Here is a 57,419-nt window from a genome sequence, read left to right as displayed (position 1 = left end):
GCCGATGCCGCCGCCATCTTCCGCTTTCTGCCATTGGAGAGAACCGCATGAAACATGCCCTGATCGCACTGGCTTTGATGGCCAGCCCCGCTTTGGCCGAGATGCACAAGGTGCAGATGTTCAACCGCAACGAACACGGCCCGATGATCTATGATCCGCAATATCTGCGTATCGCGCCCGGCGATACGGTCAAGTTTCTGGCCACGCAGCCCAGCCATAACGCCGCCACCATCGACGGCGGCATCCCCGAAGGCGCCGCGCCGTTTCGCGGCAATATCAACGAAGAAATCGAGGTCACGCTGACCGAGTCGGGGCATTATTTCATCAAATGCACCCCGCATTATGCGATGGGCATGGTGATGCTGATCGAAGTGACCGAAGGCGAGGCCGCACGCCCCGAACTGCCCGAAGGAATGCCCGCCCGCGCCGTGCAGCGGTTCGATCAGATCATCGACGCCGCCTATGACGCCGAACCTTGATCTGATCGAGGCCCGCGCCTGTTGATCCAGATGCGGGCACATTCGATCCGGCCTTTGGTTGCCGGATTGCACCGCAGGCCAAGGCATGTGCGATAGGGCGCGCTTGCATCTGAACATCAGCATGGAAGGCGACCTGACACTGGCGATGTTAAGAGCGGGGCCAGTTTGGTTCATTCCGGGTTGAATGCTTTTCTTCGCCCCTGACGCTGTGCGAGTTCACTTTCGGCGAAATGATCGTGCTGAGTTATCGCGGGTCATCGGTGGTTGGGTCTTGGTGCGATGCCAGCCCGGAACGTAGGCTGCATTCGTGACGGTTGAATATATGCCGCACAAACAGGACCGGCTGAAGGTTGCCACTCCGATCACTTAAAGCCCCTGTTGTTCTTTCCGCCGCGTCTTTGGGTCCGCGCGCCAGAATGAAAGACAGGTGAACGACGCTCAAGATGCCGATCTGCCGCCTTTTGACGGTTTTCGTAATGGAGATGCGCTTTCTGGGGATGGATCTGTGGCTGGCGCGGCGCGGGGCAGGGGTGTTTGCGGGATAACGCTATACCGGGCGAACTGTTCGGTCTAGGCTGGGGCAGGAGATCGTTTCCATGTCTGATGCCGACATCATCATCATAGGCTGCGGGTTGGCCGGGCTTGTCGCCGGGACCGAGGCGGCTGCGGCTGGCCGGCGTGTCATCATGCTGGATCAGGAACCCGAGCAAAGCCTTGGCGGGCAGGCCTTCTGGTCGCTTGGCGGATTGTTTCTGGTGGACAGCCCCGAACAGCGCCGGATGGGTATCCGCGACAGTGTTGATCTGGCGATGCAGGACTGGATGGGATCGGCCGGTTTCGACCGGGCCGAGGATCACTGGCCGCGCCGATGGGCCGAGGCTTATATCGAATTTGCGGCGGGCGAGAAACGCGACTGGCTGCGGGCGATGGGGCATCGGCTGTTTCCGGTGGTGGGCTGGGCTGAACGTGGCGGCGGTTCGGCCCGATCGCACGGCAATTCGGTGCCGCGCTTTCATCTGACATGGGGGACCGGGCCGGGCGTCGTCGCGCCCTTCGCGGCCCGTGCGCGCGAGGCGGAACAGGCCGGGCGGCTGGAATTCCGGTTCCGCCACAGGGTGGACGGGCTGATCCTGCGCGGCGGCGTGGTCGAGGGGGTCGAGGGCGCAATCCTTGAACCCAGCACCGCCGCGCGCGGGCAAAGCACCAGCCGCATCGAAACCGGCAGCTTTGCGTTGCGGGCGCAGGCGGTGATCGTCGCCTCGGGCGGGATCGGCGGCAATCACGATCTGGTCCGCGCGAACTGGCCTGAACGGCTGGGGGCGTCACCGCAGCGAATGGTTTCGGGTGTGCCAGAGCATGTGGACGGGCGGATGATCGGCATCGCCGGGGCGGCAGGGGCGCGGCTGATTAACCGCGACCGGATGTGGCACTATGTCGAGGGGCTGCGCAACTGGAATCCGATCTGGCCAAACCACGGCATCCGCATCCTGCCCGGCCCCTCGCCCATGTGGTTCGACGCCTTTGGCCAGCGTCTGCCCGCGCCGTTGTTCCCCGGCTATGACACGCTGGGCACGCTGGAACATCTGATGAAAACCGGGGCGGATTATTCCTGGTTCATCCTCAACCAGTCGATCATCCGGCGCGAATTCGCGCTGTCGGGGTCCGAACAGAACCCGGACCTGACCGGCAAGGACTGGCGCGCGGTGCTGGGCCGCGCCTTTGGTCGCGCGGCCCCCGCCCCGGTCGAGGCGTTCAAGCGCAGCGGCAGCGATTTCGTCGTGCGGGACGATCTGGAAAGCCTTGTCGCGGGGATGAATGCGCTGGCGGGCCATGACCGGATCCGGCTGGACGCGATCCGCGCCGCGATCATCGCCCGCGATTTGCAGGTGAGGAACCCGTTCTGCAAGGACGCGCAGGTGATGGGCATCCGCAACGCGCGCGCCTTTCGCGGGGACCGGCTGGTCCGGGCCGCAAAGCCACACCGCATCCTTGATCCCGCCCATGGCCCGCTGATCGCGGTGCGCCTGAACATCCTGACCCGCAAGACCTTGGGCGGGGTCGAGACCGACCTTGACGGCCGCGTCTTTGGGCAGGATGGCCAGATCATGCCGGGCCTTTATGCCGTGGGCGAGGCGTCCGGCTTTGGCGGGGGCGGGATGCACGGTTATCGCTCGCTGGAGGGGACGTTTCTGGGCGGCTGCCTGTTCAGTGGGCGGCAGGCGGGCCGGGCGGCGGCGCGGGCGGTGGTTTAGCCCGCCGCACCGTCTGCCATCAAGGCGCGTCTTGCACGCGCGGGCAGTTGGTGTCTATCTCGGGCCATGGCAGAGAATGATCTGGACAGTGTGACAGCGGATGACGTGGCGGCGGCTGCGGGTGTGTCGCGTTGGACCGTGGCGCGGGCGTTCAAGAAAGACGCCCCGATCTCGCACAAAAGCCGGGAAAAGGTGATGCGGGCGGCGCGCGATCTGGGCTATGCACCGGATTTGCTGGCGGCTTCGCTGGCCGGGGACAGATCCAATCTGGTCGCGATTATCACCAATGATTTCAGCAATCCGCACAAGCTGGTGCTGCTGGAACGACTGACGCGTATTTTGTGGCTGCGCGGTTGGGGCGCGCTGCTGGTGCATATGACCGATGGCGATGACCCGTCGGCGGCGCTGTTGGCGGCCAGTCAGCGGCGGGTGGACGCGGCGGTGCTGATCGGCACGCAGTTCGACGACCGGGTGCTGGATACCGCGCTGGGTGCGCGGCGGGTGAAAAAGCTGGTGGTTTTTGCCCGCTACAGCCAGAATCCGAACACGCTGACCATAGCCTGCGACGATGTGACCGCGATGCGCCAGATCGCCGATCATCTGCTGGAACGCGGCTATCGGCGCCCGGTGTTTCTGGCCGGACCGGATACGCAATCGGCCAAGCTGCACCGCAAATCCTCGTTCACCGACTATTGGCAGGCGCGCACTGGCCATAGCGTCGCTTGGGTTCATACTGACGCCTATGATCTGCGCGCGGCGATGGATCGGGTCAGCGATCTTTTGGCAGGCGGGCCACGCCCCGACGTGCTGGTGTGCGAAAACGACATCATCGCCATCGGTGCGATGGATGCGATCCGTTATCGCCTTGGCCTGCGCGTGCCGCAGGATATTGCGGTGACGGGCTTTGACGATATTCCGTTGGCCGCCTCGCCCGCCTATGACCTGACAACCCTGCGCCAGCCGATTACCGCCATGGCCGAAAAACTGGTCGAGGTGCTGGAGGGACGGCAAAGCGATAACATCCTGCTGCCGGGCCGTCTGGTTATGCGCGGCTCGGCCTGAGCGGGCTGCGGGGCGCGGCTATCCTTATATCTGCAACGATCCGGGCCATGGCAGGCAATAATCGGCCATGTGCTGCACGCGCGTGCAAATATTCTTGCACGCGCGTGCAGGCTGTGTAAGTCTGGCGCTAACATATGACAGACGCGATTCGATCTGGGGAGGGTTGGGATGCTGCGTGTTGCCTTGCTGGGGGCTGGCCGGATCGGTCAGGTCCATGCCAAATCCATGACTGCCACGGATCAAAGCCGCCTTGTCGCCATTGCCGATGTGAATGCCGATGCGGCGGCCTCGCTTGCGGCGCAGGTGGGCGCGAAGGCGTGCAGTGTCGATGAGATCATCAACGATCCCGAAATTGACGCGGTGCTGATCGCCACCTCGACCGACACACATTCCGACCTGATCGAGCGTGCGACCGAGGCGGGCAAGGCCGTCCTGTGCGAAAAGCCGGTCGATCTGTCGCTGGATCGCGCACGCGCCGCACTGGCGCGGGCCGAGACGACGGGCCAGCCGGTGATGATCGGTTTCAATCGCCGGTTCGATCCGAATTTCGCGGCGCTGAAGGCCGCCTTTGATGCAGGCGAGATCGGCAAGGGCGAGCTGTTGTCGATCACCTCGTTCGATCCGGCCCCGCCGCCGGTCAGCTATGTCAAGGTTTCGGGCGGATTGTTCCGCGATATGATGATCCATGATTTCGACATGGCCTGCTGGATGTTCGGCGGCGCACCGGCGCGGATCACGGCCACCGGCAGCGCGCTGGTCGATCCTGAAATCGGGGCGGCGGGCGATGTGGATACCGCCGTTGTCACCATGGTCTGGGATGACGGGCGCATCGCGGTCATCAAGAACTCGCGCCGTGCGGGCTATGGCTATGACCAGCGGATCGAAATTCTTGGATCGGCCGGGTTGCTGTCGGCGAAAAACGTGCTGGAAAACACGGTCGAAAAGATCACCGAGGCGGGTGCGATCAGCGCCAAGCCGCTGCATTTCTTCCTTGAGCGTTACATGCGCGCCTATGAAACCGAATGGGCGGCGTTTCTGGATGCGATCAGCAGCGGGGCCGAAATGCCCGTAACCCTGCGTGAAGGCGTGGCCGCGCTGGCCTGCGCCGAGGCCGCGACACTTTCGGCGCAGACCGGGCAAACGGTCGCCGTCACCGCCGATATGTTGGGCTAAGCATGGCACATCCGCTTGGCTGCTGCACGTGGATCTTTGGTGACGAGGATTTGCCCGCCATCGCTGGCCGTGTCCGGGCTGCGGGCCTTGGCGGGGTCGAGATTCACGGTGATCTGTCACTGGACCCGGCACTGGCCGGGCGTGTCTTCGCCGATCAGGGGCTGGCGATCTGGTCGATCACGCCGGGGGATGCCGACATCAGCCATCCTGATGACACGATGCGCGCGGCGGCTGTGGATTACTATCTGCGGCTGGCAGATTGGGCGGCGGCGACCGGCCATGCCCCGCGCATTGGCTGTCACGGGCTGGTCGGGCGAATTCGTCCCGTCGCCACGCAGGCGGTCGAGGACGATTTGCTGGTCGCCAGCGTGGCGCGGATCTGCGGGGCCACTGATGCGTTGGTCGTGTTCGAAATCCTGAACCGCTATGAAAGCCATCAGGTGCGGACCATCGCCGAGGGGCTGGCGCTGCTGGATCGTGTGGGGGCGGCCAACTTGCGGCTTTTGCCCGATGCCTATCACATGAACATCGAGGAAGCTGACCCGGCGGCCGCCTTGCGCACTGGCGGGGCGGCCATCGGGCTTTACCATCTGGCGGATTCGAACCGGGGGGCCGTGGGGGACGGCCATACCGATTTCGCCGCGCAGTTCGCGGCGCTGGAGGCGATCGGCTATGACGGGCCGATGATCCTTGAACCCGCTGCCCCCGGTCCCGATCCGTTCAACACGGATAAGGGGCCGGGTTTTCGTGATACGCTTGGGGCGATGCTGGCGCGTTCCGCCGCAGCCATCCGCGCCCTTGGCGGATAGGCCGGCACCGCCGGTCCACCGCGCGGCCCGAGGAAGCCGCCGGTTTTCTGCAACCTGGGAGGAAAAACATGAACAAACTTTACAGCGCCGTCGCAACCGCCGCCCTTTTGGCTGTGGCTGGCCCGGCTTTTGCGCAGAACATCGTGGTCGTGGCCCATGGTCAGGCCAATGATCCGTTCTGGTCGGTGGTCAAGAACGGCGCGGCCAAAGCGGGTGAACAGACCGGCACACGGGTCGATTTCCGCTCGCCCGAGGTGTTCGACATGGTGGCGATGGCGCAGCTGATCGACGCCGCCGTGAACCAGAACCCCGATGGGCTGGTCGTCTCGATTCCCGATGCCGACGCGCTTGGCCCCTCGATCCAGCGCGCGGTGGATGCGGGAATCCCGGTCATCAGCATGAACGCGGGCGCGGATGTGGCCCATGATCTGGGCGCATTACTGCATGTCGGGCAGTCGGAATATGATGCCGGCAAGGTCGCTGGCGCGAAACTGGCCGAACTGGGCGGCACCAAGGCGATCTGTGTCAACCACGAGGTCGGCAACGTTTCGCTGGACCAGCGCTGCGCCGGCTTTGCTGAAGGCTTTGCCCATACTGTGACGGTCATCCCGACGCAGATGGACCCGGCCGAGGTGCAGGCCAAGGTCCGCGCCGCGCTTGAGGCCGATGCCGAGATTGACACCATCCTTGCCCTTGGTGCCAGCATGGTGGGCGAGCCGACCGTCGCCGCGGTCGAGGCGCTGGGCCGCGACGATCTGCATATCGGCAGCTTTGATCTGTCGGCGGGCTATTTGCAGGCCGTGGCCGATGGCAAGGCCACCTTCGCCATCGACCAGCAGCAGTTCCTGCAAGGTTATCTGCCGGTCGTGTTCCTGGCGATGAATGCTGAATACGGGTTGATGCCGGGTGGCGATGTTGCCTCTGGTCCCAATCTGGTGATGCAGGATGCCGCCGCGCAGGTGATCGAACTGTCGGCCCAGGGTATCCGCTAAGCCCAAGCCGCGGGCGCCCACGACCGGGCGCCCGCCCCTTGCTATAAGACTGCACAACAGAGGGGGAATCCCATGTCTCTGGACCCTGCCGCACGCGCGGATGAAAGGATCAAAGCCGAATCCTTGACCACAAAGCTGATGAAGCGCCCCGAGCTGGGGGCCATCGGTGGGCTGATTTTGGTCACGATCTTCTTTCTGATTACCGCCAGCCCGGCGATGTTCACGCTGCCCGGCATCATGAACTTTATGACGCCTGCCGCACAGTTGGGCATTTTGGGCATCGCCGCCGCCATGTTGATGATCGGGGGCGAATTCGATTTGTCCATCGGTTCGATGGTGGCCTTTGCCGGGATGATCTTTGCGGTGCTGGTGGTCAATATGGGCCTGCCGCTGATTTTGGCGATCCCGATGACCATGGGCTTTGCTGCGGCCATGGGCGCGGTCAACGGTGCCATCGTGCTGCGCACCGGGCTGCCCAGTTTCATCGTGACGCTGGCCTTTTTGTTTATTCTGCGCGGGGCGTCTCTGGTAGGACTGAAACTGTTCAGCGGCGGGTCCACCCAACTGCGCGGCGTGCGCGAGGCGGTGTCGGACGACTGGCTGGCGCCGTTCTTTTCGGGCCATGCTTTTGGCGGGCTGTTCCGCTGGATGGCCGATCAGGGCTGGATCGCAAAGCTGAACTCGGGCGCACCGGCGGTGCCGGGGGTGCCGATCTCGATCCTGTGGTTCGTGGCCTTTACGGCACTGGCGACCTTTGTTCTGCTGCGCACCGCTGCGGGCAACTGGATCTTTGCAACCGGCGGCGACAAGAGCGCGGCCAGCAATTCGGGCGTGCCGGTGCGGCGGGTCAAGATTTCGCTGTTCATGCTGACCGCCCTTGCGGCGGCATTGGTGGCTGTCATCACCGTGATTGACAGCGGATCGACCGATGCGCGGCGCGGCTTTATGAAGGAATTCGAGGCGATCATCGCTGCCGTCATCGGGGGCTGCCTGCTGACCGGCGGTTACGGGTCCGCCATCGGCGCGTTCTTTGGCGCGATCATCTTTGGCATGGTGACGATCGGGCTGACCTATACCAGCTTTGACCAGGATTGGTTTCAGGTCTTTCTTGGCGCGATGCTGCTGTTGGCCGTGGTGTTCAACAATGCCATCCGCAAACGTGTGACGGGGGAACGCTGATATGACGACGCCCATCATCCAGATGACCAACATCAAAAAGCACTTTGGCAATGTCATCGCGCTGAACGGTGTGACCTTTGACGTGCGCCCCGGCGAATGCCATTGCCTTTTGGGCGATAACGGGGCGGGAAAGTCCACCTTTATCAAAACCATGTCGGGTGTGCATAAACCGACCGAAGGCAGCATCACATTCGCGGGCAAGCCGCTGGGATTCAGCAGCCCCCGCGACGCGATGGAGGCGGGGATCGCCACCGTGTTCCAAGACCTTGCCATGATCCCGCTGATGAGCGTGACGCGCAATTTCTTTATGGGACGCGAACCGACAAAGGGCCGCTTTATCAAGCGGTTCGATCTGGAGCGCGCGAATGCCATCACCATGGAAGAGATGCGCAAGATGGGTATCAATCTGCGCGCCCCGGATCAGGCAGTCGGCACCTTGTCAGGTGGCGAACGTCAGACCGTCGCCATTGCCCGTGCGGTGTATTTCGGGGCCAAGGTGCTGATTCTGGACGAGCCAACCTCGGCCCTTGGGGTGCGGCAAACCTCGAACGTGCTGGCGACGATTGCGCGCGTCAGGGCGCAGGGGGTCGGCGTGGTCTTTATCTCGCATAACGTGCGGCATGCGCTGGCGGTGGGGGATCGGTTCACGGTGTTGAACCGGGGCCAGACCCATGGCACCGCCAACAAGGGCGAGATCAGCGCCACCGAGTTGCAAGACCTGATGGCCGGCGGGCAAGAGCTGGCGCAGCTGGAAGGCAGCCTTGGGGGGACGATCTGATGACAGCCGTCCGGCCCTTGGGTGTCGCGCTGATCGGCACCGGCTTTATGGGGAAATGCCATGCGCTGGCGTGGCGCAATTTGGGGGCGGTCTTTGGCGGCCCGCAGCCTCGGCTGGTGGTGCTGTGCGACACACCGCAGGACCGGGCGGCAGAGTTCGCGGCGCAGTTCGGCTTTGAGCGTGGCACGGATGACTGGCAGGCGGCGGTGGCCGATCCTGATGTCGATGTCGTCTCGATCACCACGCCGAACGGGCTGCATCGCCCCATGGCCGAGGCGGCCTTGCAGGCAGGCAAGCATGTCTGGCTGGAAAAGCCGATGGCGCTGACGTTGGATGACGCGCAGGCGATGGCTGATCTGGCGGCGGCGCATCCGGGGCAGGCGACCATGCTGGGCTATAACTATCTGCGCAGCCCGGCCTTTCAGGCGGCGCGCGGGCTGCTGGCATCCGGTGCGCTTGGCCAGCCGCTGGCCTTTCGCGGCGTCTATGATGAAGATTACTGTGCCGACCCGGACTTGCCATGGTCGTGGCGGATGACGCATCAGGCGGGGGGGCTTGGCGCGCTTGGCGATCTGGGCTGCCATCTGGTCAGTCATATGGTCGCATTGATGGGGCCGGTCGCCCAGGTCACGGCCATGACCCAGATTGCCGTGCTGCAGCGCCCCTCGCCCGATGGTCCGCGCGCGGTTGAGAATGAGGACAGCGCGATGGCGCTGATCCGCTTTGCCTCGGGCGCGCAGGGGTCGTTTGCCACCTCGCGCGTTGCACGGGGTCGCAAGTGCCGCCTGCAATGGGAACTGCACGCCACCGGCGGCACCATGGTTTTCGATCAGGAAAACATGAATGAATTATGGGTTCATCGCGCTGGTGAGGCGGGCTTTACCCGCCATCTGACCGGACCGGATCAGCCCGATTTCGCGGCCTTTTGTCCTGCGCCGGGGCATAACTTTGGCTTTAACGAACAAAAGATCATCGAGGCCCGCGACCTGACCCGCGCGATCCAGGGCGGCGTGGTGGTCGGCCCGGATTTCGCGGCGGGGCTGCATATCGAGCGGGTCATTCACGGTATGGCTGCCTCGAACGGCCTGCCCGTGCAGATCGAGGGGAAGGCATGAAAACGCTTGATGTCATCACAATTGGCCGGTCCTCGGTCGATCTTTATGGCCAGCAGATCGGCGGTCGTCTGGAAGACATGGGCAGCTTTGCGAAATATATCGGTGGCAGTCCGACGAATATCGCCTGCGGGACGGCGCGGCTTGGGCTGCGCTCGGCCGTGATTACAAAGGTGGGCGATGAACATATGGGCCGCTTTGTCCGCGAACAGCTGGCCCGCGAAGGCGTGGACACGCGCGGCGTTGCGACCGACCCGGACCGGCTGACCGCGCTGGTCATTCTGGGCATCCGCGACCGCGAACAGTTCCCGCTGATCTTTTACCGCGAAAACTGCGCCGATATGGCCCTGACCGAGGCGGACATCGACGAAGATTTCATCGCAAGCGCCCGCGCCGTTCTGGCCACCGGCACGCATCTGTCACATCCCGGCCCCCGCGCAGCGACGCTGCGAGCGCTGGAACTGGCGCGTAAACACGGGGGGCAGACGGCGCTGGACATCGACTATCGCCCGAACCTGTGGGGTGTGGCGGGTCATGGCGACGGCGAAAGCCGCTTTGTCGAAAGCGCCGCTGTCACCGCGCAACTGCAAGAAACGCTGCATCTGTTCGATCTGATCGTCGGCACCGAAGAGGAATTCCACATCGCTGGTGGCAGCACCGACACGCTGACCGCGCTGCGTTCCGTGCGCGAGCGCAGCCAGGCTACGCTGATCTGCAAGCGTGGGGCGGCGGGGGCGGTGGCCTTTGCCGGGGCGATCCCGGCCAGCCTTGACGATGGCGAAACCGGCCCCGGTTTTCCGATTCAGGTGTTCAACGTGCTGGGTGCGGGCGACGGGTTTTTCTCGGGCTTGCTGAAAGGGTGGCTGGACGGTGAAAACTGGCCGACTGCGCTGCAATACGCCAATGCCTGCGGTGCCTTTGCCGTCAGCCGCCACGGCTGCACCCCTGCCTATCCCAGCCTTGAGGAATTACAGTTCTTCCTGAAGCGTGGCGTGATCCGCCCCGATCTGCGTCATGACGCCGAATTGGAGCAGATCCATTGGGCGACCAACCGTCAGGGCCGGATGGGCGGCGATTGGTCGACGATGCGGGTCTTTGCCTTTGACCACCGCCAGCAGTTAGAGGACATGCCCGGATATACCCCCGAAAAAGGCGGCGCGTTCAAGGAACTGTGTCTTGAGGCTGCGTTGCAGGTGCAGGCCGGGCAGGGCGGTTATGGCATTTTGTGCGACAACCGCATCGGGCAGGCGGCGCTGCATGCGGCCAGCGGCACCGGGTTGTGGATCGGGCGGCCCTGCGAATGGCCCGGCTCGCGCCCGCTGACGCTGGAACCGGAACTGGGCGATGATTGCGGCGGGCTGTCGGAATGGGCGCGTGAAAACGTGGTCAAGGTGCTGTGCTTCTGTCACCCCGATGACGACACCGCCACCCGTGCCGCGCAAGAGGCCACCGTGTCGCGTCTTTATCAGGCCGCGCGCCGGAACGGGTTGGAATTTCTGTTGGAGATCATCCCGTCCAAGGTCGGCCCGGTCGATGACGCCACCACGGCGATGCTGATTAACCAATTCTACGCCGCAGGGATTTATCCCGATTGGTGGAAGCTGGAACCCCTGACCAGCCCTGCCGCATGGGCCGCCGCGATTGAGGCGATCACCGCGCATGACCCGCATACGCGCGGCATCGTGGTTCTGGGCCTTGATGCGCCCGAGGCCGATCTGGCGGCCAGTTTCGACATCGCCGCCCGCTTTGATCTGGTGCGCGGCTTTGCCGTGGGGCGCACGATATTCGGGCAGGTCGCGCGGGATTGGTTCGCAGGGCGGATCAGCGATGCCGATGCCGTGCAGCAGATGGCAGACCGCTATGCCCGGCTGTGCCAGATCTGGGACAAGGCCCGCGCCAAAGCAGGAGAGACCGCATGACCACGATCCGATTGACCGCATCGCAGGCGATGACCCGCTGGCTGTCGGTGCAGATGACCGAGACGGGCGAACGCTTTATCGACGGGGTTTGGGCGATTTTCGGGCATGGCAATGTCGCCGGGCTGGGGCAGGCGCTGCATCAGGCGGGCGATGACCTGCCCACTTGGCGGGGGCAGAACGAACAGACCATGGCCCATGCCGCCATTGCCTTTGCAAAGGCGCATGGCCGCAGGCGGGCGCAGGCCGTCACCAGCTCGATCGGGCCGGGGGCGACGAATATGGTGACGGCGGCGGCCCTGGCGCATGTGAACCGGCTGCCGCTGCTGTTGATCCCCGGCGATGTGTTCGCAAACCGCCGCCCCGATCCGGTGCTGCAACAGATCGAGGATTTTGACGACGGCACCGTCAGTGCCAATAACTGCTTTCGCCCCGTCAGCCGCTATTTTGACCGCATCACCCGGCCCGAACAATTGCTGACCGCGCTGCCGCGTGCGATGCGGGTGATGACCGACCCGGCTAATTGCGGTCCGGTGACGCTGGCCTTTTGTCAGGACGTGCAGGCCGAAAGCTATGACTGGCCGGTGGCGTTCTTTGAGCCGCGCGTCTGGCGTATTCGCCGCCCTGAACCTGATATGGCCGAACTGCGCGCCGTGGCTGACGCGATCCAAGGTGCGGATGCGCCGGTTATCGTTTGCGGCGGCGGGGTGATCTATTCCGGGGCCGAACAGGCGCTGGCCGAGTTCGCCACCCGCCACAACATCCCGGTGATCGAGACGCAGGCCGGAAAATCGGCGCTGGCGCAGGCCCATCCGATGAACTTCGGCGCGGCGGGGGTGGATGGCTCGGCTGCGGCGAATGCGGCGGCGTGGGTGGCGGATGTGGTGATCGGCATCGGCACGCGGTTTCAGGATTTCACCACCGGGTCATGGGCGCTGTTCTCGCGCCCTGGACGGCGGCTTATCAGCGTGAACGTGCAGCCCTACGACGCGGACAAGCATGGCGCATTGGGTCTGGTCGCCGATGCGCGGGCGGCACTGGAAAAGCTGTCGCCTTTATTGGCTGACTATCGCGGCAAGGCCGATACCAAGGCGCGGGCCGAGTGGCTGGCGGCGGTTGATGCGCATTGCGCGGCGCCTGCCGACACCAACGTTTTGCCCACCGATGCGCAGGTGATTGGCGCGGTGCAGCGTGCGGCCTTGCCCGAAACAGTGGCCATGTGCGCGGCTGGCACCATGCCCGGCGCGTTAAAGCTGCTGTGGCAGGCATCAACGGGCGGCTATCACATGGAATACGGCTATTCCTGCATGGGGTATGAGATCGCCGGCGCGATGGGCCTGAAACTGGCCCGGCCCGAACGCGACGTGATCTGCTTTGTGGGCGATGGCAGCTATATGATGGCCAACAGTGAATTGGCCACCGCCGTCATGCGCCGCGTTCCCTTTACCGTGGTGCTGACCGATAATCGCGGCTACGGCTGTATCAACCGTTTGCAACAGGGTTGCGGCGGCGCGCCCTTTAACAACCTCTATGCCGATTGCAATGTCGAGACGCAGCCGCAGATCGACTTTGTGGCCCATGCGGCGTCGATGGGAGCGGCTGCGGTCAAGGCAAGGGTGCAGGATCTGGGCGATGAGATTGCAGCGGCCAGGGGCCGCGACATTCCAACGGTGATCGTGGTCGAGACCGATCCCGGCCAAGGCCCCGGCTTTGGCGAGGCAGGCCATTGGTGGGATGTGGCGGTTCCCGACAACGGTGACAGCGAGAAACTGAAACAGGCCTATGCCCGCTATCTGGACGGCGCGGCGCGGCAGAATCTGGTAAACTGAGGCAGAACCATGATCCTTTACGGCACCAACCCCATTGCCTGGTCCAATGACGATGACCAGACCATCGGCGCGCATCTGAGCCTTGATGATTGCCTGTCCGACTGCCGGGAAATCGGCTTTGACGGCATTGAAAAGGGCCACAAGATGCCCGGTGAGGGCGCGGCGCTGAAGGCGCGGCTTGGCGAATACGGGCTGCGCTTTGTCGGCGGCTGGCACTCGACCAATATCCTCGCGCCGGGATCAACGCCCGAGAGTGAGCGCGCCGCGATGGATCGCCATATCGCCATGACCAAGGCGGCGGGCAGCGATGTCATCATCATCTGCGAATGTTCCAACACGGTTCACGGTGCCGATGGCGTGGCCGTCAACGACCGCCCGGTGCTGAGCGATGCCGAATGGGACCGGCTGATGGCGGGGCTGAATGATCTGGCCGCCCATGCGGCGGCGCAGGGCGTGCGGTTCTGCTATCACCATCACATGGGCAGCTGCGTTGAATCCGAGGCCGACATCGACCGCATGATGGCGGCGGCGGGACCTGATTTTCACCTGCTGCTGGATACCGGCCATTGCACCTTTGGCGGGGCCGATCCAGCGTCTGTCGCCCGCAAACATATGGCCCGTGTGGGGCATATCCATTGCAAGAACGTGCGCCGGGACGTGATGGATCAGGTCCGCGCCGAGGGGCTGTCCTTTATCGAGGGGGTGCGGCGCGGGGCTTTTACCGTGCCGGGCGATCCCGAGGGCTGCGTGGATTTCGCCCCGGTGTTACAGATTGCGGCCGAGCATGGCTATCAGGGCTGGCTGGTGATCGAGGCCGAACAGGACAGCGCCATCCGTAATCCGCTGCATTATCAGCGCATGGGGCATACGGCCTTGCGCCAGATGGCGGCTCAGGCGGGCCTGGATCGGGGTTAGCGCCGCAAGGCCGGAGGATTTCACATCCCCCGGACTCCCTGTGGGATGTTTGGGGACCAAAGATGAAAAGGGGCGGGTTATGGTTCATCTGCTGAGAAAACCCTTTGGCACGCATGGTAAGGTGCATCAGATCACGCCTGCCGATGCGGGCTGGCGCTATGTCGGGTTTTCGCTTTACCGGCTGCGCGCGGGCGAGGTCGCGGGCGAGGCCACGGGGGGCAATGAGGTCATTCTGGTCATGGTCGAGGGCAAGGCAGCGTTTCACGCCGCAGGGCAGGACTGGGGCGTTCTGGGTGATCGGATGAGCGTCTTTGAGCGGACCCCGCCGCATTGTCTGTATGTGCCGGACGGGCAGGACTGGCGGGCGGTGGCCGAAACCGATTGCGTGATCGCGGTCTGCGCCGCGCCCGGACATGGCGGCCATTCCGCCCGTCGGATCGGGCCGGACGGCATTATCCTGACCGAACGGGGTAAAGGCACCAACACCCGCTATATCAATAACATCGCCATGGAGAACGAGGATTACTGCGACAGCCTTTTGGTAACAGAGGTGTTCACCCCGGCCGGGCATTGGTCATCCTATCCCAGCCACCGCCATGACGAGGATGATTTCCCCCGCATCACCTATCTTGAGGAGACCTATTACCACCGGCTGAACCCTGCCGATGGTTTCGGCATTCAACGCGTTTATACCGATGACGGCGTTTTGGACGAGACCATGGCGGTCCGGGACGGTGATGTGGTTCTGGTGCCGCGCGGCCATCACCCCTGCGGCGCGCCTTATGGGTTCGAGATGTATTACCTGAATGTCATGGCCGGACCTTTGCGCAAATGGCGCTTTGTCCCCGCGCCTGAGGTCAGGCCGATCATGGAGCGTGATGCGAGTTGAGCGGTAATGCGGCACCGGAGGCAGCCTTCGCCCCCGGTGCCTGTCTGGGGCAAGGCTTAAGGGCGCGCCTCGGCAGGGGTATGCAGACGGGTTGCGATCATAAAACCCGCGATGCCGCCGGTCAGTTTGCCCAAAAGCAGCGGCACGATGATCGTCGGCTGAAAATTCGCCGAAAAGGCCAGATGATCGCCGAACATAAAGGCCCCGCAGACCGCGAAGGAAATCACCAGCACCTTGTCGCGCGGCGGCATATCCTTGACCAGCCGGAACATCGCCAGCACATTCGCCGCAGCCGCCAAAAGCCCCGCCGTGCCCGCCGATGACAGGCCAAGCCTTGCCCCAACCGCCTGCATCGGGGCTTGCAAAAAGTGGTTCATCAGCCAGACCATGGGGAAAGCGCCGCTCAGCATGATGCCGATATAGCCGGCGATTTCCAGCGCACGGAACTGGTCCTCCTCGTCGGCGATGATCGGGGCGAACCCCCAATGGCCCAGGATGGCGGTGAACAGGCCGGTGAAATATTCTACGATGGAAAAGACTAGAACCAGCGTGATCGCTGCATACATGACGCGGCCAAAGATGAGAAACAGCCGGATCATCGCCGCCGGAAACAGCTTTAGACAGACAGCCAGCACAACGCAGAACAGGATCAGCGGCGCAATGTCGCGCATCACCTGCATCATGTTCATCGCCAAAGCCTGCGTCGCCTCGCCAGTGGCGGTAATGTCGGGGCGGATGCTGATGTCCATGATGCCAAGTGCAAGGCAGGACACCAGCACGCCAATAGGGATCGACAGCACGCCGCACATGATGCCTACGGCCATATAGGGGTGATCGGCCTTGTCCAGCATGGCCAGCCCGACCGGGATGGTAAAGATGATCGTCGCCCCGGCCATAAAGCCGGTGATCGAGGCGATGATCCAGCCTTCGGGCGACAGGGATAGTTCTCTGGCCAGTTGATAGCCGCCCATATCCACCGCAATAATGGATGTCGCCGCCATGGCCGGATCGGCGTTGATAATCTGAAAAACCGGCCCCGCCACCGCGCTGATAAAAGCTGAAAGATAGGGGATCGCAGCCATGATCCCCGCCACCGGAATAAAGATATAGCCGATGGCGTGCAGACCAGCGTTGAATTCCTTGCCCAACGGGCTTTCGCTATCAATGATCGAGGCGATGGCCCCGATCACCGCGCAGGCCATGATGATATAGATGACGAATGTGCCGATATGGGCCATTTTCAGTCTCCCTTGAAGGCGGACCGGGGTTCTTTGCCCCAGTTCCGGCGATGGTCAGCGGAATAGCTGTGACAGGTGGTCGTTCAGGTAAAAACCCTCTGGGTCCAGCTTGCGGCGCAGTGCGCGGAAATCATTCGCGCGGGGATAGATGGCGGTGACGTCATCGCCGGTCAGGAAATGCAGTTTACCCCAATGCGGTCGCGCGCCATAGCCGCGCAGGATTTTATCTACCGCGCGCAGATAATCCCAATAATCCTTTCCTGGCTCGCCTGAGACTGAAATCGTAACGCTGTCCTGACGGTGAAAGGGACTGATCCATGCCTCGTCCCCGGCGGTGAATCTGTATTCGATGGGATAGATTGCGTCCGGGAATTGCTCTAACATCAATTTGCGGACGGCACGGACGGAATCCTTGCCATGTTGGCGCGGCACCGCATATTCCAGTTCATGAAAATTCGCGATATATTCGATGGGATAGACTTCAGAGCTATAGGCGACCTTTTCGAATTCTGCCTCGAATGGTTCATCCTCGGTCATATCCAGAATTTTCATTTCGCATACATCAGTGCTGCGTCCTGATTTCGAGGTGGCCGAGGTGTCGGGCAGGCAATAGCAATGCCGGCTTTCCTCGTAAGGGCACCAGAAAAAACTGAAATGCCGGTGCTTTTCGGCCAATTCGTCATGCATCCCCATCGCTGCCTCGAAGTCCTCGCGCCAGATTTTCTCGCGCAGGCGATAGCTGTCGGTCAGTTGCAAGGTCATTTCTGAAATAGCGCCCAGTACGCCCAAAGATACGCGCCCGGCCAGCAACAGATCAGGCGTGGTCTCGTCCACGGTCAGGATAGACCCGTCAGGCTGCACCAGCTTCATGCCCACAATCGCATCAGCCAGCACCGGTAGCCGTGCCCCGGTGCCATGTGTGCCGGTGGTCAGCGCCCCGGCAATGGCCTGACTGTCGATGTCGCCCTGATTTATCATCGAAAGCCCCTCGCCCTTCAGCACCTTGACCAATTCATTGATCGTGGTCCCGGCTGATGCGGTGACGCGGCGCTTTTCATGGTCGATGTGCTTGACGCCCTTCATATTGGCCAAGGTCAGATGCAACCCGCTGGTCAGCGCAACCGGGGTAAAGCTGTGCCCCGAACCCGCCACACGGACGTTTTGCCCCTTGGCCGTTGCATCCGCGATCAAGGCGCACAGCTCATCTTCACTGGCGGGGGCGGCGCGGGCGGCGCGGATGCAGGATTGATTGCCGACCCAGTTGCGCCAATGCGCGTGCTCCAGTCCGAAATCATTGACAGTCATGCCATGGGACGAAGTGTTCATGTCGTTATCCCCTGTGTTCAGATCGCGGTATAGCCGTTGTCGGCAAACAGATGTGCGCCATTGATAAAGCTGGCGTCATCGCTGGCCAGAAACAGCGCGGCAGCGGCGACTTCTTCGGGTTTGCACAGGCGACCTTGGGCCGAGGCGATGGCCGCCTCGGATACATCGACGCCCTGTTTTCTCAGTAATTCGATTTCGCGCAAGCCATGGGCCGTCGCGATAAAGCCGGGGCAGATCGCGTTCGAGCGGATGCCGCGATCCCGAAACTCTACGGCGATGGCGCGGGCGAACATGTGGCAGGCACCTTTGCTGGTGCAATACAGCACCTCCAGCGGTGTGCCGACGACGGCCGAGATCGACGAGGTGCAGATCACGCTGCCCCCGCCCGCCGCGATCATACCTGGCAGCACGGCCTTGGTGACAAGGAACATGCTTTTGACGTTTACGGCCATGATGCGGTCCCATTCCGCCTCGCTGGTTTCCAGAAAGGGCATGGCGGACAGGATACCGGCATGATTCATCAGCACGGTTATCGAGCCAAAGGCGGCCTCGACCGTTTCGACCGCCCGTGACACTTGCGCCGCGTCCGAGACATCGGCGGGCGCAAAGATTGCCTCATGGCCCGCATCGCGCAGGCGCTGCGCGATCTTGGCTCCGTTGCTGGCGGGCAGGTCCACAATGCCGACTTTTGCGCCCTCGGCCGCAAACCGTTCTGACGCGGCCAGTCCGCAACCACCGGCCCCGCCCGTTATCAGCGCGGTTTTTCGCTGCAATCGCCCTGCCACGTCAACCTCCTTTACCGGGCTTGCGAAGCCGGTGATTTTGCGTGTGAATGGTCCAAGATCGGCTCTTCCCGACCGGATAAGGAAAAGCGTAGGATGATAAGGACGAAACGCCATATGCCAAAAGTCATATGATCGGCGGAAATATAAGCCAGGCGATTGCGGGTTTGTTCAAGGCGACCGGCGACGTGGAATATGGTGCCGCGCTGGACCGGCTGACCCGGATTGCCGCTGATTTCGACATGAGCTGTATCTTTGGCTTTTCGGCGCAACAGCCGCCGGTTCTGATCCATGACGGATACAGCGACACGGTGGACCGGCGCGCTCTGCGATCCTATTTGCGCGGGGCCTATCTGCTGGACCCGTTCTATTCCGCCAGCATCGGTGAGGTGCGCGAGGGGTTATGGCGGATGCGCGATCTGGCGCCCGATGCCTATTATGACGCTGAATTTGCTTGGTCGCAGGAAATTCACCCCTGTATTTCGGATCAGGCCGGCACGCTGGTTGAGGAGATCGGTTATATTACTCCACTGTCAGATGGATTTTCTGCAACCTATTCCCTGATGCGCAACCGCGGCGGCACATGTTTCGATCTGAGAGAGACCAAGCGCCTCTCTGGTCTTGGGCCAATTATTTCGGCCAGTCTGCGTCTGCATTGGGAAGTTTCACGTGGCCGGGATCAAAGTAGTGGTTCGCCCTTGGACAGCGAGGAGGTATTCAGCGCTGCATTTTTCGTGCTGACACCTGCGCAGCAGGCTGTGACCAAGCTGATCTTGCGAGGTCACAGCAATATCTCGATTGCCGGAAACCTTGGTATTGCCGAGGGCACCGTAAAGCAGCATCGCTACAACATATACAAGCGACTTGATATTTCAGGTCAGGCAGAGCTTTTTCAAAGATTTATTGATTTTATAGGTCGCTGATGGGGGTTTATTGTGGTGATAAGGGCACGTGTCGCCGATATAACGAGTCGCAAATGGTAGCAGCATCCCGATTGGTTTTCCTGTCGCGTTGGTTGTGTCGTAAAAACCTACTGCCCACATGATCCGTCTGGATATGTCAGCAAACCGTGTTGGCGCTATGCTGATTAAGTAAGGTTCGGAATACTTTTAGCGGGTCTGCTTCTCGGCGGGCTGCCATCCATCTTGCGTATCCATCGAGATATTTCGTAGCCGGCCCCCTCCAACGCTTGCGGAGGTCATTCTTTCACTGAGCGTGAAGACTGTTGATACTGTTCAGATGAAAGGCCTTGGGCGTCCGTGGTCTTGCCCCCGTTTCACCGGCCACTCAGGCGGTTGCGGTTTCTCGTTCAGACTATCGAGGATCATGTCGATGAACTCAATGCGGTCCGCTGCCAGATTGCGGGATGACAGAAATTCGCCGGATGCCTGCTTGGCGGATACTTGTGCGCGATGTAAAAGATCCGGCTGACCGCTCATGAAACATGGCGTGCGCAGTCGATAAACTCCCGCAGCTGGATGCTTGCGTTTGACCTTTTCCAGACCAAGATCGTAGAAATGCGAAAACCTGCGTTCATGATCGGGCGAACTTCAACTGAGCGACCGAGAAAGCCAATCAGGCTTTCAGGATAGACGGTCACGCCCATTCCAGCCGCAACAAGGCCGATCAGTGCCAGCGTGTTCGAGGCCTCAAGCACGACATTCAGATTGACCCCTTCGCTGTGGAACAGGTCCGAAAGCCTCCAGCGATATTCGCCCCACTCCTGCATGTCGCCCAGTATCACCGGAACGTCCGCCAGATCGCGCGGACGGATCACGTCGCGATTCAGCAATGGGTGCGTCCGTGGCGTCACGAGATACAGCCTCTCATCGCTCAGCAGCATGCTGTGAAATTCCGGATGATCGAACGGCCCTATCATATAACCGATATCAATATCACCATTGGCTAGTGCCAGCTTCTGGCCCTGCGTGCGGATATATTGCAACTGAACATCGACATCGGGATAGTTGCGCCGGAACCTTGCGATGGACGCAGGCATCAGCTCTGTCGCAGCGAAGGCCATATAGGCGACGCGTAGGACACCCGTCTTACCAGCAGCAATACGCTGAGCCGTGAGAACTGAATCACGGTATCGCGCAGTCAGATGCGTATTGTCGCGGAAAAAGCTATGGCCGGCTTGAGTCAGCGTCACTTCTCGCGTCGTGCGTTCCAGCAGCCGAAATCCAAGGTAATGTTCCAGCTTCTGAATGCGTCGTGTCAGCGCAGATTGATCGAGATTGAGTCGCTGCGCGGCCCGCCGAAAGTTGAGCTCATCGGCGACGGCTAAAAATGAACTGACCAGTTCCAGACCATCTGCCTGAGACATCTGCACCCCCTTTCAGCAGGATGAAAACTCGCGTCAATCATTGATGCATTTCGGGCAACAATAACTGCTCACATACCATTTCCGAGTCGTCAACTCCTGTCTGAAAATGCCTCTGTCCGAGGGGAGTCCCCCTACATCCACCGAGAGGAGATTCAGATGAACGAAGTTGATGCCAAGGAGCTGGACAAGCTGTTGCAACAGGCCTTCGACACCGCAACCAAGCTGTATCAGGAGCGCGGCTTCCAGCGCCGTGTAGGCTTTGGCAAGAAGCCGGCGCTGGTCAGCGTCGATCTGGCAAATGCCTGGACCCGTCCGGGCAACCCCTTCACCTGCGATCAGGAGAAGATGGACAACGAGATTATTCCGGGAATGCAGAAATTGCTCGCCGCTTGTCGGGCCAATGGTCATCCGGTGATTCATGTCACCACGGCGTATGAAATTACCGACCGAAACGCGCCGTTCACGGATATGGGCCTTTGGCATGACAAGATCCCCGTCGATGTGGTCAATCTGGATAACAAGGACTTGTGGGCTATCGATTCCCGTATTGCACCGGTCGAGGGCGAATATACGCTTTTGAAAAAGCGTGCTTCGTCGTTTCACGGCACGGAACTGGCCGGTATTTTACGTGCAAACGGTGTCGACACCATATTGGTTACGGGCGTGACGGCCTGTGCCTGTGTCCGGCAGACAATCTGTGACGGGATCGCGGATGGGTTCCGCACCATTGCCGTAAAGGAAGCCATCGGCGACCGTGTGCCAGGCGCGGTGGCGTGGAATCTCTTTGATATTGATGCGAAATTCGGTGACGTCCACACTGTCGATGAATGCGTCGAATATCTGAACACTGTCGGCAAGGTCGCTGAGGCCGCCGAATAATCCGGTCGGGCCGCGGAAAAGTCCGCGGCCCGTTTTCGATATAGCGTTCGGCCGGGCGCCGGGCGCATCAGGCAGCGGGGAAGCGAATATGGCCAGAATTGGCGTCGATGTGGGCGGCACGAACACGGATCTCGTGCTGGAATGCGACAAGGGTGTTTATTATCATAAGGTGCCGACGACGCTGAAAAATCAGTCGATCGGCGTGGTCGATGGTGTGCGCGGTATCTGCGAAAGGGCGGGAATTTCCACCTCGGACGTCGATTTGATCGTTCATGGCACGACCACCGCGACGAACATAACCATCGAACATAACGGTAGCGAATGCGGAATGATTACCACCCAAGGTTTCCGCGACATCCTGCATATCGGACGTCATAAAAGGCCATTCAATTTCAGCCTGCATTTCGATGTGCCATGGCAAAGCCAGCCTCTGGTGCGCCGCCGGAACCGGATCAGCGTTGCCGAGCGCATTCTGCCGCCGGACGGGCGCATCGAAACGCCTCTGGATGAACAGGCAGTGCGCGATGCCTGCGCGCTGTTTCGAAAGCGGGGCATCAATTCTATCGTGATCGGTTTTATGTTCAGCTTTCTGAACGACGCACATGAGCAACGCGCCAAGGAAATCGTGCTGGAAGAGATCCCCGACGCCTATGTCACCATGTCATCCGAGCTTGCGCGTGTGATGCGTGAATACGAGCGGTTTTCGACCGCTGCGATGAATTGCTATGTCGGGCCAAAGACAGCCTATTATCTGCGCGATCTGGATGCGAAATTGCGCGAGGCAGGCGTTACCTCGAAACTGCGGATCATGCAGTCGAACGGCGGCGTCTGCACAGTGGACGCCTGCGCAAAAAGACCCGTTCGCATTCTGATGTCAGGCCCTGCTGGCGGCGTGATCGGCGGCGCGTCCGAGGGCGAGATGGCCGGGGCGCCCAATATCATTACTGTCGATATTGGCGGCACCTCCGCAGATATTTCGACCATTCCGGGCGGTCAGCTCAAAATCATGAACCCGCGAGATACCTATGTCTCGGGCCATCCGGTGCTAACCCCGATGATCGACCTTGTGACCATTGGCGCAGGCGGCGGCTCGGTTGCCTTCATCGACGAGGCGGGCGCTTTTAACGTCGGCCCCCGCTCTGCCGGATCGGAGCCCGGACCGGCCTGCTATGGCCGTGGCGGGACCGAGCCAACCGTAACCGATGCACAGATCGTTCTGGGCCGCCTTGACCCCGACATGGCCTTGGGCGGCGATCTTCGGCTTGATGCCGAACTTGCAAGAAAGGCAGTCGAGGAAAAGATCGCCAGGCCACTGAATATGTCGGTGACCGAGGCCGCGCTTGGGATCATTCGCATCATCAACAACAACATGGCGCTGACGATCCGGTCCAATTCCGTCGCACGCGGTATCGACCCGCGCGAATTTTCGATCATGCCTTTCGGCGGCGCGGGGCCTCTGCACGGTGTCGCACTGGCCGAGGCGGTCAGCGCCCGCGACGTCATCGTTCCCGTCGCGCCGGGCATTACTGCGGCGGTCGGCCTGCTAAAGACCGATCTGCAATATGAGCATACCGATGCAAGTATTGTCGAATTGAACAGCGCCGACGACGAGGATTTGGCGCGCATCAATGCCTCGGTCGAAAAGCTGCGTGAAGAAGTCAGGGCCGAACTGGATGCCGACGGAATCGCGCGCTCCGACCAGATGCTGCGCATTTTGGCCGAATGCCGCTATCGCGGACAAGGATTTGAGCTTCGGGCGGATATGCCCGACGAACTGTTGTCGCAGGACAACAAGCGGATCGTGATCGACAGCTTCCATGACGCCCATGAGCGGGATTACGGCTATGCCTATCGGGATGCTGGCGTAGAGTTGATTACGCTAAGGGTTATCGGTTCTGCCTCTGTGCGGCAGATCGAAATTCCGAAAGTTCCGCCGACAGATGGCACCGGCATCGACCGCGCCCTGATGTTTGTGCGCACGACCGTTTTCGATGACGGAAGCATCTTGGAAACGCCGCGCTATGACCGGAACAAGCTGCTCGCGGGCGACAGAGTGTTCGGCCCGGCAATTCTGATCCAGCACAATGCCACAACATTGGTTCCACCCGGCTATGTCGCCGAGACGCTGGACTATGGCAACACACGCATCTCTAAGGGGGGCTGAGGATGAATAAGATGAGCAAAATCAGCGAAGTCGATCCGATCAGCCTTCAAGTGATCCGCGGCGCTTTTGAAACTATCGCTGAGGAAATGGGGCATGTTCTGTATCGCATGTCATTTTCCTCGATTATCCGGGAAAGTCAGGATTTGGGCGCGGGTTTGTTTGACACAGATTTCAACACCCTGTGCGAATCGGAATCGACCCCAATGCACATCGGTTCTATACCCGGATATTTGCGCGGGATTGCTGAAACGCTTGAGGATGGCGAGTGGTACGAGGGTGATGTTGTCGTTCACAATCATCCTTATTACGGGGCATCTCATACACCCGATCTGGCAATTATCGTTCCGGTCTTTGTTGAGGGGCGGCTTGTCGGCTATGCCGGGAATACCGCTCATCACGTGGATATCGGAGCGGCTACGCCGGGCCTGATTATCGACGTTCCGGATGTTTACGCCGAAGGCATGCTGTTTGCGGGGACCAAGCTTTACCGCAAGGGCGAACGCAACGGTGCAATGTGGAATTATATCCGCAACAACTCTCGTGCGGATAAACAGTTGGTCATGGATATTGAGGCTCAGGTTGCTTCGGCACGGCTGGGTGCGCGGCGGCTGGTCGAACTGATCGAAAAATATGGTGAAGATATGGTCTTCACCGCAGCCAACCAACTGATGGACTATGCTGAGCGTATGACCCGGCAGCGGATCTCGGAAATTCCCGATGGTGATTATTCGGCTGAAGGCTGGTTGGACGATGACGGACGAAACCGCGATCAGCGGTTGAAGATCAAGGTGACAGTCCGTGTGCGCGGTGATGAGGCCGAAGTTGACCTTACCGGATCGGCGGATCAGACACCGACAGCCTATAATGTTCCGTTTGAAGGATCGACCAAAGTTGCGGCCTATGCTGGTTTCCGCAAGCTTCTGCTGGATGCGGCGACATCAGATCTGCGCGTTCCCTCGAATGAAGGCAGTTTCCGGCCCATAAAGGTAATCGCGCCGCTGGGCTCGATTTTCAATCCGCGCGCACCTGCCAGTGCCGAGGCGCGCTTTACCCAATGCAACAGAATGATCGACCTGATCATTCGCGCCTTGGCGCCGGTGATGCCGGAAACTATAATCGCGGGATCATCCGCCTCCATCAGTTTTGCGGCCTATTCGGGTGTGCGGCCGACGGGTGATTACTGGGTATTTCTTGAAGTCAACGAAGGTGCCTATGGCGGTAGGCCTCGAAGCGATGGTCCCGACAGTATCGACAATCTGATGGCCAATACCCGGAACAATCCCTTGGAAGATCTGGCCATGCACATCCCGATGATCTGTGATCGCTATGAATTACGCGACGATCTCCCGCCAGGCGCTGGCGAATATCGCGGCGGCATTGGCGTAGTCAAGGCGCAGCGGGTGCTGACCGAGGCTTTTATTACCCACGAATCGGAGCGCCATACCGAAGCGCCTTGGGGTGTTTTCGGTGGCCATGACGGTGTGGTCGGAAAATGCCTGATCTATAATGCAAGAAAACCCAATGATCCGCGCGAGATGTATTCTAAGTTCTCGGGGCTTAAGGTAAATTCTGATGATGTTATGGCCTATTACAGCCCCAACGGCGGTGGCTATGGAGACCCACTCAACCGATCGCCACGCAAAGTTCTGGACGATGTATTGGACGGCTTTTGCAGCGTGGATCATGCGCGCAACGCTTATGGCGTCGTAGTTAATATTGAAGCAGAGACCGTTGACATGGCGGAGACGGAAAAAATCCGTTCTAGTATGCGCAAGAAAAATGCGTGAGATCCACCATTATTATCAAAACGCTACAAACAGGGAAAGTAAAATGTCCATAGCGTCGGAAATCGAACGCTCGGAACACGAGCGCAGTGGGTTGATTGAAGAATCCATCCTACCTACTCAATTAGGTCAGCGACCTATCGGACTGTTAGGTTATGCATGGATATGGGTCGGCATTGCGGTGATAATCGCAACCTATTCATTGGGTGCTACGGGGATTGAGGGTGGCTTTGGCCTTTGGACGGTCATTTTGACGATCGCTGCGGCCAATCTTGCGATCGGTCTCATCATGCTGCTGACTGCCGATATAGGCACGGAGCATGGCCTTAGTTTTGCTGTGTACCTGCGCGCACCCTTTGGAACGCGCGGCACGCATCTGCCATCGGTTTCCCGCGGGATTGTGGCAGCAATGTGGTTTGGCATTCAGACATATCTCGGCGCGCTGGCGCTGAATGGGATCGGCGAGTATTTCTTCGGATTCTCGAACTGGTTCGTATGGTATGTTCTTTTTGCAATCGTGCAAGTGGCCAATACAGCACTTGGGATCAAGTCGGTCGAACGATTGGCGTCCTTGGCTGCGCCTGCTATTATTGCGATATCCGTCTGGATGTATTTCACGCTTGAAGGTGTGGCGCATACTCAAGGCATTAATATCTGGACTTTCCGCGCTCAGGGAGAGATGTCGCTTCTGGTTTTGTTCATTGCCAACATGGCCTTCTGGTCCACGCTGGCGATTGATATTCCGAATCTCACACGGTTTATAAAAGTTATTCCATCGCGGGAGTTTGCACGGCGCAACCGGAGTGTCTTTCTGGCACAACTTGTGGCCTTGCCGGTCACTCAGGCCCTGATTGCAGGTATAGGCGCCATCAGCTTCATTGCCACCGGAAACTGGAACCCTGTCGAGGTCATTCAAGGGCAGGGACAAGGCCTTCAACTGGTTCTGCTTCTGGCACTGGTTATTCTGGCACAATGGTCCACAAACAACTCCGCGAACCTTATACCGGCAGCGCTTACGTTCATCAATCTCGCACCGCGTCATGTGAACTATCGTCTCAGCGTTGTTATCGCGGGGATTGTTGGAACATTGTGCTTCCCTTGGCTGATCTTGAACAACCTCTTTGTTTTTCTGGGCTATTATGGCGCATTCCTGTCGGCCATCGGCGGGATCATGGTGGCGGATTATTATATCATCAGGAAACGTTGCCTTAATGTACCGGAGCTTTATTCCGAGTCCGGTCAATACACTTACGACAGCGGCTTCAATTTGGCTGGATTGGCCGCGTGGATCTTGGCTGGTGGCATTGCCGCTTGGTGGTCACAGTATGCGTTTATAATCGGCTTTCCCTTGGGTCTAATCCTGTATTTGCTTCTGATGAAGGCGCTTGTTTTGCCGCGCTACCCACAGGCCGAGCTGCAAGATGTAAGTTCCGATAAATATCTGGCAACTTCGGTCGGCCTCAGCTGGGCTTATGTCGGTAGCGGGCGTTTCAATCGTCTCACTGAGGCCGAAGGAGGATCTGCCCGGCGCGAAGATATATAGCGTTCTGTAGGCCGGGTTTGCTAACTGCAAGCCATGCTTGGGCGGCCCGTCTCTGGCCGCCCAAGCGCTTCGCTTTCCCGCAGACATCACGCGACGTTGTCCAGCTTTCTTCCGATACAGGACGCGGCGCTTTCGACCGAGTCTCTCATGGACATCCACTCTTCCTCAATCCGGGTTCTGGGGCCGACAATACCGACGCTGAACAGCCCAGCCCGCCCCCTGATGCCAACTGGCTTGGCAAAGCTGCCGATGTCTGGATTTTCTTCTCCGAAACAGGTCGCCAGCCCGCCCTGGGCGATCATCGACAGATCCCCCTCAAGCCGTTCTTCGTCTGAGGGAATGAAATCGGGGAATCGCGCATTCGTCGTCTCGATCAGCTTTCTGCGGTCACTGTCACCCAGATGTGCAAGGATCGCCTTTGCCGCACTGCACACGACAGGTCGCAGCCCCAGCGGCGGGACGACACCGCCGCGCCGCCCGTCATCGGCAAGGCGGCTGACGAAAAGCTCAATCCCGTTCGCTGTCAGTCGCGCGGCAAACGAGGTCTCGCCGGTTGCATCGGCCAGAGCCTGAAGTTCCGGCTCGATCGCCCCGCGCACATCTCTTTCGCTGATCGCACCGAACGCGATTCGAACCAGCCTGTGGCCGATCTGAAACCCGGCCTCGGACTTTTCGATCAGCGACAATTCCTGCAACTGCGCCAGCAGACGATACACGGTCGCCTGTGGCAGTTGTGATCGTTGGGCAATGTCCCGAGGCGTTGCCGAAGGGCCTGTCGCCGCGATGGTTTCCAACAGGGCTACCAGGCGATCGTTCATATTTACATCACTTCTTGACGCAGCTTTATCAAACAATGGGAATCAATGCTTCATATATGACAGAGACCATGCTGCGGCGGAAGAAAGATTTTCAAAACGTGACATTGTGCGGGAATCACCGGCCGTTGAAAAGTCGGACCGCCGCGGCCAAGGCCGCTGTTCTGCGTCATGCGTCATTCTGCCCAGCCATAAGGCTTTTCAAAGCCGATGCCGAAGACCAAGGGGATAACAAGCGACCAGTTCACGCCCATATAAGCATAGGTCAGCGCCTCGTTCATGTCTGTGAAAACCGTTCCGATCATTCCGCGCAGCACCAGCGCAGCGGTGATCGACACGGTAATCCAGACGGTACAGGCCAAGAGGCCGCCCCACGGCATCGCGATGCGTGTAAACGGATAATTCTGAGTGATCGTCGGCATCGCGTAATGGATCGAGGTGGCGGTAAAGAACCAGAGCAACTAGAATTGATCGTCGGTAAAATGCCCCATCGTCCAGAAAGCCGAGATGGGCGACGCTGCAAGGTCCCACACGCCCAGTCCGGCGGATATGTTCAGGCACAGGGCGACGCAAGCGAACAGGATCAGGATGATCGTCACCGCAGCCGAGGGCTTGGTCATGCCTCGCGTCATATGTGTCAGGGTGGTCGTTCCGAGGCCGACCAGCAGGAATGGGAACCACCAGGGCGGCACCCATCCGATAGCGGAATGGGTGATCAGATAGGTGCCGCCGGTCACGATCAGCAATACGATCAGGAATTGTCTGGCCGGGGGCAGCCCGTCGATCGGCCAGTTGGCGCCCGCAAAGCAGACCAGCGCCAGCAGGAACCACGTCGTGCCGACCAGCGGAAAGATCGCACCGGCGCCCGGACCGATCACGAAGATCAGCTTTGCGGAAACCCAGCCGAGCACCCATGATGCCGCAACCAACACGAGGCCTCGTGTCAGCCCATTCTGAATACCGGCGAAGGGAAAGAAACCGCAGCACACAAAAAGGCAGGCCCACCAGGCCGCGAAAATCTGCCAGCTCACATTATCAAGCCAGTAGTTTTCAGCGATCCCAGCCCCTTCCCACGGGCCGATCGGCCAAATCTGGACGATCTGATTGACAAGATAGCAAGAGATAACGCTAAGCCCGTAGATCAGAAAAAATCCCAAAAGAAACGGCCGAGGCCGAAACGGCGCGATTGTGGCGTTCATTTTCAATTCCCCCCTCCGCAGGTTGCGGCAGATGTTGGAATATCACAGGACGCTCGGTCAAAATATCGGCCGAATCGCGCGGAAAAATTGGGGGCTGACGAAAATCAGCTTAACTAGTCCGATTGCTGCAACCTTCGTTGTAGAGAGCCAGCGCCGCGCATATGACCTTATCGCACCTTTCGATCAGTGAGGGCTGCAACTCAAAGCCGCTGCCATCCGCGGCTTTTTCAAATTCCTCATCCAGCGCAAAGATCGAATGGGGCGCGGGGAGCGCACCGAAAAAGCGGAACAGCGGCGTCAACTGGTGGTCGATCATCAAGGCATGGACCGGCGCGCGCGCATTCGCGCTCAGCACGACCAAGCGATTCTTCAGCGCGTCCGGCGGCAGCAAATCGAAGAAATGCTTGAAAAGGCCGGTACAGGAAGCCTTGTAGACAGGCGTGCCGACAACGAGGATGTCGCATGATACGACCGCGTCCCAAGCTTCGGCATGTCCCGCCGCAGCGCCGTCCCGGTCGAATGTCATGCCAAAATCGCGGCCCATGTCGAAGATGTCGAAACATCTTGCTTTCTGACTGCCAAGCCCTTGAGCGAGATAGGCAATCAAGGCATTCGTGCGCGAGGGCCGGTGATGCGTTCCGCTGATCGCAGCAATCTTCAACTGTGTCATCCTCTTCTCCTCTGACTGGGATTTCTGTCCATTTTCGCGATCCGTCTCTCATACTTTGATCGGGGTCGTATGGCGGCTTTCGGCTCGAAAATCGCCCGCGCTTTGGTGATCCCCAAAAGGTCTTGGTTCTGGCGAAAAATCGCAAAGCCGCAGCGCAGAAAGTTACGCAACACTTTGAAATAAAGTCACTAATCAAGATTATCATTAAGCGACAAAATCGTAAATAATTTTCTTGTTTTGTGGGAATTTTGCTCACATGCTGACGAGAGGGGCAAGCACAGGGGAGGGTGGAATGTTCTCGGTCGTCGCAGTGAACGGAAGCCCGCAAGAGGGTTCACGAACCGGGCTTTTGATCTCGCAGGTCCTTGCATCATTCCCGCAGAATTCGCCAGTCCCGAGATCATCACTTTCATGGCGCGGGAATGCCGCGGCCTGATCTGCCTCGCCCTGCATCACAGCATCGCCGAGCAACTGGGTCTTTCGGTGGTGCCCCGGACCGGCCAGAGCCATCGCGAGACGGCCTTTACACAATCCATCGAGGCCGCCGAAGGTATCACGACCGGTATTTCGGCCGCTGACCGGGCGATAACCATAGCTGCCGCGATTGGCCCAAACGGACGGGATCGGATCGCATCGCCCGGCCATGTCTTTCCGCTGATCGCACGACGTGGCGGCTTGCTGGAAAGGGACGGGCATACCGAGGCTTCGGTGGACGTGGTAACCCTTGCCGGTTGCCGGGCCGCCGCTGTCATCTGCGAGATAATGAACGACGACGGCACCATGTCGCGGCGCGACGATCTCATCATCTTCGCCCGGCGGCACGGCCTGCGCATCGGCACGGTCGAGTCGCTTGTCGATTACGTATCGTCATTCGTGCAATCCACCGCACACGGCTGACAGCCGGGAGCAAAGTATGAAGGATCTCTCCATGACCGCACAGGAAAAGATCATAGCTGTCCCGACCCAGGGCGACTGCATCACCGCTGACACCTTTCGCCAGACGATGCGCGCGCTGGCCGGGACCGTGACCGTGATCAGCACCGAAAACGAAGGCAAGCTGTATGGGTTCACGGCAACGGCAGTATGCAGCGTTTGCGCCGAGCCTGCGACGCTTTTGATCGCTGTCAATCGCAGCGCCCGGACTCACGCGCATATTTCCAAGAAAAGTGGTTTTGCGGTGAATATTCTGGCCGAGAACCAAAACGAAGTTGCGGCACATTTTTCGGGCAAAGGGGACGATCAATTCGCAGAAATCGATCATCGTGTTACGGAACGCGGTATCCCGGTTTTGGCTGGTGTTGCCGCCCATCTCGATTGCGTCGTTGATCAGGTTTACGAGGTCGGCACCCATACCCTATTCATCGGCAGGGTCGTCGATGCCGGTGCATCCGGCATGTTGCCGCTGATGTATCACGACGCGAAATACTGCCACCTTCACAGCATTTCCTGAGGGAAAACAGCCATGAACACCCACAGCGCCCGTTTTGTGTCCGCCTGCGCGCAGATGATCTGTCCGGCATTCTTTGGTCAGCACAGAAAGCGTGATCATCTGAAACGATCCGGTCGGGTGATCCACGGCAACAAACTGGGTCGGCAGCTGGGCATTCCCACCGCGAACATCGCTTTGCCGGACGAAGCGCAATTGCGTTACGGCGTTTTATGCCGTGCTGGTCGAATACGGCGGTCGTGTCGGGGCCGGGGCGGCCTCTTGGGGAACGCGCCCACATTTCGACGATGGCGCGCCGCTGCTTGAGGTGCATTTGCTGGACTTCAAGGGCGACCTTTATGGACGTCAACTGACGGTGGAATTCGTCAGCTATCTGCGCCCCGAAGAAGCCTTCTCGTCGATCGAGGCGATGATGGTTCAGATCGGACGGGACATTCAGGAAACCCGGCGCGTCACCCGGCACCGGACGGAAAGCGCATCCAACGCGCCGCGCCATAACCACGCGGACGCCATGGACAGCGGCGAAAACAGGTTGGCTGCTCTGCTGGAGGGCGGGGCCTTCGCCTGACAAGCGCCCGGCGGATCGTCCGCCATCGCGCGCTGACAATACACAGACATACATGGAGGAGGAAGAAATGGCCGAGGCCAAGAAGAGAATTATTCTCAATGCGTTCGACATGACCTGTGTCGGGCATCAGTCGGCAGGCACATGGCGGCACCCTGAAAGCCAGGCGTCGCGCTATAACGACATCGAATATTGGACCAATCTGGCCAAAGAGCTTGAGCGCGGCTTCTTCGACACGCTGTTCATTGCAGATGTGGTCGGTGTCTATGACGTCTATCGCGGCTCGGCCGAGGCGGCGCTGCGCGATGGCACGCAGGTGCCGGTGAACGATCCGTTCGGCGCGATTTCGGCGATGGCGGCTGTGACCGAACATGTCGGATTTGGCATCACCGCCGCCGTAACCTTTGAACAGCCCTATCTGCTGGCCCGGCGGCTTTCGACGCTGGATCATCTGACCAAGGGCCGGGTGGCGTGGAACGTCGTGTCCTCTTATCTGAACAGCGCCGCACGCAATGTCGGCATGGATCAGCAGATCGGCCATGACGAACGCTATGACATCGCCGACGAATATATGGAGGTGATGTATAAGCTGTGGGAAGGCAGCTGGGAGGATGGCGCGGTTGAACGCAACAAGGAAACCGGAGTTTTCACCAATCCGGCCAAGGTTCACCCGATCGAACATGAGGGCAAGTATTTCAACGTCCCAGGTTTCCATCTGTGCGAGCCGTCGCCGCAGCGCACCCCGGTCATCTTCCAGGCGGGCGCCTCGGGCCGGGGTCGCCAGTTCGCCACCAAACATGCCGAGGCGATGTTCATTCTGGCGACGGGGCCGGAATCGGCCAAAAAGCTGACCACCGCGATCAAGGACGAAACCGAGGCCGCTGGCCGCGACCGCGATGCGATCAAGACCTTTGCCCTGCTGACCGTCATCACCGGCGCCACGGATGAGGCCGCCGAGGCCAAGTTCGAGGAATACCTGACCTATGTTCAGCCCGAAGGGATGATGGCCCTGTTCGGCGGCTGGACCGGTATTGATTTTTCCGAGCTGGACCCGGACGAGCCGTTGCAGGCGGTGGCCAATGACAGTCTGCGCACCACGCTGGCATCGCTGATGGCCGATGGGGGCGATCATAAATGGACCGTGCGCGAGGTGATCCGGCGCCGCAGCATCGGCGGGCTTGGCCCGGTTCTGGTCGGCGGACCGCAAAAGGTCGCGGACGAGTTGGAACGCTGGGTCGATGAGGGCGGCGTGGACGGGTTCAACCTTGCCTATGCGATCACGCCCGGCACGACCTCGGATTTCATCGATTATGTTGTGCCGGAACTGCGCAAGCGGGGCCGGGTGCAGACCGAATACAAGCCCGGCACCTTTCGCGAAAAGCTGGTCGGCACACCCACGCCCTATACCGAAGACGCGCATCCCGCTTCGCAGATCCGCGGATCCTATGCGGGCAAGAAAAGCGTCGCGGACATGAGCAAACCGGCGAAATACGAAATGGACCAGCCGACGGCCAGTGCCAAATCCGGTGGCGCCAAGGCTCGCGATACCAAAAAGGCCGCCGACAAGAGCAAGGTCAAAGCGACGGTCTGAGTGCGTCTGGGGCGCCCTGGCCATTGGCCGGGGCGCCCAACAAAAGGGGAGGAACGGCGGTGATGGTTTCCGAATATGCCGAACAGGATACGGGCGAGCGTTTTACGATGCTCGCGCTGATCTGCGTTGGGGTGATCTGTTCGATGACACCGTGGTTTTCGGCAACGGCCGTCCTTCCCGAATTGCGGGCCATGTGGGACTTGTCGCCCGGTATGTCGGCGGTCCTGACCAATGGTGTTCAGGCGGGATTCGTGGTCGGCGCCTTGGGAATGAGCTTTATCAACCTCGCCGATATTGTCCCGCCGATCCGCCTGATGGCCATCGGCGCGGCGCTGGCGGGGCTGTTCACCTTTCTGGTTGTGATTGTCGGCTCACCCGAAGGCGCGATGGTGCTGCGATTTTTGACAGGGTTTTCGCTGGCGCTGGTTTACCCGCCCGCAATGAAGCTGACGACGACATGGTTCGTGCGGGGGCGCGGCTTTGCGATGGGGCTGGTGATCGGTGGTCTGACGCTGGGTTCGGCCATGCCGCATCTGGTCAGATCGGTCACATCGGCGGTCGATTGGCGCGTCGTCCTGCTGGCCTCGGCGGCGATTTCGGTCGCGGGCGCGGCGGTCTTTCTGCTGACGCTGCGCGAAGGCCCCTATCCCTACAGCCGCGCCACCTTTGATCTGCGCCAAGCTGCCCGCGTATTTCGCAGCCGCCCCGTTGCCTTGGCGAATATGGGCTATTTCGGCCATATGTGGGAACTTTATGCGATGTGGGCATGGCTGCTGGTCTATACGCAACACATGCTGCCGAATGTCGGGATCGAATCGCCGGGCCGCATTGCTTCGCTGATCGTCTTTATCGCCATCGCGGCGGGGGTCATCGGCGCGATTGCGGGCGGTGTGCTGGCGGATCGCTTTGGACGGACGCTGACGACCGCCGGGATGATGATGACCTCTGGCACCTGTGCACTGCTGCTGGGGCTGACCTTCACCGGGCCTCTGTGGCTATTCATGGTGATCGTGGTGATTTGGGGCGCCTCGGTGATCGGGGATTCGGCACAGTTTTCCGCCATGGTGACAGAGGTGGCCGACAAGCATCTGGTCGGCACCGCACTGGCCATGCAAATGGGCATCGGCTTTCTGATCACCATCGTGTCCATCCAGATTTTGCCTTTGGTGGCGGATGCCATGGACGGCTGGCGATGGGCGTTTCTTGCCCTGATTCCAGGGCCGATTATCGGCACCATCGCCGTGCTGCGGCTTCGCCGCCTGCCGGAAAGCTTGCAGATCGCGCATGGGCGGCGATAGCAGCCGCCAGATCGAAGAATGAGAATTTTCTGTCGCTTTATTCTCACTTCTAGCAATCTGTCTTAAATGATGGGAGGAAAGCAATGAGCACAAAGATGACGATACCCGCACGGCCAAGCGCAAAGGCCGGTGCGCATGTGATCTACCCCGACGGCGTGCCGCACCCGCCCGCCCCTGCGCCCGAACGGCTGACGATGCCCGGTCGGCGGCGGTTTCTTGGCGCGGGGGCCACGCTGGCGGGGGCGACCTTGGCCGGGGCCGGCGCGCTGAGGGCAGAACCGCTGCCGGTGCCGAAAAGCAATCTGGTCATGGGCGATCCCATCCCCGAAACCGATTACGGGATGCCGATTTCCTTTGAAGATCACGTCCGGCGCCATCGCACTGATGTGTTTGTAAACCGCCAGAACTGGTCTGATTGGAGCATGTCGCCCCTGCAACATCAGAACGGGATCATCACGCCCAACGGTCTGTTCTTTGAACGCCACCACAACGGCATCGCCAAGATCGACCCCGAACAGCACCGGCTGGCGATTCACGGCATGGTGCGCCAGCCCTTGCTGTTCAGCATGGATGACATCTTGCGCTATCCCTCGGTGTCGAAATTCCACTTTATGGAATGCTCGGGCAACGGGCTGACCGATTGGGCCGAACCCCGCTCGACCACGGTGCAGCAAAGCCACGGGCTGTTGTCCTGCGCGCAATGGACCGGCGTTCCGCTGTCTTGGCTGCTGGACGAGGCGGGCGTGACCGAGGGCGCGAAATGGGTCGTGTTCGAGGGCGGCGACGGCTCGGGCCATCTGCGGTCCATCCCGATTGAAAAGGTGATGGATGACGCGCTGCTGCTATATGGCCAGAACGGCGAAATGCTACGCGCTGAACAGGGCTATCCGATGCGCGCCTTCTTTCCGGGGTGGGAAGGCAACACCTGCGTCAAATGGCTGCGCCGCATCTATGTCACCGACGAGCCGCTGCAAATCCGGGGCGAGACGGCGCGCTATACCGACCCGATGCCGGGCGGCAAATGGCGGCAATTCTCGATGGAGATGGAGTGCAAATCGGTCATCACCAGCCCCTCGGGCGGGATGCAGCTAAACGGTCCGGGCCTTTACGAGATCCGCGGCTTTGCCTGGTCCGGCCTTGGCACGATCACCCATGTCGACATCACGCTGGACGGCGGGCGCACATGGACCGAGGCAACGCTGGAGGACCCGGTTCTGGACAAATGCCTGACCCGGTTCCGTTACCGGTGGAACTGGGACGGTGGCCCCGCGCGCATCGCCAGCCGCGCGCAGGACAGCACCGGCTATGTGCAACCGACCGCCGCGCAACTGGCCGAGGTGCGCGAAATCGTCGGCTTTGTGCAGCATAACAACGCCATCTTCCCTTGGGCCGTCGATGAAAACGGAGGGATTACCAATGCCATCGCTTAAATTTGCCGCGCTTGCCGCCGCTGCGCTTTTGGCCGGTCCTGTCTTTGCCGATGCGCTGACGGACCGCCCCGATGCCGCTTTCGGCCATCACATCTCCGAGGATGATCTGGCGTTGTGGAACATCGCCATTCATACCCCGACCGGCGGCAACCTGCCTCCCGGCCAGGGCAGCGTGGCAGAGGGTGCCGAGGTCTATGAACGGGCCTGTATGCACTGCCACGGCCCCGAGGCGCGGGGCGGCGAGGGCTATCAGTTCGGCACCATGGTCGGCGGGATCGGCAGCATGGATCAGGACCCGCGCGTTCTGACGCCGGGCAGCATGTATCCCTATGCGCCGATCATCTTCGACTATGTTCGCCGGGCGATGCCGCTAGACAATCCGCAATCGCTCAGCGCGGATGAGGTCTATGCCGTCGCCGCCTATATCTACAATCTGAACGAATTGGTGCCGGATGATTTCGTCGCAAATGCCGAAACGCTGCCGGCGATCGAGATGCCCAACCGCGGCAATTTCTTCACCGCCAGTATCGGCGACACCCACAACACCCGCTGCATGAGCGACTGCGATCCCATCGGCACGGTCGCCGACGGCTATGCGGCGAGGGCTGAGAACTGAAACCTGAATGCGGTGGCCAAGCGCCGCCGCACCACACAAACTATTAAGGATCAACGTTGCATGCATCGAAGGCGTAAGTCCATTTGGCTTTGATAAGGTAATTGTTACCGAAGGGGTTAAATATCCAAGCGACAACAACGGCAAATCGACACTGGCGGGCATGCTTCGATACGTAGCTTATGGCTAGTTGTTACTTCGGGCCACGAGTGCGGAAACCTTTGCCGCCAATGTCTTGACCTCGGATGAGAAGCAACAGCGTCGGGCGCGCAAGGGCTTTACGCCACATCCCGATCAGGGCAAGGCCGTAATCGAACCCGAGGATCTGCCGGAATGCGCGCGCTGGCAGAAGGTGTTGGTCGGCGAGACGCCTTGGGGTGACTGGGTGTGATCCCGCCAAAGTGCCGGGCGATCGTCGTTCGATGCCTTGTCTCGCGCCTGTTTCTGATCGCGCAGCATGGCCTGAACGCGAGGGCGCTGAGCGTGTTAACCGTATTTCATTCTTATTGATTTGTTAAGCCGGTCTTCATAACCTTCGGTCATGATCGGGGATCTTCCGCTTTCCGCCATGGTGCATTTCGAAGCCGTCGCGCGGCTGGGAGGGGTTATGCGCGCGGCAGAGGAATTGCAGGTCTCGGCCTCGGCGGTCAGCCAGCAGATCCGGCTGCTGGAACAGAACCTCGGGGTTAAACTGTTCCACCGGGAAAAGCGGCATCTGCGGCTGACCATCGACGGAGAGCGGCTTTTCCAGACCACGTCGCAGGCATTCCAGTCCATCCGCGAGGTGCGCGCAGCTATCATCCGCCAGCGCGAGACACATAACCTCTCGGTTCGGGTCAGTCCGTCCTTTGGCGTGCGCTGGCTGGCGCCGCGCCTTGCCGATTTCTGCCGTTTGCAGCCGGAATGGGATATCCGCGTCGATGCGACACCCAGCTTTACCGAATTCGATACCGAGGTCGTCGATATGGACCTGCGCTATGGCGAAGGCGATTGGGAAGGGCTGCACACCGATTGTATCGTCCACGATCTTATCCTGCCGATGTGCTCGCCCGCATATCTGGAAAAGCTGGGCCGGATTTCGGATGATCCGCGCGAGCAATTGCGCCATGCCAGCCTTATCGACAGCGTGAAGACCTATTACCGTTGGGACTACTGGCTGCCGCGCAATGGCGTGCAAGGCATGTCCATGAGCTATCGCTGCCGCTTTGACCGATCCAGCATGTCGGTCCAGATGGCGATGGATAACGGCGGCATCATCCTCGACAGCATGACCCTAGCCTTTGAAGAGCTGCGCCGCGGCGATCTGGTGCCGTTTTCGACGGTCTTCGAAGTGATCGAATTTCCCGCCTATTGGATCGTCTGCCCGCACCGGCATGCCGGGCGCCGGGCGGTGCGGCTGTTTTCGGACTGGGTGCGGGAAAAGGGCGTTCAGCACATGGCGCAGACGCGGCAGTGGCTGGAACAGCGTGGCCACCGCACCCGGTTCGAGCGTCGGGCAGCCTTTGTCGCTTCTGACGACCGCTAGGACGGATGCCGGGGCTAGGTGCCCGGCATCCTTGTTTTCGCGTCAGTAGATGGTCAGCGCCGGGATGAAGGTGAATGCCAACAGCAACCCCAGAGCGACAAGATAGAAGGGCAGCAGCGCCTTTGTCGTCGCCCCGATTCCCGTCCTTGCGATCGCCATAGAGATGAACAGCGTCGTGCCGACCGGCGGCGTATAGAGCCCGATGGACAGGTTGATCACCATCATCAGTCCCAACTGAACCGGGTCCAGCCCGATGGTGTTGCCGATGGTCACGAAGAGCGGGGCCAACAGCAGCACGGCGGCGGGCAGGTCAAGGAACATGCCCACGACCAGCATCACCAGATTGAGCGCGATCAACACCATCCACGGCTGCGTCAGGTTGGCCGCGACAAAGGCTGCGAGGTTCTGCGGTATCTGCTCTGCCGTCAGAATCCATTGGATCGTGCCCGAGGCCATGATGATCAGCATCACCGCGCCCGTCATCATGCCAGTGTCAACCAGCGCATTCCAGATCAGTCGGGGCGTCACGTCGCGGTAGAAGAAGATCCCGATCAGCAGCGCATAGGCTACCGCCAGAACGCTGACCTCGGTGGGCGTGGCGATCCCAAATCGCAGCGTGCCGATGATGAAGATGGGCATCAGCAGTGCCGGCAGGGCAAAGAAGACCTGGCTTTTGAAGGCCTGGAACCCGCCCGGCAGCGGCGCTGCCGGCAAGCCGCGGCTCTTCGCGACCAGCCAGACGGCCAGCATCATGCCCGCGGCGAGCATCAGCCCCGGCAGGATGCCCGCGACGAACAGATCTACGATCGAGACATTCGCCACCAAACCATAAAGGATCAGTGGGATCGACGGCGGGATCAGGACCGAGATGGTCGAGGACGAGGCGTTGATCGCCGCCGCGAAAGGCGCAGGATAGCCGTCGCGCACCTGTACCGGGATGAGCGCATTGCCCATGGCAGAGGCATCGGCCACGGCCGAGCCGGACACGCCGCCGAACATGACCGAGCCGAGGATGCTGACCTGCCCCAGCCCGCCGCGAAAGCGGCCGACGACAAGACGGGCGATATTGACCAGATATTCGCCGAACTTTCCGTGCATCATCAGCGATCCGGCAAGGATGAAATAGGGGATTGCCAGCATCGGAAAGGCCTGCGTCGGCGCATAAAGCCGCTGTGCGATCACTGCCAGAGGCTTGCCGTCCATGAGCAGCGCCAGCGCCGTGCCGCCCAGCATGGCATGGGCCACCGGCACCGACAGGGCCATCAGGGCGAAAAACGCAATTACGAGAACAGGTGTCATTCCGTTTTCTCCTCAGCTCAGGCTTGATGCGGTTTCGACATTGCGCAGCACGCGGCCCATCAGCGCGGCGATGATGTCGCAGGCGCAGATGACCGCCATGGAACCAAAGCCATAGATCAGGCTGGCATAACCCCACCACTGGCTGATTCCGCCCAGTGCGCTGATGCGCTGATATTGCGCCGCGCGAATGATCGGAAACGCGGACCATACCACGAAGACCGAAATCAGCAGCGTCAGTGCCGAGACGATGATGAACAGCAGCCTTTGGCGCTCGGGTGTCAGCAGATCGGGAAGGATGGTGATGGCGATGTTGCGACTGTAGACGGTGGCGATGACCACGCCACCGGCAATCATCCAAGGCAGCAGGATGGCGTGGATCTCATAGGCCCAGCCCAGCCCCTGACCGTAGACATAGCGCAGCACCACATTGGCAAGCAGGCCCAGAAACAGCACGACCAGCGTCACCACGCAGATCAGCCGCCCCGACAGGTCCAGCGCCGAGATGATGCCGCGAAGGATGGCGGGCGCAACGCGCCCAACCTCTGCGGTTTCGGAATGGGGCGCGCCGGTCATTGCTGGCTCGCCGCGACAATCGCATCGACCAGTTCGGGATAGCGGGCGCGATACTCGTCATAGATGGCCGAAGTGGCATCGACGAACGCTTGACGGTCGGCGAGCTCGGTGACGATGGCGCCCTCTTCCTCCAGCTTCTGACGCACCTCCTGTTCTTGTTCGGCGGCGGCCTGCCGCTGGAAGGTCGTGGCCTCATCAGCACTGTCTTGGACACAGGCCTGATCCTCTGGCGAGAGGCCCGCCCACCACGCCATGCTGGCCAGAAGCGGGGTCGTCTCGTATTTGTGGCCGGTCAACGAGATGTATTTCGTGATCTCGTGCAGCTTGGACGAGTAGATGTTGGTCAGCGGGTTTTCCTGCGCCTCGAACACGCCCGATTGCAGCGCAGTCGGCAGTTCGGCAAAGGTCAGCGGTGCCGGGTTGGCGCCGAAGGCGTTGAAGATGGCGATGGTCATGTCATCGGGGGGCGTTCGGATCTTCACGCCGCGAAAATCTTCCGGGGTTTCGATCGACTTCGACAGATGGCTGACGTGGCGGATGCCGTTATCCCAGAACGCCAGCAGCTTCAGCCCTGCGTTCTGTGCGCGCTCGTCGATCTGGGTTCTGATGTCGCCGTCGATGACTTCCCATGCGCTGGCCGCATCGGCGAACAGGAACGGCAGGCCGATCACGTTCAGTTCCGGCACGATTTGGGCCGTGGCCCCCTGACTGTTGGCGGTGATCTGGATGACATTGGCCGAAGTCGAGGTCAGCGCCTCGACGTCATCGCCCATGGTCGCGGCTCCGGCGACCGAAACGGTGATCCGGCCCTCGGTGCAGGCAGCGACCTTCTCGGCAAAGAAATCAGCGGCCAGCGAGCGCGGGTTGCCGGGCGGCTGTGCATGGGCCAAGATGATCGTATTGGCCATGCCTGCGCCGGCAAAAGCGGTGCTGCACAGGATGGCTGCAAGAACAGTGCGTGTCATATGATGTTTCCTCCCAGAAACGGTTGAGAAAAGCCCGCCGCCTCCCTGCGGCGGGTGCGGTTTCAGTGGATCAAGGAACCGCCGTTCACGTCCACCTCGGTGCCGGTGCAATAGGCCGACAGATCCGAGGCCAGAAACAGACAGCAGCCCGCAACATCGCGCGCCTCGCCGGCGCGGCCCATGGGGATGCCGGCAAGGATGCCGTCCATCATCTCGGGCGTCAGTTTGCCAGCGGTGATGTCGGTGGCGATGAAGCCGGGGCAGACCGCGTTGACACGGATGTTCTGCGGCGCCAGTTCGCGCGCCATTGCCTTGCTGAGACCCAGAACCCCTGCCTTGGCCGCCGAATAATGCGGCCCGCCAAAGATGCCGCCGCCACGCTGCGCCGAAACCGAGGACAGGTTGACGATGCTGCCCTCGTTCTGCGCGCGCATGGTCGGGATCACCGCCTGGCTCATGTAAAGCGTGCCGCGCAGGTTCACGTCCAGCACCGCATCGTAATTGCCCGCCGCGATTTCCATCAGCTTCAGCGGCTGGGTGATGCCGGCGTTGTTCACCAGCACGTCGATGCGGCTCCAGCGGGACAGCACCTCCTCCGCCGCCCGCTTGCAGGCGTCCAGATCGGTGACGTTGCAGGCAAGGCCGATGTGACCCTCGCCCAGATCGGCGGCGGCGGCCTTGGCCTGTTCCGCGTCCAGATCGAGAATGGCGACCTTTGCGCCATGTTCGGCAAAAAGCTGCGCTGTTGCCTTCCCAAGACCACGGGGCGAGGCCGCGCCGGTCACGATGGCGAATTTTCCGTCAAGCAGGCCCATGGCCCTTCTCCTTTTTAAGATAGTGCGAGGGGCGGCCGGTTACAGCCAGCCTTTGATCTGTGCGGCGACCTTTTCGACGGTCAGCCCATACATGTCGTGCAGTGTCGGCAGAGCTCCCGCTTCAAGGAACGCATCCGGCAGGCCGATCATGCGGAAGGTTGGCGTGACGCCGCTGCGCAGCAGGGTGCCGGCCACCGCTTCACCCAGACCGCCCACGACCGTGTGGTTCTCGGCCGTCACAACCAGCCGTCCGCCCTTGGCCGCCTCGGCCAGAATGGTTTCGGTATCCAGCGGCTTGATTGTCGGCACATGCAGCACCGCCACATCAATCCCGTCGCGGGCCAGCGCCACGGCTGCGTCCAGCGCGCGCATGGTCATGAAGCCGGTCGCGATCACCAGAACGTCGCGCCCCTCGCGGATCATCTGCGCCTTGCCAAGCTGGAATTTATAGTCCGGCTTGTGGCGGGTCAGGACGGAAGGCACCTTGCCGCGCGGCAGGCGGCTGTAGACGGGGCCGTCATGCGCGCCGAGCTGCGGCACCATTCCGATGATGTCATCGGCGTCGCACGGGTCTATGACGGTCATGTTTGGCAGACCGCGGAAGATCGCCAGATCTTCGGTCGCCTGATGGCTGGGACCATAGCCGGTGGTCAGGCCCGGAAGCGCGCAAACGATCTTGACCGGCAGATTTTCCTCGGCGATTGCCATGGCGATGAAGTCATAGGCGCGGCGGCTGGCGAAGACGGCATAGGTGGTGGCGAAGGGGTTGAACCCCTCACGCGCCAGCCCGGCAGCGGCCGACATCAGCAACTGTTCGGCCATGCCCATCTGATAGAAGCGGTCGGGCATCGCCTGTGCGAAGATGTGCAGATCGGTGTATTTCGCCAGATCGGCAGAGAGGCCGACGATTTTATCGTCCCGTTTTGCCGCCTCGACCAGCGCATGGCCGAAGGGGGCGTTGACCGTCTCATAGCCTTCGGCGGCCAGCGAGGCGATCATCGCGGTCGTCGCCACACGCTCGCCCTCGGGCAGTTTGCGCGGCTCGTATTTGCGCTTCATGGATGCCAGCGTCATTGCGGTTTCCCTTTTTCCAGAACGGTCAGCGCCTTGGCCCATTCGTCCGGCTCGACGCGGACGAAATGCGTGATCTCGCGGGTCTCCAGGAAATTGACTCCCTTGCACATCTTGGTGTCGAAGATGATGACGCGCGGGCCGGGATGGTCGGCCTGTCGGGCGGCGTCAAAGGCCGCGACCACCGCATCCAGATCGTTGCCATCGACCCGCTGCGCGTGCCATCCGAAGGCCTGCCACTTGGCCCGCTCGTCGCCTTGGGCCAGTGCTGCCGTGGATTTGCCGTCTGCCTGCTGGTCATTGAAATCGACAAGGCAGATCAGGTTGTCCAGCCGATGCTGGACACCCGACATCACCGCTTCCCATGTCGAGCCTTCGCCCAACTCGCCATCCGACATCAAGTTATAGACAAAGGCAGGGTTGTTCTTGCGCTTTAGCCCCATCGCCATGCCGACCGCGATCCCCAGCCCATGCCCCAGAGAACCGCCGGTTATCTCCATGCCGGGCGTGTAGGACGCCATCCCGGACATCGGCATCCGGGAATCGTCCATGCCATAGGTTTCCAGTTCTTCTTCAGGCAGGATGCCTGCCTCCATCAGCACCGAATAAAGCGCGATGGCGTAATGGCCGATGGACAGCAGAAAACGGTCGCGGCCTTCCCATTCGGGGTCTTTGGGGTCGTAGTTCAGTGCGTGAAAATATGAGGCCGCCAGCACGTCGGCGACACCAAGAGCCTGCCCGATATAGCCTTGGCCCTGCACCTCGCCCATCAGCAGGGCCTTACGACGAATATTCCATGCCCGCAGCGCCAACGAAACGTTGGACACCGCAGCTAAGCGGCTGTCAACTGTCATGAATTCCTCCCACCGGCATTTGCCGTAAGGGAAGTGTGCGCTGAAACAGAGCGAAAGTATTGTATCTTTTCTTTGGAAGTTGTTAAGAATAACTAATGTAATTTATGGGTGTCGGACAAGGCTGCTATTCTCTTCCTTGTCGGCGACCACGATCAACTGTCGTCTCGATAAAGCGGCGCGACAGGAACTTGCCGCCCACCGCTTGAATAAATGCCTCAATATGCGGGGTTTCGCGCTGGGCGCCATGGACGGTCTGATCGCGCTATGCCTCGGCGACGCACAACTATTGGTCGCCATTTGCCTCCGCCGACATAGATCGACATCACGTCCTGATCGTCTTGGATGGCCCGAGAAGCAGACGGTTGAGCAATTTTCTACCCAAGAAGAATGTCAGAACGCGACATCATTAAGCAAGAAGCGTCGCAGCTGTGCGACTACCTCGTCATAGTCGCATCATGAGGTCATCTCATGTGTGCTGGTCGCAAAGCATCATCACCCAGTCAGACGCGGCGGGCCGTTCAATCAGACCGCCGCCGCCCGTTCAGAAAAACGCCTGCAAGCCCGTCTGCGCGCGCCCCAATATCAGAGCGTGAACGTCGTGCGCGCCTTCGTAGGTGTTCACCGTTTCCAGGTTGCACATATGGCGGAACACCGGGAATTCGTCGGAAATGCCGTTGCCGCCGTGCATGTCGCGGGCCATGCGGGCGATGTCCAGCGCCTTGCCGCAGTTGTTGCGCTTGATGATGGAAATCATCTCTGGCGCCATGCGGCCTTCTTCGAACAGGCGGCCGACGCGCAGGGCGGCTTGCAGGCCAAGGCTGATTTCGGTCATCATCTCGGCCAGTTTTTTCTGATAAAGCTGGGTTTGCGCCAAGGGTTTGCCGAATTGGCGGCGGTCAAGGCCGTATTGGCGCGCCGAATGCCAGCAGGCTTCGGCCGCGCCCATCGCACCCCATGCAATGCCGAACCGCGCGCGGTTCAGACAGCCAAAGGGACCGGCCAGCCCCTCGATTTCGGGGAAGATCGCGCTTTCGGGGATTTCCACGTCCTGCATCACGATTTCGCCGGTGATCGACGCGCGCAGGCTAAGCTTGCCCTCGATTTTCGGCGCGGACAGGCCGGGCGTTTCCTTATCCAGCACAAAGCCGCGGATATTGCCGCCATGCGCATCAGATTTCGCCCAAACGACGAACACATCCGCGATGGGGCTGTTGGAAATCCACATTTTCGACCCGTTCAGGACATAGCCGCCATCGACCTTGCGGGCGGTGGTTTTCATGCCTGCGGGGTCAGACCCGGCGTCGGGTTCGGTCAGGCCAAAGCAGCCGATCCATTCGCCTGATGCCAGTTTCGGCAGGTATTTGCGGCGCTGTTCTTCCGACCCGTAGGCATAGATTGGATACATCACCAGCGATGATTGCACCGACATCATGCTGCGATATCCGCTGTCCACGCGTTCCACCTCGCGCGCGACAAGGCCGTAACTGACGTAACCCGCGCCAATCCCGCCATATTCTTCGGGGATGGTGACGCCCAAAAGGCCCAGATCGCCCATTTCGGCAAAGATCGCCGGGTCGGTTTCCTCGCGTCGATACGCATCGCGGACGCGCGGTTGCAGCCGGTTCTGGGCATACGCGGCGGCGCTGTCACGGATCATCCGCTCATCCTCGGTCAGCTGATCGTTCAGCAAAAACGGGTCGTCCCATACCAAACGGTTCGTGTCTTTCATCGGTCGTCTCCTGTGCTTTGTGATAGAACGGCCCCGGCCAGCAGCAGCCCCAAAAGGCGCGCATCGGCCCCATCTGACCGGGAATTAAGCAGCACCGGCACGCGCGCCCCCAGAACGATGCTGGCGGTGCGGGCCTGACCGTGCAGCTTCCACGCCTTGACGGTGGCATTCCCCGATTCAATCGAGGGAAACAGGATCAGATCGGCCTGGCCCGCGACCGGGCTTTCGCCCAGCCCTTTGCGCGCGGCAGCAGTGGGCGACAGGGCGACGTCATAACCGAACGGCCCATCGACCAGCGCCGTGCCAAATTCGCCCACAGCGGCGGCACGGGCCAATGCGGCGGCGTCGGTGGTGGCGGGCTGGCTGTCGCTGATCTTTTCCGATGCGGCGATGGCGGCGATGCGGGGCGCGGACAGCCCAAGCCCGCGAAACAGCGGCAGGGCGTTGTGGATAATCGCGCGTTTCTGGTCCAGCGTTGGCAGGGGCAGGATGCCGTTATCGGTCGCGCCAATCAGCCGGGGAACCGATGGCATTTCGGCCAACGTCAGGTTTGACAAAACGCCCGGCCCGCGCAGGCCGGTGTCGCGGTCCACCACGGCGCGCAAATATGCGGCGCTGTCCACGCGGCCCTTGACCAGCACCCCGGCCCGGCCCGCACGAATGGCGGCGACGGCGCGCGGGGCGGCGTCGGTCGGCGCGTCGATGATGGTCGCCCCGGCCAGTGCGGGGGGCAGGGCGGCGCGGATGCGCTCCGCATCGCCGGTCAGGGTGACATCGCCGACGATCCCCGCCCCGTGCGCGGTGGCAAGGGCGGCCAGCGTGGCGTCATCCTCGCCGCCCGCCACGGCAACAGACAGCGGCGCGCGGCCCATCAGCGCAGCGCGCAGGGCGTCAAAGCTGCGGATCACCATGGCAGGGCCTCGATTTCGGGGGTGACGGGCCAGTAGCGCGGCTGTTCGGTGCCGGCCAGCACGCGGGCGGCCCCTTGGGCCAGCGCCTGACTTTCGCGGCTGCCGGGCATGATCGTCACCGGCCCTAACGCGCCGCAACGGGCGGTCAACGCATCGGTCAGCTGCCGCGAATGCGCCATGCCGCCGGTCAGCACAATGCCATCGGGCCGAAAATCGACAGATGCCGCAACCGCCCCAATCGCCCGCGCGATTTGCAAGACCATCGCCCGCCAGACCAGCGCGGCGCGGGTGTCGCCCGCGTCGATCATCGTCTGCACCCGGCGCATGTCCTTGGTGCCAAGATAGGCAAAGACACCGCCCTGACCATACAGCTTGCGTTTCAGGGTGGCCTTGTCATAGGCGCCGGAATAGCACAGGTCGATCAAGGACATCGGCGGCAGGCCCCCGGCACGTTCGGGGGAAAAGGGCGAAATCTCCATCCGGTTAGAGCTTTCGACGATCCGCCCCGCGCGGATGGCCGCGATGGAAATGCCCGCGCCCATATGCGCGATGACGGCGTTCAGGTGGTCAAACGGCTTGCCCAGATCATCGGCCAACTGACGCCCGCAGGCGCGGATGTTCAGCGCGTGAACAAAGGAAAAGCGCGGCAATTCGGGGCAGCCGGACAGGCGCGCCTCGGGTGGCAATTCATCGACGGATACGGGGTCAACGACAAAGGCCGGGCAACCCGCATCCGCCGCAATCCGCTGTGCCAAGGGCGCGCCAAGGTTGGATGCGTGGTGATGCACGGGGCGGTTCAGCGCGAAATCGACCAGTTCATCATTCACCGCAATCACCCCCGCAGGCACCGGGGTCAGCATCCCGCCACGCCCGGCAACGGCGATCAGCGGCGCGTTGTGTTGGGCCAGCCAGCCGGCAATCGCCTGTGCACGAAAGGGCAGCTGCGCCTTGATGCTGTCGAAACCGGCCATGACGCGTTCGTCATGGTCCAGCGTGTCTTCGGCCAAGGCGGTGCCATCGGGGTCAAACAGGCCAAGCCGCGTGGTGGTGGTGCCGGGGTTGATGGTCAGAATCACGCCCATAAGCCTTAACCCAGATAGGATGTTTTGACGGTGGTATAAAACTGCGCGGCATGGCTGCCCTGTTCGCGGGGGCCGTAAGAGCTGCCCTTGGTGCCGCCGAAGGGGACGTGGTAATCAACGCCCGCCGTGGGCAGGTTCACCATCACCATGCCGGCGCGCGCATGGCGGCGGAAGGCGCGGGCATGGCGCAAAGACGTGGTGCAGATGCCCGCAGACAGGCCGAAATCGCTGTCATTGGCAACGCCAAGGGCTTCGTCGAAATCGGCCACGCGGATCACGGTTGCGCAGGGGCCAAAGATTTCCTCGCGCGCCACGCGCATGTCGTTGGTGGCACCAGTGAGCAGCGCCGGGCGTTGGAAGTATCCGTTGCCGTCCAGCCGTTCACCGCCGATGACGTTGCAGCCTTCGGCCCGCGCCAGATCGACGTAAGACAGGTTGCTGGCCAGTTGCGATTCCGATGCAACGGGGCCGATCTGCGTCGCCTGGTCCAGCGCAGGGCCGACGCGCAGCGCCTGCATCTGCCGCGACAGCGCATCAACGAAAGCGTCGTGGATACCGTCCTGCACGATCAGGCGCGACGATGCGGTGCAGCGTTGCCCGGTGGAAAAGAACGCGCCGTTCAGGCAGGCGGCAACCGCCACGTCAAGATCGGCGTCATCCATGACCACCATTGGGTTTTTGCCGCCCATTTCCAGTTGCAGCATTTTCATCTGCGCAGCACCAGATTGCGCGATGCGCCGCCCTGTGGGGACCGATCCGGTAAAGGAAAGCGCCGCGATTTCAGGTGCTTCGCAGATGGCTTGCCCCACGACAGACCCCGCGCCCATGACCAGATTGAACACCCCCGCGGGCGCGCCCGCCGCATGGATGATCTGCGCCAACAGATGCGCGGTGCCGGGGGTCAGATCGGCGGGTTTCAGCACCACCGCATTGCCATAGGCCAGCGCGGGCGCAATCTTCCACGCCGGGATCGCGGCGGGAAAGTTCCACGGCGTGATCAACCCGACCACGCCCACCGGCTCGCGCGTGATCTCAATATCGACGCCGGGGCGGATAGAGGCCAAAGCCTCGCCCGTCAGCCGCAGCGCCTCGCCGCTGAAAAAGCGAAAGATCTGCGCGGCACGGCGGGTTTCGGCGATGGCCTCGGGCAGGGTTTTGCCTTCTTCGCGGGCCAGCATGGTGCCGATGTCTGTGGCCTGCGCGTTGATCATTGCGGCGATGCGGTCCAGCAGGTCGGCGCGCGCCTGCGGGCCTACATCCCACCATGCGGGCTGGGCGGTGGCGGCGGCGCGGGCCGCGGCGGCGGCGTCATCGGCGCTGCCTTGGGCGTAATGGCCGATGATGTCAGACAGGTCCGAAGGGTTCAGGTTTGGCCGCGTCTGTTCGCCCGGCACCCACGCCCCGTTTATCAGGTTGTCATGCGTCATTGCTGTGCCTTTGCTGCCTCGATCGAGGCTTCGATGATGTCCAGCGCCTCGGCCAGCTGGTCCATCGGGATGGTCAGCGGCGGCAGCAGGCGGATGACGTTATACCGCGTGCCGCAAGACAGCAGGATCAGCCCGCGCTGTTCCGCCTCGGCCACGATGGCGGCGGTCAGGGGCGCGTCGGGGGCGTTGGTGGCGCGATCCGTGACCAGTTCAAAGGCGTTCATCGCGCCAAGCCCGCGCACCTGACCGATGCATTCCATGCCCTGCCGGTCGGCGATGGCATTCAGGCGGGCGCGGATCTGCTGGCCAATGTCATCGGCGCGCGCGCACAGGTTTTCATCCGCGATCACATCCAGCACCGCATTGGCGGCGGCGACGGCCAGCGGGTTACCGGCATAGGTGCCGCCGATGCCGCCGGGGCCGGGCGCATCGACGATTTCCGCCCGCCCGGTCACGGCAGACAGCGGAAAGCCGCCCGCCAGACCCTTGGCCATGGTCACCAGATCGGGCGCAACGCCGCTGTGATCAAAGCCGAACATCCGCCCCGTGCGCGCCATGCCCGCCTGCACCTCGTCGGCAATCAGAACGATGCCGTGGCGGTCGCAGATCTGGCGCAGGCTGCGCAGGAAACCGGCGGGCGCGATGGTAAAGCCGCCTTCGCCCTGCACGGGTTCGATAATCATCGCCGCCACGCGGTCGGGGTCAACAGATGAGGCCAGCAGCCGTTCCAGATGGGTGGTTGCCTCGGCCTCGGTCACGCCGTGAAAATCGTTCGGGAACGGCGCGTGGACGATTTCGGGCGGCATGGCGCCAAAGCCCTTTTTATAGGGCGCGACCTTGCCGGTCAGCGCCATGCCCAACAGCGTGCGCCCGTGAAACCCGCCCGAAAAGCTGATAACACCCGACCGCCCTGTAAAGGCGCGCGCCATTTTCACGGCGTTTTCAACGGCTTCGGCCCCGGTTGTGACCAGCATGGTTTTCTTGGCGAAATCGCCGGGGGTTGCCGCGTTCAGCCGTTCGGCCAGCTTCAGATAACCTTCATAGGGTGCGACGTGGAAACAGGTATGCGTAAACGCCTGCGCCTGATCTGCCACCGCCTGCATCACGCGCGGGTGCCGGTGGCCGGTGTTGTTCACGGCAATACCGGCGGCAAAGTCGATAAAGCGCCGCCCGTCGGCATCCCACAATTCGGCATTTTCGGCACGGGCCGCATAGATGTTGCGGGTGGCAACGCCGCGGGCAACAGCGGCGGATTTGCGGTCGGCAAGGACGGCGGAATGGGTCATCTTAACCTCGCATGGTTGTTCAGATCAGGCTAAGCTTGCTTTATATCTTGAGCAACATCGCCACGATACTTGTGCACGATCTGACAAAAGATTGTGCGCGCGGTGCCGGATTGATAAGGTTTTCGGGCGGATAAAGGGGGCAGAAATGCAAGATTTCGATGTCGGCGCGCGCCTGCGTCAGCTGCGGATCGAGGCGGGGTTATCGCAACGCGGCCTGGCCGATTCGTCAGGCGTGCCGCATGGGCAGGTGTCGATGATTGAAACGAACCGGTCCAGCCCGTCGGTGGCGTCTTTGCGCAAAATATTGGGCGGGTTGGGGTTAACCATGTCCGAGTTTTTTGAACCCGACACGCCCGCCGCGCAGACCGTCTTTTTCCGCCCCCAGGACATGCGCGACCTGACGGCGCGGCTGTATTCCACACAGGACGCGCAGGGCCGGATCACGCTGCGGCAGGTGGGCGATGCGCGGGCGCATGGGCTGCAAATCCTGCATGAACGATATGATCCGGGGGCCGATACCGGCGATCAGATGCTGGAACATGCCTCGCATGAAGGCGGCATTGTCATTGCGGGCGAGATCGAAGTGACGGTGGGCGCGGAAACCGCCACCCTGAAGGCGGGCGACGGTTATCTGTTCGATTCCACCCTGCCGCATCGGTTCCGCAATAGATCGGATCGTGAGGCGGTGATCGTGTCGGCCTGCGCGCCGCCCTATCTGTAAGGCGGCGCGCAGCGGGTCATGCCGGCTCGGCGATTTTTTCGGCTTTTGTATCCGTGGCTTGCACCGGCGTGCTGGTCAGCAGGTAAACCCCGCTTTCGTCCAGTTCCGCCGTCCAGCCGGGTTCAATGACGATGGTTGTTGTCACCTCTTGGATCACCGCCGGGCCACTGACCTGATCGCCCGCGCCCAGTTTGTCACCGTCATAAACCGGCGTATCCTGCGCCTGCCCGGATGCGTCAAAGATCATCGGGCGGGTGGCTATCTGCGCGTTATCCGCGCCTTTGCCCGCCGCGATGCTGAACCGGCCCGGCTTGTCCACAATGCCCGTCAGTGTGCTTTCCACATTCACGATTTCCACCGCGCTGCCCGGTTCGGAATAGGTGTAAAGTTCTTCATGCCGGGCATGGAAGGCGGCGCGCAGCCGGTCCAGCGCATCCTCGGTGATGTCGAAGGGGTCAACCTCGACCGTGCATTCATGGACCTGCCCGACATAGCGCATGTCCAGACTGCGCCGCACCTGCACCTGATCGCCGGTAAAGCCGTCGCCCGACAGATCGGTGCGCCCGTTTTCTTCCAGCCGCGCGAACAGGCCGTTCAGGCGGGTGGCGGCCTCGGCCCCTTCCAGACGGATCGGGGCGGGGGCCATGTAGTTATACTTCACATCCGACAGGATTTGCCCAAAGGCGCACAGGCCCGATGCGAATTTCGACACCATGATCTTGCTGATGCCCATTTCGCGGGCCAGCGCGGTGATATGCGCGCCGGTCGCCCCGCCCGCGCAGTTCAGCACGAAATCGCGCGGGTCATAGCCGCGTTCAACCGACACGCGGCGAATGGCGTTCACCATGTTGTTGTTGACGATGGTGAACATGCCATACGCCGCCTTTTCGACGCTGATGCCCAGCGGGTCGGCCAGATGCGTGCGGATCGCCTGACGCGCCTTGTCCACATCCAGCGGCAGACGCCCGCCCACCAGACCTTCGGGGTTCAGATAGCCCAGCACAAGGTTCGCATCCGTCGTTGTCGGCTGCGTGCCGCCCTGACTATAGCAGGCAGGCCCCGGTTCAGACCCCGCCGATTGCGGCCCCATCTGCATCAGGCCCATATCGTCGATCCAGCCGATGGACCCGCCCCCCGCGCCCAGCGTTTCCACCTGAATCATCGGAATACCAATGCGATAGCGCAGAAAGTCGATGTTTTTCGACACATTCGCCCGGCCTTCGCGGGTCAGGGTGATGTCAAAGGACGTGCCGCCCATGTCAACGGTGATGATGTCCTGCATATCCCAGGGCTGACCCAGCCACAGCGCGGCCTGTGGCGCCGATGCGGGGCCGGAATTGATCGCATAGACCGATTGATCGCTGACCACCTTGCCCAGCGCAAGCCCGCCGTTTGATTGGAAATACCGCACCGGTTGACGCGCGCCCAGTTCCTGAAAATACGCATCCACCTGCGTGACATAGCGTTGCAGGATCGGCGCAAGATAGGCGTTGACGATGGCGGTGGATGTGCGGGTATATTCGCGCACCTGCGGGTAAAGCTGGCTGCCGATGGTCAGACGCACATCGGGCATCATTTCGCGCACGATTTCGGCGGCGCGGTTTTCGTGATCGGGGTGCATGACCGACCAGACAAAGGAAATCGCCACCGATTCAACGCCTTCACGGATGAAATGGTCGCAGGCGGCGCGCACGTCATCTTCGTTCAGCGGCGTATAGACGCGGCCATCCGACAGCACCCGTTCCGACACCCCGCGCCGCAGGTAACGCGGCACCAGCATGGTTGCGGGCGGATAATCGGGGTCGTAGCGATAGCCGTCTTCCTTATGGCCAAGGCGAATCTCGATGCTGTCCTCATGGCCCTTGGTCGCAATCAGGCCGGTTTTCGCGCCGTTATGGGTAATCAGCGCGTTCAGGCCCACGGTGGTGCCGTTGATGCACAGATCGGCATTCGGAATGATGTCAGACGGCGCAAGGCCGGTTTCTTCCTGAATGACCTTCAGGCCGTTCTTGATGGCCTCGGTCGGGCGGGTGGGCGTGGACAGCGTTTTGAAAATGCGCACGCCATGTTCGCGGTCGGCCAGAATAAAGTCGGTAAAGGTGCCGCCTGCGTCGATGCCAAGGCGATATTGGTTTTTCATGGGTGTTATCCTTGTGTTGGCGTCAGGCAGCGCGCAGGCGGGCGGTTTCGCCCTGATCCACGGCCAGCGTGTCGGGGTCGGTGATGACCACGCCGTAATCGCGGCGCGCGCCTTCGATGCTGACCAGACCGTTGCGGACATCATCGACCACGCGGTCAATGTCGCGTTCAAACGGGTTGCCGTAACCGCCGCCGCCGGGGTTTTTGTTCGCGGCGCGTTCGCCGGGTTTGATGGTTTCGATCACGTTATCGGTGATGATCTTTGTCTCACCGCCGCGCGTCACCTCCAGCCGGCCGACCTTGGCCGAGACCATATCCGACTGCGCCCCGGCTGCACCCATGGCGGGGATGCGGCGGCCTTCGCCAAAGGTGATCAGCGTCATATCGCTGTCCATCGGCTCGACCTCCCAGCAGGTGCCGGAACCGCCGCGATATTTGCCCGCGCCGCCCGAATCTTGCATCAGGGAATAACGGTGAATGATGATCGGATAGCTGTGTTCCAGCATTTCAATATCGCCCGAGGTCAGCGCCCCAAAGCAGCATTGCGGCCCGCAGGCGTGCCAGCCGTCTTGCGATGACGTCGCGCCCGCGCCCGAAATGATCGAGGCCAGCACCATCGTCACATATTCTTCGTCGTGGCGTTTGTCCCAGCCGGCGATGTTGCAGCCATTGGCATGGCCCCAGCTTGCCGACACCTTATGCGGGGCCGCCTGTTCAAAGGCCAGACGCACCGCATCGGTCAGCGTTTCCATAGGCGTAGTGGTGCAGTTCATATGGGGCGCGGGCGATTGCGCGTTGCACAGCGTGCCTTTTGATCCCATGTCGGTGGTGACGCAGCGATACAGCCCTTCGTTATAGGGCGGGGGCAGCTGCGCGAACATCATCAGGCCCAGATAAACGCCCGAATGGCTGTTTCCTTCGTAACTGTTGATGAAATAAGGGATCTGCGGCGGGCTGTCGATTTCGATGTGAACGCCGTCGCCTTCGATCGTGACCTTGGCCTTGATTTCAAAATCGCCAAAGCCGTGGCCCGCATCCTCAAGAATGGCGGTGCCGTGATAGGTGCCGTCGGGAACCTCGGAGATCAGCTTGCGCATATGGTGTTCGGCCATGTCCAGCAGTTCGGCGATGCAATCCTGCACCACGTCTTTGCCGTATTTGTCCATCATGCGGATCAGCGCGCGCGCGCCGACCTGACAAGCGCCGATCAGCGCGTTAAAGTCGCCCTCTTGGTCGCGGCGGGCGCGCATATTGGTCAGCAGCAGGTTCATCACATCCTTGCGCGGCTTGCCCCGGTCCCACAGCTTGATGGGCGGGATGCGCAGACCTTCGGCAAAGATTTCCTTGGCGTTGGGGTTGTATCCCGCCGGAACCGGGCCGCCGATGTCGGTCAGATGGCCCTTGCAGACGGTCCAGAACACCAGCTCGCCTTCGTAAAAGACCGGCATATACATGCAGGTGTCGATGATGTGGCTGCCGCCATAGGCGGGGTCGTTATGCAGGATCAGATCGCCTTCGTGGATGTCGCCGTCAAAGAACTTGGCCACAGATTTCATCGCCGGAATCAGGCTGCCCAGATGGATCGGAATATCCTGACCTTGCAGGATCATTTCCGGTGTGTGGTTGAACAGCGCCGTCGAATAATCATGCGCCAAGTTGAAAACCGAACTGCGCGCCGTCTGTTCCAGCGTCAGCGTCATTTCGCGCTGCGTCGTTTCCAGCACGCCCCGGACCACGGACAGCGTGATCGGGTCCACATTGCGTTTTGTCATTGTTGCGTCCTCCCAGATGCAGGCGGGGCGCTTCCTCTTGCGCTGTCTCCACCCCTGTTCCCAAAGGGTGGCGCGGGGCGGCGCTGATTTCTTGCAGCAGGGTGCGGTTAAACTTGTCGATCAGAGAAGCCAGACCCCGCCCGCCTGCGACAATCTGTCCTTGTTAGGGCCCATAAAGCCGCTTAAGCTGCCCGTCGCCTTTTTGGGAGGAGAGGCATGGACATCACCGCGCATTCCACGGCCGAGATGCCGCCCGAGGGGCGTGCAGCCGAATGGACGCGCGTGATTGCCGAGACCTATTTTCCCCTGCACCTGACTTTCGCGCAAAGCGACACCTTCACCGGGCGGCTGGACCGGCGCGTGATGGGGCAGGTGTCGCTGTCGCGGCTGGCGACCGCGCCCTTGCAATACGAACGGCAGGGCCAGCACATCGCCCATATTCAGGACGAGGAATATCTGGTCACGGTCCCGCATCTGGCCCCGGTCGATTTCAAGCAGTTGGGGCGCGAGGTGCGCGTGGCCCCCGGCGGTTTTCTGATCGAACGCGCGGATGAACCCTATCGTTTTTCGTATAAGGATCCGAACGACCTCAGCGTGCTGAAAATCTCGCGCCGGGCCTTGGCGGAAAAGCTGCGCGACCCGGATCGGTTTTGCGCCAGCGCCATCGACGCCAGCAGCGGGCTGCCCGCGCTGTTCACCTCTATGCTGGTCCAGCTTCAATCGCTGCACCTGAACCAAGGCCATGCCGCCGCGATCCTTGGCCGTCAGATCGTCGATGTGCTGGCGCTTGCGCTGGACGAGCGCGCCGAACAAGATGACGCCGCCATGTCGCCCGTCCGCGCCGGCCATCTGCGCCGGGCCGAACGCACCGTCCGCCAGAACCTTGCCAATCCGCTGTTATCACCCGGCTTTGTTGCCGACATCTGCGGCATATCCAAACGTTACCTGCATGAGCTGTTCGGCGACACCGACCGCACCGCCGCCCAGTTCATCCGCGAAGAAAGGCTGATCGCCGCGCGCGATATGATCGCCTCGACCCGTGGGATCGCGCTGGCCGAGATCGCCTATCGCTTTGGCTTTTCCGATCAGGCGCAGTTTTCGCGGCTGTTCAAGGCGCAATTCGGCATGACGCCTTCGGAATGGCGCCGTCTGGGGGCCAGCGCCGCATAGGGCGCGGTTCATCCACAGACAAAACTTTCCGCGCCGCCGATCAATACGCGCGCGCGCCTGCCCCGCAGGATCACCTGACCGAAGAGACGTGACCCAAAGCGGAGTGGAGGCCGCGTCACGTGCTTGCCCGTTTGGGAAAGGGGCAGCCAAGGGCCTTCGGTCAAAATCCCACAAGGGAGGATGTAATGGCCGGAGCAATCAACGCGCAGGATGACACCGCGCAGGGCCTTGAATTTTCAGACCGTCCGGTGCCTGCCGATCAGCGGATGAGCCGGATGCCGCTGACGATGGCGTGGTGGTCGGTCTGTTCGGCGATGTTTTATCTGGTGGTCGCGGCCACGCTGGCGCTGGCTTACGGGTCGGTGAATGCGATTATCGGCCTTGTGCTGTCGGTGGCCTGTTACGCCGCCATCAACGCGATTCTGGTGCGCCACGCGATCCGCACCGGCCTGTCGGTGTCGCTGTTCGCGCGCATCCTTTTGGGCCGCAGCGGCGCCGCCATCGCCACGCTGATCTTTTTCGCCACGGCGATTTATTACGGTGTGTTTGAAGGCTCGGTCATGGCGGTCGCGCTGCAAAGCTATGCCGGGGTGCCTTATCCCATCGCGGCGCTGATCGTGGTGGTCTATTCGGTCGCGCTGATCTTTGGGTCGATCCAGAACTGGCTGGACAAATTCAACGGCGTGCTGCTGCCTTTCTATCTGCTGGGTCTGCTCGCCGCCGTGGTTTTGGCGGTTTCGACGCATGGCTATTCCAATGCCTGGCTGAACCTCGGCCCCGAGGGCGGCGCGCCCGCGACCGGCTGGTGGAACTGTTTCGTTGCCTTCATGGGTGTGTGGATTCTGATGATGTACACCTACGATTACGGCCGCTTTGGCCGCGTCGAGGATGCCGACTATCACGCCCGCATCAATTTCGGCGCGCCCTTCTATCTGGTCGCCTTCCTGCTGAACGGGCTGATCGGCATTTTCCTAGACGGCGTCTTCATTTAAGGATTCCCTTGTCATTCGAGTTCTGATTCAAGA

Annotated in this window: 53 protein-coding genes (1 of these 53 running past the window's edge); 32 read left to right on the top strand and 21 right to left on the bottom strand. The window is 61.2% G+C overall.

The window, feature by feature from the left end; translation table 11 throughout:
• The 14 genes from Q4G22_RS00260 to iolB form a co-directional block, all read left to right on the top strand.
• Positions 1-51, top strand: the 3' portion of a protein-coding gene (locus tag Q4G22_RS00260) for an ABC transporter ATP-binding protein (RefSeq protein WP_303383901.1). The gene continues 726 nt to the left of window position 1, outside the view; 51 of the gene's 777 nt are visible here — the last part of the coding sequence; its start codon lies beyond the left edge, outside the window; its stop codon occupies positions 49-51.
• On the top strand, positions 48-479 hold the full coding sequence (locus Q4G22_RS00255) for a pseudoazurin (protein WP_303383900.1): 432 nt from the start codon (positions 48-50) through the stop codon (positions 477-479). Before Q4G22_RS00260 ends, Q4G22_RS00255 begins: the two co-directional genes overlap by 4 nt.
• 596 nt (positions 480-1,075) lie before the next feature.
• The gene (locus Q4G22_RS00250) at positions 1,076-2,731 is read left to right on the top strand and encodes an FAD-binding dehydrogenase (RefSeq protein ID WP_303383899.1); all 1,656 of its coding nucleotides are present in this window, start codon (positions 1,076-1,078) and stop codon (positions 2,729-2,731) included.
• Positions 2,732-2,797: 66 nt separating this feature from the next.
• The gene (locus Q4G22_RS00245; protein ID WP_303383898.1) at positions 2,798-3,793 is read left to right on the top strand and encodes a LacI family DNA-binding transcriptional regulator; all 996 of its coding nucleotides are present in this window, start codon (positions 2,798-2,800) and stop codon (positions 3,791-3,793) included.
• A 168-nt stretch (positions 3,794-3,961) separates the two neighbouring features.
• Complete coding sequence (gene iolG / locus Q4G22_RS00240) at positions 3,962-4,966, top strand: inositol 2-dehydrogenase (protein WP_303383897.1); 1,005 nt, start codon at positions 3,962-3,964, stop codon at positions 4,964-4,966.
• Positions 4,967-4,968: 2 nt separating this feature from the next.
• A complete protein-coding gene (locus Q4G22_RS00235; RefSeq protein WP_303383896.1) occupies positions 4,969-5,775 on the top strand; it encodes a sugar phosphate isomerase/epimerase in 807 nt (268 codons plus the stop codon).
• 68 nt (positions 5,776-5,843) lie between these two features.
• Positions 5,844-6,767, top strand: coding sequence for a sugar ABC transporter substrate-binding protein (locus tag Q4G22_RS00230; protein ID WP_303383895.1), 924 nt, complete (start codon positions 5,844-5,846; stop codon positions 6,765-6,767).
• Positions 6,768-6,839: 72 nt separating this feature from the next.
• Complete coding sequence (locus tag Q4G22_RS00225) at positions 6,840-7,946, top strand: ABC transporter permease (protein WP_303383894.1); 1,107 nt, start codon at positions 6,840-6,842, stop codon at positions 7,944-7,946.
• Position 7,947: 1 nt separating this feature from the next.
• Entirely contained in the window at positions 7,948-8,724 is a 777-nt protein-coding gene (locus Q4G22_RS00220; protein WP_303383893.1) for an ATP-binding cassette domain-containing protein, read from the top strand.
• A complete protein-coding gene (locus Q4G22_RS00215) occupies positions 8,724-9,839 on the top strand; it encodes a Gfo/Idh/MocA family protein (protein ID WP_303383892.1) in 1,116 nt (371 codons plus the stop codon). The genes Q4G22_RS00220 and Q4G22_RS00215 overlap by 1 nt, the downstream gene beginning before the upstream one ends.
• Entirely contained in the window at positions 9,836-11,755 is a 1,920-nt protein-coding gene (iolC, locus tag Q4G22_RS00210; RefSeq protein WP_303383891.1) for a 5-dehydro-2-deoxygluconokinase, read from the top strand. Before Q4G22_RS00215 ends, iolC begins: the two co-directional genes overlap by 4 nt.
• Entirely contained in the window at positions 11,752-13,581 is a 1,830-nt protein-coding gene (gene iolD, locus Q4G22_RS00205; protein WP_303383890.1) for a 3D-(3,5/4)-trihydroxycyclohexane-1,2-dione acylhydrolase (decyclizing), read from the top strand. Before iolC ends, iolD begins: the two co-directional genes overlap by 4 nt.
• 9 nt (positions 13,582-13,590) lie before the next feature.
• Entirely contained in the window at positions 13,591-14,496 is a 906-nt protein-coding gene (gene iolE, locus Q4G22_RS00200; protein WP_303383889.1) for a myo-inosose-2 dehydratase, read from the top strand.
• Between the two features lie 79 nt (positions 14,497-14,575).
• Positions 14,576-15,385 carry a 5-deoxy-glucuronate isomerase gene (gene iolB, locus Q4G22_RS00195; protein WP_303383888.1) on the top strand — a complete coding sequence of 270 codons (810 nt, stop codon included), beginning with the start codon at positions 14,576-14,578 and terminating at the stop codon, positions 15,383-15,385.
• 56 nt (positions 15,386-15,441) lie between these two features.
• Here iolB and eutH read toward each other — a convergent pair whose 3' ends face one another.
• The 3 genes from eutH to Q4G22_RS00180 are packed head-to-tail and all read right to left on the bottom strand — an operon-like array spanning position 15,442 to position 18,734.
• The gene (eutH, locus tag Q4G22_RS00190) at positions 15,442-16,623 is read right to left on the bottom strand and encodes an ethanolamine utilization protein EutH (RefSeq protein WP_303383887.1); all 1,182 of its coding nucleotides are present in this window, start codon (positions 16,621-16,623) and stop codon (positions 15,442-15,444) included.
• A gap of 54 nt (positions 16,624-16,677) precedes the next feature.
• Complete coding sequence (locus tag Q4G22_RS00185) at positions 16,678-17,949, bottom strand: D-arabinono-1,4-lactone oxidase (RefSeq protein WP_303383886.1); 1,272 nt, start codon at positions 17,947-17,949, stop codon at positions 16,678-16,680.
• A 17-nt stretch (positions 17,950-17,966) separates the two neighbouring features.
• Positions 17,967-18,734, bottom strand: coding sequence for an SDR family NAD(P)-dependent oxidoreductase (locus tag Q4G22_RS00180; protein ID WP_303383885.1), 768 nt, complete (start codon positions 18,732-18,734; stop codon positions 17,967-17,969).
• Positions 18,735-18,919: 185 nt separating this feature from the next.
• Here Q4G22_RS00180 and Q4G22_RS00175 point away from each other — a divergent pair, with 185 nt between their 5' ends.
• On the top strand, positions 18,920-19,654 hold the full coding sequence (locus Q4G22_RS00175; RefSeq protein WP_303383884.1) for a helix-turn-helix transcriptional regulator: 735 nt from the start codon (positions 18,920-18,922) through the stop codon (positions 19,652-19,654).
• Between the two features lie 512 nt (positions 19,655-20,166).
• Here Q4G22_RS00175 and Q4G22_RS00170 read toward each other — a convergent pair.
• Positions 20,167-21,057, bottom strand: a complete 891-nt coding sequence (locus Q4G22_RS00170; RefSeq protein WP_303383883.1) for a LysR family transcriptional regulator — start codon at positions 21,055-21,057, stop codon at positions 20,167-20,169.
• A 156-nt stretch (positions 21,058-21,213) separates the two neighbouring features.
• On the opposite strand from Q4G22_RS00170, the gene Q4G22_RS00165 reads away from it, so the two are divergent.
• The 4 genes from Q4G22_RS00165 to Q4G22_RS00150 all read left to right on the top strand — a co-directional run bounded on the left by Q4G22_RS00165 (position 21,214) and on the right by Q4G22_RS00150 (position 27,427).
• Complete coding sequence (locus tag Q4G22_RS00165; RefSeq protein WP_303383882.1) at positions 21,214-21,936, top strand: isochorismatase family protein; 723 nt, start codon at positions 21,214-21,216, stop codon at positions 21,934-21,936.
• 88 nt (positions 21,937-22,024) lie between these two features.
• Positions 22,025-24,100: a hydantoinase/oxoprolinase family protein gene (locus Q4G22_RS00160; RefSeq protein ID WP_303383881.1), complete on the top strand. Its 2,076-nt coding sequence runs from the start codon at positions 22,025-22,027 to the stop codon at positions 24,098-24,100.
• Positions 24,101-24,111: 11 nt separating this feature from the next.
• Entirely contained in the window at positions 24,112-25,887 is a 1,776-nt protein-coding gene (locus Q4G22_RS00155; protein WP_303383880.1) for a hydantoinase B/oxoprolinase family protein, read from the top strand.
• Positions 25,888-25,930: 43 nt separating this feature from the next.
• The gene (locus Q4G22_RS00150; RefSeq protein WP_368661451.1) at positions 25,931-27,427 is read left to right on the top strand and encodes an NCS1 family transporter; all 1,497 of its coding nucleotides are present in this window, start codon (positions 25,931-25,933) and stop codon (positions 27,425-27,427) included.
• Positions 27,428-27,513: 86 nt separating this feature from the next.
• Here the strand turns inward: Q4G22_RS00150 and Q4G22_RS00145 are convergent, their stop codons facing one another.
• From Q4G22_RS00145 to Q4G22_RS00130, 4 genes are all read right to left on the bottom strand, one after another.
• A complete protein-coding gene (locus Q4G22_RS00145; RefSeq protein WP_303383878.1) occupies positions 27,514-28,245 on the bottom strand; it encodes an IclR family transcriptional regulator in 732 nt (243 codons plus the stop codon).
• Positions 28,246-28,418: 173 nt separating this feature from the next.
• Positions 28,419-28,664 (bottom strand): hypothetical protein, encoded by a 246-nt coding sequence (locus Q4G22_RS00140; RefSeq protein WP_303383877.1) that lies wholly within the window; start codon positions 28,662-28,664, stop codon positions 28,419-28,421.
• A 39-nt stretch (positions 28,665-28,703) separates the two neighbouring features.
• Positions 28,704-29,441 carry a hypothetical protein gene (locus Q4G22_RS00135; RefSeq protein WP_303383876.1) on the bottom strand — a complete coding sequence of 246 codons (738 nt, stop codon included), beginning with the start codon at positions 29,439-29,441 and terminating at the stop codon, positions 28,704-28,706.
• Positions 29,442-29,550: 109 nt separating this feature from the next.
• A complete protein-coding gene (locus tag Q4G22_RS00130) occupies positions 29,551-30,111 on the bottom strand; it encodes an NAD(P)H-dependent oxidoreductase (RefSeq protein WP_303383875.1) in 561 nt (186 codons plus the stop codon).
• Positions 30,112-30,348: 237 nt separating this feature from the next.
• On the opposite strand from Q4G22_RS00130, the gene Q4G22_RS00125 reads away from it, so the two are divergent.
• The 10 genes from Q4G22_RS00125 to Q4G22_RS00085 all read left to right on the top strand — a co-directional run bounded on the left by Q4G22_RS00125 (position 30,349) and on the right by Q4G22_RS00085 (position 38,580).
• Positions 30,349-31,008, top strand: a complete 660-nt coding sequence (locus Q4G22_RS00125) for a 3,4-dihydroxy-2-butanone-4-phosphate synthase (RefSeq protein WP_303383874.1) — start codon at positions 30,349-30,351, stop codon at positions 31,006-31,008.
• Between the two features lie 31 nt (positions 31,009-31,039).
• Positions 31,040-31,561 (top strand): flavin reductase family protein, encoded by a 522-nt coding sequence (locus Q4G22_RS00120; RefSeq protein WP_303383873.1) that lies wholly within the window; start codon positions 31,040-31,042, stop codon positions 31,559-31,561.
• A 12-nt stretch (positions 31,562-31,573) separates the two neighbouring features.
• Positions 31,574-31,864, top strand: a complete 291-nt coding sequence (locus Q4G22_RS15660; RefSeq protein ID WP_368661448.1) for a riboflavin kinase — start codon at positions 31,574-31,576, stop codon at positions 31,862-31,864.
• Complete coding sequence (locus Q4G22_RS00115; RefSeq protein WP_368661447.1) at positions 31,776-32,126, top strand: riboflavin kinase; 351 nt, start codon at positions 31,776-31,778, stop codon at positions 32,124-32,126. The genes Q4G22_RS15660 and Q4G22_RS00115 overlap by 89 nt, the downstream gene beginning before the upstream one ends.
• A gap of 67 nt (positions 32,127-32,193) precedes the next feature.
• The gene (locus Q4G22_RS00110) at positions 32,194-33,714 is read left to right on the top strand and encodes an LLM class flavin-dependent oxidoreductase (protein ID WP_303383872.1); all 1,521 of its coding nucleotides are present in this window, start codon (positions 32,194-32,196) and stop codon (positions 33,712-33,714) included.
• 62 nt (positions 33,715-33,776) lie between these two features.
• The gene (locus tag Q4G22_RS00105; RefSeq protein ID WP_303383871.1) at positions 33,777-35,012 is read left to right on the top strand and encodes an MFS transporter; all 1,236 of its coding nucleotides are present in this window, start codon (positions 33,777-33,779) and stop codon (positions 35,010-35,012) included.
• Positions 35,013-35,095: 83 nt separating this feature from the next.
• Positions 35,096-36,442 (top strand): sulfite dehydrogenase, encoded by a 1,347-nt coding sequence (gene soxC / locus Q4G22_RS00100; RefSeq protein WP_303383870.1) that lies wholly within the window; start codon positions 35,096-35,098, stop codon positions 36,440-36,442.
• Positions 36,429-37,058 carry a c-type cytochrome gene (locus tag Q4G22_RS00095; protein WP_303383869.1) on the top strand — a complete coding sequence of 210 codons (630 nt, stop codon included), beginning with the start codon at positions 36,429-36,431 and terminating at the stop codon, positions 37,056-37,058. The genes soxC and Q4G22_RS00095 overlap by 14 nt, the downstream gene beginning before the upstream one ends.
• Before the next feature lie 187 nt (positions 37,059-37,245).
• On the top strand, positions 37,246-37,446 hold the full coding sequence (locus Q4G22_RS00090; protein WP_303383868.1) for a hypothetical protein: 201 nt from the start codon (positions 37,246-37,248) through the stop codon (positions 37,444-37,446).
• 150 nt (positions 37,447-37,596) lie between these two features.
• Positions 37,597-38,580, top strand: a complete 984-nt coding sequence (locus Q4G22_RS00085) for a LysR substrate-binding domain-containing protein (protein ID WP_303383867.1) — start codon at positions 37,597-37,599, stop codon at positions 38,578-38,580.
• Between the two features lie 42 nt (positions 38,581-38,622).
• On the opposite strand, the gene Q4G22_RS00080 is transcribed toward Q4G22_RS00085, so the two are convergent.
• From Q4G22_RS00080 to gabT, 11 genes are all read right to left on the bottom strand, one after another.
• The gene (locus Q4G22_RS00080) at positions 38,623-39,879 is read right to left on the bottom strand and encodes a TRAP transporter large permease (protein WP_303383866.1); all 1,257 of its coding nucleotides are present in this window, start codon (positions 39,877-39,879) and stop codon (positions 38,623-38,625) included.
• 12 nt (positions 39,880-39,891) lie between these two features.
• Positions 39,892-40,452, bottom strand: a complete 561-nt coding sequence (locus Q4G22_RS00075) for a TRAP transporter small permease (RefSeq protein WP_303383865.1) — start codon at positions 40,450-40,452, stop codon at positions 39,892-39,894.
• Positions 40,449-41,417, bottom strand: coding sequence for a TRAP transporter substrate-binding protein (locus Q4G22_RS00070; RefSeq protein WP_303383864.1), 969 nt, complete (start codon positions 41,415-41,417; stop codon positions 40,449-40,451). Before Q4G22_RS00070 ends, Q4G22_RS00075 begins: the two co-directional genes overlap by 4 nt.
• A gap of 62 nt (positions 41,418-41,479) precedes the next feature.
• Entirely contained in the window at positions 41,480-42,232 is a 753-nt protein-coding gene (locus Q4G22_RS00065) for an SDR family NAD(P)-dependent oxidoreductase (protein ID WP_303383863.1), read from the bottom strand.
• A gap of 39 nt (positions 42,233-42,271) precedes the next feature.
• Positions 42,272-43,306, bottom strand: a complete 1,035-nt coding sequence (locus Q4G22_RS00060) for a transketolase family protein (RefSeq protein ID WP_303383862.1) — start codon at positions 43,304-43,306, stop codon at positions 42,272-42,274.
• Positions 43,303-44,157 (bottom strand): transketolase, encoded by an 855-nt coding sequence (locus tag Q4G22_RS00055; RefSeq protein ID WP_303383861.1) that lies wholly within the window; start codon positions 44,155-44,157, stop codon positions 43,303-43,305. Before Q4G22_RS00055 ends, Q4G22_RS00060 begins: the two co-directional genes overlap by 4 nt.
• A 541-nt stretch (positions 44,158-44,698) precedes the next feature.
• Positions 44,699-45,886 (bottom strand): acyl-CoA dehydrogenase, encoded by a 1,188-nt coding sequence (locus tag Q4G22_RS00050; protein ID WP_303383860.1) that lies wholly within the window; start codon positions 45,884-45,886, stop codon positions 44,699-44,701.
• Entirely contained in the window at positions 45,883-46,797 is a 915-nt protein-coding gene (locus Q4G22_RS00045) for a phosphate acyltransferase (protein ID WP_303383859.1), read from the bottom strand. Before Q4G22_RS00045 ends, Q4G22_RS00050 begins: the two co-directional genes overlap by 4 nt.
• A complete protein-coding gene (buk, locus tag Q4G22_RS00040; protein WP_303383858.1) occupies positions 46,791-47,873 on the bottom strand; it encodes a butyrate kinase in 1,083 nt (360 codons plus the stop codon). Before buk ends, Q4G22_RS00045 begins: the two co-directional genes overlap by 7 nt.
• Positions 47,874-47,884: 11 nt before the next feature.
• The gene (locus tag Q4G22_RS00035) at positions 47,885-49,306 is read right to left on the bottom strand and encodes an aldehyde dehydrogenase family protein (RefSeq protein WP_303383857.1); all 1,422 of its coding nucleotides are present in this window, start codon (positions 49,304-49,306) and stop codon (positions 47,885-47,887) included.
• The gene (gene gabT / locus Q4G22_RS00030; protein ID WP_303383856.1) at positions 49,303-50,592 is read right to left on the bottom strand and encodes a 4-aminobutyrate--2-oxoglutarate transaminase; all 1,290 of its coding nucleotides are present in this window, start codon (positions 50,590-50,592) and stop codon (positions 49,303-49,305) included. The genes Q4G22_RS00035 and gabT overlap by 4 nt, the downstream gene beginning before the upstream one ends.
• Before the next feature lie 145 nt (positions 50,593-50,737).
• Between gabT and Q4G22_RS00025 the strand changes: the two genes are divergently transcribed.
• A complete protein-coding gene (locus Q4G22_RS00025; RefSeq protein ID WP_303383855.1) occupies positions 50,738-51,313 on the top strand; it encodes a cupin domain-containing protein in 576 nt (191 codons plus the stop codon).
• A gap of 16 nt (positions 51,314-51,329) precedes the next feature.
• Here Q4G22_RS00025 and Q4G22_RS00020 read toward each other — a convergent pair whose 3' ends face one another.
• Together Q4G22_RS00020 and Q4G22_RS00015 are read right to left on the bottom strand one after the other, a co-directional pair.
• The gene (locus Q4G22_RS00020) at positions 51,330-53,453 is read right to left on the bottom strand and encodes a hydantoinase/oxoprolinase family protein (RefSeq protein ID WP_303383854.1); all 2,124 of its coding nucleotides are present in this window, start codon (positions 53,451-53,453) and stop codon (positions 51,330-51,332) included.
• Between the two features lie 22 nt (positions 53,454-53,475).
• Positions 53,476-55,224 (bottom strand): hydantoinase B/oxoprolinase family protein, encoded by a 1,749-nt coding sequence (locus tag Q4G22_RS00015; protein ID WP_303383853.1) that lies wholly within the window; start codon positions 55,222-55,224, stop codon positions 53,476-53,478.
• 216 nt (positions 55,225-55,440) lie between these two features.
• Between Q4G22_RS00015 and Q4G22_RS00010 the strand changes: the two genes are divergently transcribed.
• Positions 55,441-56,394: a helix-turn-helix domain-containing protein gene (locus Q4G22_RS00010; RefSeq protein ID WP_303383852.1), complete on the top strand. Its 954-nt coding sequence runs from the start codon at positions 55,441-55,443 to the stop codon at positions 56,392-56,394.
• 185 nt (positions 56,395-56,579) lie between these two features.
• Positions 56,580-57,386 carry a hypothetical protein gene (locus tag Q4G22_RS00005; RefSeq protein WP_303383851.1) on the top strand — a complete coding sequence of 269 codons (807 nt, stop codon included), beginning with the start codon at positions 56,580-56,582 and terminating at the stop codon, positions 57,384-57,386.
• Positions 57,387-57,419: the final 33 nt, after the last annotated feature.

The sequence above is a fragment of the Paracoccus sp. (in: a-proteobacteria) genome (assembly GCF_030538655.1).
GTDB lineage: Bacteria > Pseudomonadota > Alphaproteobacteria > Rhodobacterales > Rhodobacteraceae > Paracoccus.
Note: the sequence above shows the minus strand (reverse complement) of the source record. Positions and strands in the feature narration are given on the sequence as shown.

Bases quoted from the DNA above. Each gene is read 5' to 3' on its own strand.
- Q4G22_RS00255 (WP_303383900.1), top strand. From the start codon at position 48: ATGAAACATGCCCTGATCGCACTGGCTTTGATGGCCAGCCCCGCTTTG.
- Q4G22_RS00045 (WP_303383859.1), bottom strand. From the start codon at position 46,797: ATGGTGATCCGCAGCTTTGACGCCCTGCGCGCTGCGCTGATGGGCCGC.
- Q4G22_RS00245 (WP_303383898.1), top strand. From the start codon at position 2,798: ATGGCAGAGAATGATCTGGACAGTGTGACAGCGGATGACGTGGCGGCG.
- Q4G22_RS00050 (WP_303383860.1), bottom strand. From the start codon at position 45,886: ATGAAAGACACGAACCGTTTGGTATGGGACGACCCGTTTTTGCTGAAC.
- Q4G22_RS00165 (WP_303383882.1), top strand. From the start codon at position 21,214: ATGAACGAAGTTGATGCCAAGGAGCTGGACAAGCTGTTGCAACAGGCC.
- Q4G22_RS00110 (WP_303383872.1), top strand. From the start codon at position 32,194: ATGGCCGAGGCCAAGAAGAGAATTATTCTCAATGCGTTCGACATGACC.
- Q4G22_RS00140 (WP_303383877.1), bottom strand. From the start codon at position 28,664: ATGCCGACGATCACTCAGAATTATCCGTTTACACGCATCGCGATGCCG.
- eutH (WP_303383887.1), bottom strand. From the start codon at position 16,623: ATGGCCCATATCGGCACATTCGTCATCTATATCATCATGGCCTGCGCG.
- Q4G22_RS00085 (WP_303383867.1), top strand. From the start codon at position 37,597: ATGATCGGGGATCTTCCGCTTTCCGCCATGGTGCATTTCGAAGCCGTC.
- Q4G22_RS00065 (WP_303383863.1), bottom strand. From the start codon at position 42,232: ATGGGCCTGCTTGACGGAAAATTCGCCATCGTGACCGGCGCGGCCTCG.
- Q4G22_RS00185 (WP_303383886.1), bottom strand. From the start codon at position 17,949: ATGAACACTTCGTCCCATGGCATGACTGTCAATGATTTCGGACTGGAG.
- Q4G22_RS00225 (WP_303383894.1), top strand. From the start codon at position 6,840: ATGTCTCTGGACCCTGCCGCACGCGCGGATGAAAGGATCAAAGCCGAA.
- Q4G22_RS00035 (WP_303383857.1), bottom strand. From the start codon at position 49,306: ATGACGCATGACAACCTGATAAACGGGGCGTGGGTGCCGGGCGAACAG.
- Q4G22_RS00150 (WP_368661451.1), top strand. From the start codon at position 25,931: ATGTCCATAGCGTCGGAAATCGAACGCTCGGAACACGAGCGCAGTGGG.
- Q4G22_RS00080 (WP_303383866.1), bottom strand. From the start codon at position 39,879: ATGACACCTGTTCTCGTAATTGCGTTTTTCGCCCTGATGGCCCTGTCG.
- Q4G22_RS00055 (WP_303383861.1), bottom strand. From the start codon at position 44,157: ATGACAGTTGACAGCCGCTTAGCTGCGGTGTCCAACGTTTCGTTGGCG.
- Q4G22_RS00015 (WP_303383853.1), bottom strand. From the start codon at position 55,224: ATGACAAAACGCAATGTGGACCCGATCACGCTGTCCGTGGTCCGGGGC.
- Q4G22_RS00160 (WP_303383881.1), top strand. From the start codon at position 22,025: ATGGCCAGAATTGGCGTCGATGTGGGCGGCACGAACACGGATCTCGTG.
- Q4G22_RS00130 (WP_303383875.1), bottom strand. From the start codon at position 30,111: ATGACACAGTTGAAGATTGCTGCGATCAGCGGAACGCATCACCGGCCC.
- Q4G22_RS00070 (WP_303383864.1), bottom strand. From the start codon at position 41,417: ATGACACGCACTGTTCTTGCAGCCATCCTGTGCAGCACCGCTTTTGCC.
- Q4G22_RS00020 (WP_303383854.1), bottom strand. From the start codon at position 53,453: ATGAAAAACCAATATCGCCTTGGCATCGACGCAGGCGGCACCTTTACC.
- Q4G22_RS00105 (WP_303383871.1), top strand. From the start codon at position 33,777: ATGGTTTCCGAATATGCCGAACAGGATACGGGCGAGCGTTTTACGATG.
- Q4G22_RS00075 (WP_303383865.1), bottom strand. From the start codon at position 40,452: ATGACCGGCGCGCCCCATTCCGAAACCGCAGAGGTTGGGCGCGTTGCG.
- Q4G22_RS00220 (WP_303383893.1), top strand. From the start codon at position 7,948: ATGACGACGCCCATCATCCAGATGACCAACATCAAAAAGCACTTTGGC.
- iolC (WP_303383891.1), top strand. From the start codon at position 9,836: ATGAAAACGCTTGATGTCATCACAATTGGCCGGTCCTCGGTCGATCTT.
- Q4G22_RS00170 (WP_303383883.1), bottom strand. From the start codon at position 21,057: ATGTCTCAGGCAGATGGTCTGGAACTGGTCAGTTCATTTTTAGCCGTC.
- Q4G22_RS00155 (WP_303383880.1), top strand. From the start codon at position 24,112: ATGAGCAAAATCAGCGAAGTCGATCCGATCAGCCTTCAAGTGATCCGC.
- iolB (WP_303383888.1), top strand. From the start codon at position 14,576: ATGGTTCATCTGCTGAGAAAACCCTTTGGCACGCATGGTAAGGTGCAT.
- iolE (WP_303383889.1), top strand. From the start codon at position 13,591: ATGATCCTTTACGGCACCAACCCCATTGCCTGGTCCAATGACGATGAC.
- Q4G22_RS00025 (WP_303383855.1), top strand. From the start codon at position 50,738: ATGCAAGATTTCGATGTCGGCGCGCGCCTGCGTCAGCTGCGGATCGAG.
- soxC (WP_303383870.1), top strand. From the start codon at position 35,096: ATGAGCACAAAGATGACGATACCCGCACGGCCAAGCGCAAAGGCCGGT.
- Q4G22_RS00215 (WP_303383892.1), top strand. From the start codon at position 8,724: ATGACAGCCGTCCGGCCCTTGGGTGTCGCGCTGATCGGCACCGGCTTT.
- Q4G22_RS00230 (WP_303383895.1), top strand. From the start codon at position 5,844: ATGAACAAACTTTACAGCGCCGTCGCAACCGCCGCCCTTTTGGCTGTG.
- Q4G22_RS00145 (WP_303383878.1), bottom strand. From the start codon at position 28,245: ATGAACGATCGCCTGGTAGCCCTGTTGGAAACCATCGCGGCGACAGGC.
- gabT (WP_303383856.1), bottom strand. From the start codon at position 50,592: ATGACCCATTCCGCCGTCCTTGCCGACCGCAAATCCGCCGCTGTTGCC.
- Q4G22_RS00010 (WP_303383852.1), top strand. From the start codon at position 55,441: ATGGACATCACCGCGCATTCCACGGCCGAGATGCCGCCCGAGGGGCGT.
- Q4G22_RS00235 (WP_303383896.1), top strand. From the start codon at position 4,969: ATGGCACATCCGCTTGGCTGCTGCACGTGGATCTTTGGTGACGAGGAT.
- Q4G22_RS00250 (WP_303383899.1), top strand. From the start codon at position 1,076: ATGTCTGATGCCGACATCATCATCATAGGCTGCGGGTTGGCCGGGCTT.
- Q4G22_RS15660 (WP_368661448.1), top strand. From the start codon at position 31,574: ATGAACACCCACAGCGCCCGTTTTGTGTCCGCCTGCGCGCAGATGATC.
- Q4G22_RS00135 (WP_303383876.1), bottom strand. From the start codon at position 29,441: ATGAACGCCACAATCGCGCCGTTTCGGCCTCGGCCGTTTCTTTTGGGA.
- iolG (WP_303383897.1), top strand. From the start codon at position 3,962: ATGCTGCGTGTTGCCTTGCTGGGGGCTGGCCGGATCGGTCAGGTCCAT.
- Q4G22_RS00095 (WP_303383869.1), top strand. From the start codon at position 36,429: ATGCCATCGCTTAAATTTGCCGCGCTTGCCGCCGCTGCGCTTTTGGCC.
- Q4G22_RS00060 (WP_303383862.1), bottom strand. From the start codon at position 43,306: ATGACGCTGGCATCCATGAAGCGCAAATACGAGCCGCGCAAACTGCCC.
- Q4G22_RS00005 (WP_303383851.1), top strand. From the start codon at position 56,580: ATGGCCGGAGCAATCAACGCGCAGGATGACACCGCGCAGGGCCTTGAA.
- Q4G22_RS00120 (WP_303383873.1), top strand. From the start codon at position 31,040: ATGACCGCACAGGAAAAGATCATAGCTGTCCCGACCCAGGGCGACTGC.
- iolD (WP_303383890.1), top strand. From the start codon at position 11,752: ATGACCACGATCCGATTGACCGCATCGCAGGCGATGACCCGCTGGCTG.